Source organism: Halobacillus sp. ABH2_015 (genome assembly GCF_056158945.1).
Genome location: NZ_JBSWUG010000002.1, coordinates 2,434,147 through 2,491,817, shown reverse-complemented (window position 1 = coordinate 2,491,817; position 57,671 = coordinate 2,434,147). Strand labels below are relative to the sequence as shown.

The 57,671-nt window shown below is 46.9% G+C and carries 56 protein-coding genes and 1 other annotated feature (1 of these 57 running past the window's edge); of the genes, 41 read left to right on the top strand and 15 right to left on the bottom strand.

From position 1 onward, the window contains the following. Nucleotides 1–11: the 3' end of a hypothetical protein gene (locus ACXAD6_RS13200; RefSeq protein ID WP_474969248.1), read on the top strand. 115 nt of this gene lie to the left of the window's left edge; only the last 11 of its 126 coding nucleotides appear in the window; the start codon falls outside the window, past its left edge; it ends in the stop codon at nt 9–11. A 19-nt stretch (nt 12–30) separates the two neighbouring features. Here the strand turns inward: ACXAD6_RS13200 and ACXAD6_RS13195 are convergent, their stop codons facing one another. Next, entirely contained in the window at nt 31–1,290 is a 1,260-nt protein-coding gene (locus tag ACXAD6_RS13195) for a BaiN/RdsA family NAD(P)/FAD-dependent oxidoreductase (RefSeq protein WP_474969247.1), read from the bottom strand. A 103-nt stretch (nt 1,291–1,393) separates the two neighbouring features. Between ACXAD6_RS13195 and ACXAD6_RS13190 the strand changes: the two genes are divergently transcribed. Both ACXAD6_RS13190 and ACXAD6_RS13185 read left to right on the top strand, forming a co-directional pair. Then, a complete protein-coding gene (locus tag ACXAD6_RS13190; RefSeq protein WP_474969246.1) occupies nt 1,394–3,001 on the top strand; it encodes a putative polysaccharide biosynthesis protein in 1,608 nt (535 codons plus the stop codon). A gap of 12 nt (nt 3,002–3,013) precedes the next feature. Continuing rightward, a complete protein-coding gene (locus ACXAD6_RS13185; RefSeq protein ID WP_474969245.1) occupies nt 3,014–3,733 on the top strand; it encodes a pseudouridine synthase in 720 nt (239 codons plus the stop codon). A 71-nt stretch (nt 3,734–3,804) separates the two neighbouring features. Here the strand turns inward: ACXAD6_RS13185 and ACXAD6_RS13180 are convergent, their stop codons facing one another. Further along, on the bottom strand, nt 3,805–4,002 hold the full coding sequence (locus ACXAD6_RS13180) for a DeoR family transcriptional regulator (RefSeq protein ID WP_474970429.1): 198 nt from the start codon (nt 4,000–4,002) through the stop codon (nt 3,805–3,807). Nucleotides 4,003–4,178: 176 nt separating this feature from the next. Between ACXAD6_RS13180 and ACXAD6_RS13175 the strand changes: the two genes are divergently transcribed. The 4 genes from ACXAD6_RS13175 to ACXAD6_RS13160 are packed head-to-tail and all read left to right on the top strand — an operon-like array spanning nt 4,179 to nt 8,084. Beyond that, a complete protein-coding gene (locus tag ACXAD6_RS13175; protein ID WP_474969244.1) occupies nt 4,179–5,210 on the top strand; it encodes a potassium channel family protein in 1,032 nt (343 codons plus the stop codon). Next, nucleotides 5,207–6,577: a dipeptidase PepV gene (gene pepV, locus ACXAD6_RS13170; RefSeq protein WP_474969243.1), complete on the top strand. Its 1,371-nt coding sequence runs from the start codon at nt 5,207–5,209 to the stop codon at nt 6,575–6,577. The genes ACXAD6_RS13175 and pepV overlap by 4 nt, the downstream gene beginning before the upstream one ends. A gap of 27 nt (nt 6,578–6,604) precedes the next feature. After that, entirely contained in the window at nt 6,605–7,183 is a 579-nt protein-coding gene (gene thpR, locus ACXAD6_RS13165) for an RNA 2',3'-cyclic phosphodiesterase (RefSeq protein WP_474969242.1), read from the top strand. Beyond that, nucleotides 7,167–8,084 carry a nuclease-related domain-containing protein gene (locus ACXAD6_RS13160; RefSeq protein ID WP_474969241.1) on the top strand — a complete coding sequence of 306 codons (918 nt, stop codon included), beginning with the start codon at nt 7,167–7,169 and terminating at the stop codon, nt 8,082–8,084. Before thpR ends, ACXAD6_RS13160 begins: the two co-directional genes overlap by 17 nt. Here the strand turns inward: ACXAD6_RS13160 and ACXAD6_RS13155 are convergent. Next, nucleotides 8,071–9,087 (bottom strand): EAL domain-containing protein, encoded by a 1,017-nt coding sequence (locus ACXAD6_RS13155; protein ID WP_474969240.1) that lies wholly within the window; start codon nt 9,085–9,087, stop codon nt 8,071–8,073. The two genes, ACXAD6_RS13160 and ACXAD6_RS13155, sit on opposite strands and share 14 nt — an antisense overlap. 83 nt (nt 9,088–9,170) lie before the next feature. Here ACXAD6_RS13155 and ACXAD6_RS13150 point away from each other — a divergent pair, with 83 nt between their 5' ends. The 3 genes from ACXAD6_RS13150 to ACXAD6_RS13140 all read left to right on the top strand — a co-directional run bounded on the left by ACXAD6_RS13150 (nt 9,171) and on the right by ACXAD6_RS13140 (nt 11,886). Then, on the top strand, nt 9,171–10,094 hold the full coding sequence (locus ACXAD6_RS13150; protein ID WP_474969239.1) for a diacylglycerol/lipid kinase family protein: 924 nt from the start codon (nt 9,171–9,173) through the stop codon (nt 10,092–10,094). 158 nt (nt 10,095–10,252) lie between these two features. Further along, nucleotides 10,253–11,050, top strand: coding sequence for a phosphotransferase (locus ACXAD6_RS13145; protein WP_474970428.1), 798 nt, complete (start codon nt 10,253–10,255; stop codon nt 11,048–11,050). Nucleotides 11,051–11,184: 134 nt separating this feature from the next. Continuing rightward, the gene (locus ACXAD6_RS13140; protein ID WP_474969238.1) at nt 11,185–11,886 is read left to right on the top strand and encodes an SDR family NAD(P)-dependent oxidoreductase; all 702 of its coding nucleotides are present in this window, start codon (nt 11,185–11,187) and stop codon (nt 11,884–11,886) included. A 36-nt stretch (nt 11,887–11,922) separates the two neighbouring features. Here ACXAD6_RS13140 and ACXAD6_RS13135 read toward each other — a convergent pair whose 3' ends face one another. Further along, complete coding sequence (locus ACXAD6_RS13135) at nt 11,923–12,096, bottom strand: hypothetical protein (protein WP_474969237.1); 174 nt, start codon at nt 12,094–12,096, stop codon at nt 11,923–11,925. Nucleotides 12,097–12,358: 262 nt separating this feature from the next. On the opposite strand from ACXAD6_RS13135, the gene trmB reads away from it, so the two are divergent. Both trmB and ACXAD6_RS13125 read left to right on the top strand, forming a co-directional pair. Further along, nucleotides 12,359–13,003, top strand: coding sequence for a tRNA (guanosine(46)-N7)-methyltransferase TrmB (trmB, locus tag ACXAD6_RS13130; RefSeq protein WP_474969236.1), 645 nt, complete (start codon nt 12,359–12,361; stop codon nt 13,001–13,003). Nucleotides 13,004–13,069: 66 nt separating this feature from the next. Beyond that, entirely contained in the window at nt 13,070–13,924 is an 855-nt protein-coding gene (locus ACXAD6_RS13125) for a YtnP family quorum-quenching lactonase (RefSeq protein ID WP_474969235.1), read from the top strand. 36 nt (nt 13,925–13,960) lie between these two features. Here ACXAD6_RS13125 and ACXAD6_RS13120 read toward each other — a convergent pair whose 3' ends face one another. Beyond that, a complete protein-coding gene (locus ACXAD6_RS13120) occupies nt 13,961–14,278 on the bottom strand; it encodes a PepSY domain-containing protein (RefSeq protein WP_474969234.1) in 318 nt (105 codons plus the stop codon). Between the two features lie 151 nt (nt 14,279–14,429). Here ACXAD6_RS13120 and ACXAD6_RS13115 point away from each other — a divergent pair, with 151 nt between their 5' ends. Next, nucleotides 14,430–15,497, top strand: coding sequence for a M42 family metallopeptidase (locus ACXAD6_RS13115; protein ID WP_474969233.1), 1,068 nt, complete (start codon nt 14,430–14,432; stop codon nt 15,495–15,497). Nucleotides 15,498–15,618: 121 nt separating this feature from the next. Beyond that, the gene (locus ACXAD6_RS13110; RefSeq protein WP_474970427.1) at nt 15,619–16,122 is read left to right on the top strand and encodes a DUF84 family protein; all 504 of its coding nucleotides are present in this window, start codon (nt 15,619–15,621) and stop codon (nt 16,120–16,122) included. A 72-nt stretch (nt 16,123–16,194) separates the two neighbouring features. On the opposite strand, the gene ACXAD6_RS13105 is transcribed toward ACXAD6_RS13110, so the two are convergent. Then, entirely contained in the window at nt 16,195–16,635 is a 441-nt protein-coding gene (locus tag ACXAD6_RS13105; RefSeq protein ID WP_474969232.1) for a YtoQ family protein, read from the bottom strand. 72 nt (nt 16,636–16,707) lie between these two features. Continuing rightward, nucleotides 16,708–18,792 (bottom strand): methyl-accepting chemotaxis protein, encoded by a 2,085-nt coding sequence (locus ACXAD6_RS13100; protein ID WP_474969231.1) that lies wholly within the window; start codon nt 18,790–18,792, stop codon nt 16,708–16,710. A 192-nt stretch (nt 18,793–18,984) separates the two neighbouring features. Here ACXAD6_RS13100 and ACXAD6_RS13095 point away from each other — a divergent pair, with 192 nt between their 5' ends. The 14 genes from ACXAD6_RS13095 (at nt 18,985) to motS (ending at nt 33,510) form a co-directional block, all read left to right on the top strand. Next, nucleotides 18,985–20,013, top strand: a complete 1,029-nt coding sequence (locus ACXAD6_RS13095; RefSeq protein WP_474969230.1) for a PTS sugar transporter subunit IIC — start codon at nt 18,985–18,987, stop codon at nt 20,011–20,013. 32 nt (nt 20,014–20,045) lie between these two features. Beyond that, nucleotides 20,046–20,363, top strand: a complete 318-nt coding sequence (locus ACXAD6_RS13090) for a thioredoxin family protein (protein WP_474969229.1) — start codon at nt 20,046–20,048, stop codon at nt 20,361–20,363. Between the two features lie 140 nt (nt 20,364–20,503). Continuing rightward, the gene (locus tag ACXAD6_RS13085; protein ID WP_474969228.1) at nt 20,504–21,322 is read left to right on the top strand and encodes a DUF1444 domain-containing protein; all 819 of its coding nucleotides are present in this window, start codon (nt 20,504–20,506) and stop codon (nt 21,320–21,322) included. A gap of 3 nt (nt 21,323–21,325) precedes the next feature. After that, on the top strand, nt 21,326–21,934 hold the full coding sequence (gene ytpR / locus ACXAD6_RS13080; protein ID WP_474969227.1) for a YtpR family tRNA-binding protein: 609 nt from the start codon (nt 21,326–21,328) through the stop codon (nt 21,932–21,934). A 141-nt stretch (nt 21,935–22,075) separates the two neighbouring features. Beyond that, nucleotides 22,076–25,240: a DNA translocase FtsK gene (locus ACXAD6_RS13075; protein ID WP_474969226.1), complete on the top strand. Its 3,165-nt coding sequence runs from the start codon at nt 22,076–22,078 to the stop codon at nt 25,238–25,240. A gap of 108 nt (nt 25,241–25,348) precedes the next feature. After that, nucleotides 25,349–26,464 carry a nicotinate phosphoribosyltransferase gene (locus ACXAD6_RS13070; protein ID WP_474969225.1) on the top strand — a complete coding sequence of 372 codons (1,116 nt, stop codon included), beginning with the start codon at nt 25,349–25,351 and terminating at the stop codon, nt 26,462–26,464. A gap of 190 nt (nt 26,465–26,654) precedes the next feature. Next, entirely contained in the window at nt 26,655–27,950 is a 1,296-nt protein-coding gene (gene murC / locus ACXAD6_RS13065; protein WP_474969224.1) for a UDP-N-acetylmuramate--L-alanine ligase, read from the top strand. A gap of 193 nt (nt 27,951–28,143) precedes the next feature. After that, nucleotides 28,144–28,563 (top strand): DUF948 domain-containing protein, encoded by a 420-nt coding sequence (locus ACXAD6_RS13060; protein WP_027955113.1) that lies wholly within the window; start codon nt 28,144–28,146, stop codon nt 28,561–28,563. Between the two features lie 12 nt (nt 28,564–28,575). Continuing rightward, on the top strand, nt 28,576–28,998 hold the full coding sequence (locus ACXAD6_RS13055; protein ID WP_474969223.1) for a YtxH domain-containing protein: 423 nt from the start codon (nt 28,576–28,578) through the stop codon (nt 28,996–28,998). Nucleotides 28,999–29,050: 52 nt separating this feature from the next. Then, on the top strand, nt 29,051–29,374 hold the full coding sequence (gene ytxJ / locus ACXAD6_RS13050) for a bacillithiol system redox-active protein YtxJ (protein WP_474969222.1): 324 nt from the start codon (nt 29,051–29,053) through the stop codon (nt 29,372–29,374). 184 nt (nt 29,375–29,558) lie between these two features. After that, nucleotides 29,559–30,617 (top strand): bifunctional 3-deoxy-7-phosphoheptulonate synthase/chorismate mutase, encoded by a 1,059-nt coding sequence (locus tag ACXAD6_RS13045; RefSeq protein ID WP_474969221.1) that lies wholly within the window; start codon nt 29,559–29,561, stop codon nt 30,615–30,617. Between the two features lie 235 nt (nt 30,618–30,852). Then, nucleotides 30,853–31,854: a catabolite control protein A gene (gene ccpA, locus ACXAD6_RS13040; protein ID WP_474969220.1), complete on the top strand. Its 1,002-nt coding sequence runs from the start codon at nt 30,853–30,855 to the stop codon at nt 31,852–31,854. A gap of 50 nt (nt 31,855–31,904) precedes the next feature. Next, the gene (gene motP / locus ACXAD6_RS13035) at nt 31,905–32,729 is read left to right on the top strand and encodes a flagellar motor protein MotP (RefSeq protein ID WP_474969219.1); all 825 of its coding nucleotides are present in this window, start codon (nt 31,905–31,907) and stop codon (nt 32,727–32,729) included. Beyond that, nucleotides 32,719–33,510: a flagellar motor protein MotS gene (gene motS, locus ACXAD6_RS13030; RefSeq protein ID WP_474969218.1), complete on the top strand. Its 792-nt coding sequence runs from the start codon at nt 32,719–32,721 to the stop codon at nt 33,508–33,510. The genes motP and motS overlap by 11 nt, the downstream gene beginning before the upstream one ends. A 30-nt stretch (nt 33,511–33,540) precedes the next feature. On the opposite strand, the gene ACXAD6_RS13025 is transcribed toward motS, so the two are convergent. The 4 genes from ACXAD6_RS13025 to ACXAD6_RS13010 form a co-directional block, all read right to left on the bottom strand. Next, nucleotides 33,541–34,713 (bottom strand): acetoin utilization protein AcuC, encoded by a 1,173-nt coding sequence (locus ACXAD6_RS13025; protein ID WP_474969216.1) that lies wholly within the window; start codon nt 34,711–34,713, stop codon nt 33,541–33,543. Beyond that, the gene (locus ACXAD6_RS13020) at nt 34,703–35,356 is read right to left on the bottom strand and encodes an acetoin utilization AcuB family protein (RefSeq protein WP_474969215.1); all 654 of its coding nucleotides are present in this window, start codon (nt 35,354–35,356) and stop codon (nt 34,703–34,705) included. The genes ACXAD6_RS13025 and ACXAD6_RS13020 overlap by 11 nt, the downstream gene beginning before the upstream one ends. Before the next feature lie 5 nt (nt 35,357–35,361). Then, nucleotides 35,362–36,009: a GNAT family N-acetyltransferase gene (locus tag ACXAD6_RS13015; RefSeq protein WP_474969214.1), complete on the bottom strand. Its 648-nt coding sequence runs from the start codon at nt 36,007–36,009 to the stop codon at nt 35,362–35,364. Between the two features lie 119 nt (nt 36,010–36,128). Continuing rightward, on the bottom strand, nt 36,129–39,242 hold the full coding sequence (locus ACXAD6_RS13010) for a transglycosylase domain-containing protein (RefSeq protein WP_474969213.1): 3,114 nt from the start codon (nt 39,240–39,242) through the stop codon (nt 36,129–36,131). 124 nt (nt 39,243–39,366) lie between these two features. After that, nucleotides 39,367–39,569, top strand: a binding site (T-box leader). An 80-nt stretch (nt 39,570–39,649) separates the two neighbouring features. Here ACXAD6_RS13010 and tyrS point away from each other — a divergent pair. Together tyrS and ACXAD6_RS13000 are read left to right on the top strand one after the other, a co-directional pair. After that, complete coding sequence (tyrS, locus tag ACXAD6_RS13005) at nt 39,650–40,915, top strand: tyrosine--tRNA ligase (protein WP_474969212.1); 1,266 nt, start codon at nt 39,650–39,652, stop codon at nt 40,913–40,915. Nucleotides 40,916–40,981: 66 nt separating this feature from the next. Further along, nucleotides 40,982–41,446, top strand: coding sequence for a GNAT family N-acetyltransferase (locus tag ACXAD6_RS13000; RefSeq protein WP_474969211.1), 465 nt, complete (start codon nt 40,982–40,984; stop codon nt 41,444–41,446). Between the two features lie 37 nt (nt 41,447–41,483). Here the strand turns inward: ACXAD6_RS13000 and rpsD are convergent, their stop codons facing one another. Further along, entirely contained in the window at nt 41,484–42,086 is a 603-nt protein-coding gene (gene rpsD, locus ACXAD6_RS12995) for a 30S ribosomal protein S4 (protein ID WP_027955125.1), read from the bottom strand. Between the two features lie 398 nt (nt 42,087–42,484). On the opposite strand from rpsD, the gene ACXAD6_RS12990 reads away from it, so the two are divergent. Next, nucleotides 42,485–44,353 (top strand): sensor domain-containing diguanylate cyclase, encoded by a 1,869-nt coding sequence (locus ACXAD6_RS12990; RefSeq protein WP_474969210.1) that lies wholly within the window; start codon nt 42,485–42,487, stop codon nt 44,351–44,353. Nucleotides 44,354–44,439: 86 nt separating this feature from the next. On the opposite strand, the gene ACXAD6_RS12985 is transcribed toward ACXAD6_RS12990, so the two are convergent. Beyond that, nucleotides 44,440–44,919: a GAF domain-containing protein gene (locus tag ACXAD6_RS12985; RefSeq protein ID WP_474969209.1), complete on the bottom strand. Its 480-nt coding sequence runs from the start codon at nt 44,917–44,919 to the stop codon at nt 44,440–44,442. A 120-nt stretch (nt 44,920–45,039) separates the two neighbouring features. On the opposite strand from ACXAD6_RS12985, the gene refZ reads away from it, so the two are divergent. After that, entirely contained in the window at nt 45,040–45,642 is a 603-nt protein-coding gene (gene refZ / locus ACXAD6_RS12980) for a forespore capture DNA-binding protein RefZ (protein WP_474969208.1), read from the top strand. Here refZ and hisJ read toward each other — a convergent pair. Then, nucleotides 45,623–46,435, bottom strand: coding sequence for a histidinol-phosphatase HisJ (gene hisJ / locus ACXAD6_RS12975; RefSeq protein ID WP_474969207.1), 813 nt, complete (start codon nt 46,433–46,435; stop codon nt 45,623–45,625). The two genes, refZ and hisJ, sit on opposite strands and share 20 nt — an antisense overlap. 158 nt (nt 46,436–46,593) lie before the next feature. On the opposite strand from hisJ, the gene ezrA reads away from it, so the two are divergent. The 5 genes from ezrA (at nt 46,594) to ACXAD6_RS12950 (ending at nt 52,806) form a co-directional block, all read left to right on the top strand. Next, complete coding sequence (gene ezrA, locus ACXAD6_RS12970; RefSeq protein WP_474969206.1) at nt 46,594–48,285, top strand: septation ring formation regulator EzrA; 1,692 nt, start codon at nt 46,594–46,596, stop codon at nt 48,283–48,285. 11 nt (nt 48,286–48,296) lie between these two features. Beyond that, nucleotides 48,297–48,611, top strand: a complete 315-nt coding sequence (locus ACXAD6_RS12965; protein WP_474969205.1) for a hypothetical protein — start codon at nt 48,297–48,299, stop codon at nt 48,609–48,611. Between the two features lie 140 nt (nt 48,612–48,751). Continuing rightward, a complete protein-coding gene (locus tag ACXAD6_RS12960) occupies nt 48,752–49,891 on the top strand; it encodes a cysteine desulfurase family protein (RefSeq protein WP_474969204.1) in 1,140 nt (379 codons plus the stop codon). 7 nt (nt 49,892–49,898) lie between these two features. Beyond that, nucleotides 49,899–51,110, top strand: coding sequence for a tRNA uracil 4-sulfurtransferase ThiI (gene thiI, locus ACXAD6_RS12955; RefSeq protein WP_474969203.1), 1,212 nt, complete (start codon nt 49,899–49,901; stop codon nt 51,108–51,110). A gap of 106 nt (nt 51,111–51,216) precedes the next feature. Then, nucleotides 51,217–52,806, top strand: coding sequence for an amidohydrolase (locus ACXAD6_RS12950; protein ID WP_474969202.1), 1,590 nt, complete (start codon nt 51,217–51,219; stop codon nt 52,804–52,806). Between the two features lie 47 nt (nt 52,807–52,853). Here the strand turns inward: ACXAD6_RS12950 and ACXAD6_RS12945 are convergent, their stop codons facing one another. Continuing rightward, nucleotides 52,854–53,657: an NAD kinase gene (locus ACXAD6_RS12945; protein WP_474969201.1), complete on the bottom strand. Its 804-nt coding sequence runs from the start codon at nt 53,655–53,657 to the stop codon at nt 52,854–52,856. Between the two features lie 230 nt (nt 53,658–53,887). Between ACXAD6_RS12945 and ACXAD6_RS12940 the strand changes: the two genes are divergently transcribed. The 4 genes from ACXAD6_RS12940 to ACXAD6_RS12925 all read left to right on the top strand — a co-directional run bounded on the left by ACXAD6_RS12940 (nt 53,888) and on the right by ACXAD6_RS12925 (nt 57,638). Further along, nucleotides 53,888–54,874 (top strand): class I SAM-dependent methyltransferase, encoded by a 987-nt coding sequence (locus ACXAD6_RS12940; RefSeq protein ID WP_474969200.1) that lies wholly within the window; start codon nt 53,888–53,890, stop codon nt 54,872–54,874. Between the two features lie 128 nt (nt 54,875–55,002). Further along, complete coding sequence (locus ACXAD6_RS12935; protein WP_474969199.1) at nt 55,003–56,193, top strand: acetate kinase; 1,191 nt, start codon at nt 55,003–55,005, stop codon at nt 56,191–56,193. Nucleotides 56,194–56,295: 102 nt separating this feature from the next. Then, nucleotides 56,296–57,123 carry an EcsC family protein gene (locus ACXAD6_RS12930; RefSeq protein ID WP_474969198.1) on the top strand — a complete coding sequence of 276 codons (828 nt, stop codon included), beginning with the start codon at nt 56,296–56,298 and terminating at the stop codon, nt 57,121–57,123. Nucleotides 57,124–57,125: 2 nt separating this feature from the next. Then, entirely contained in the window at nt 57,126–57,638 is a 513-nt protein-coding gene (locus tag ACXAD6_RS12925; RefSeq protein ID WP_474969197.1) for a MogA/MoaB family molybdenum cofactor biosynthesis protein, read from the top strand. The last annotated feature ends 33 nt before the right edge of the window (nt 57,639–57,671 follow it).

The window sequence follows — 57,671 nt, the reverse complement described above, 5'->3', positions numbered from 1 at the left end:
GAAAGGGCTGACCCTTTCTCGACTTTTTTGTCATGCCATCGCTTCCCATGCTGCGTGCATGCCCGCTACACGGCCGGTGACCATTGCTGAGGTAATATTGTATCCGCCGGTATATCCGTGAATGTCCAGAACTTCTCCACAGAAATAAAGTCCCGGCATGAATTTCGACTGCATGGTATTCGGGACGATTTCCTTGATAGAAACACCGCCACCTGTTACGAAAGCTTTTTCGATCGGCTGGGAATCGTGTACGTGAACGGTAAAGTGTTTCAGCAGTTGAACGAATTGGTGGAGCTGCTGATTGGACAAGTTCGCCGCTTTATCCTCACGATCGATTTCGGACTGATCCAGAACATAGTCGAGCAGACGTTCAGGAACCATCCCCTTGACTACATTCCGAAAAGCTTTTTTGGGCTGGTCTTTCATCGTTTTCTGAAGCTCATCGTGCAGGGATTGTTCATGCTGGTCAGGAAGAGCATCAATCTCCACCTGCACAGGTGAGTGGCCTTTCATCAGCTCTTTCACGACATATTGAGAGCAGCGTAAAACAGCAGGCCCGGAAAGACCGAAGTGAGTGAACAGCATATCCATCCGGTGGGTGATGATCTTTCTGCCTTTCGGATTTAATACCGATACGTTCACACCCCGCAGAGAAAGTCCCTGAAGAGTCTTTTGTTTAATTACAGTGTCGTTTGACAGCAGAGGCACTTCTGTCGGAAACAGCTTTGTAATCGTATGTCCTGCTTTCTTCGCCCATGCATAGCCATCTCCGGTAGATCCGGTATGCGGGACAGCTTTCCCGCCGGCCGCAATGACTACAGCATTCGTTTGTATCTTCTCTTTGGACTTCAAAATGATCTCGTGTTCGTTTTCTCCGTAATGAATGGCATCCACAGGCGTTTCTTTTCTTACTTCGATATTCAATTCATCCATCCGGTTCAGAAGGGCCTGGACAACATCCTTCGCCTTATTACTGACCGGAAACATCCGGCCGTGGTCTTCTTCTTTGAGCGCGACTCCAAGCCCCTCAAAGAAGTCAATGATATCGTAATTGTTAAAAACAGAAAATGGACTGTATAGGAACTTTCCGTTTCCTGGTACATGCTTGATGACTTCCTCTTCTGGAAGGCGGTTCGTAACATTGCAGCGCCCGCCTCCGGAGATGGCAAGCTTGGTGCCCAGCTTTTTTCCTTTTTCAATCAAGAGCGTACTTACACCCTGTTCAGCAGCAGCGATGGCTGCCATAAGCCCTGAAGGCCCTCCGCCGATGACGGTTACATGGTAATTCATAAATGTCGTCCCTTTCTTATCTCATCGTTCCTTGTTTATCCTCTATCTATGATAAAATAGATGAGGTCGATTCTACAATAAAATTGAAGGTGAAAAGCGAATTATGTCAAAAATACTTAAAGGTACCTTGTTATTGACTGCAGGAACTTTCCTATCCAAGTTCCTGGGAATGATTTATACGGTTCCGTTTGAAAATATGGTGGGAACAGACGGGACCGACCTATTTTCCATTGCTTATGTTCCCTACAGCATTCTGCTCAGCTTATCGAGCATGGGTGTTCCTGTCGCTGTTTCCAAGTTTGTGTCCAAATACAACTCGCTTGGTGATTACGAGACCGGTCAGCGGATGCTGAAAGCGGGGATGACCCTGATGTCCATCACAGGAGTCATCGCGTTTTTAATGCTGTACTTCTCAGCTGAACAGGTAGCCATATGGACAATCGGCTCGGATTCTGACCGCCTTGGTCATGCGACGATGGTCATTCAGATGGTCAGTTTCGCCTTGCTCGTAATACCGCCGATGAGTATTACACGAGGCTTCTTCCAGGGACATGAGTCTATGGCCCCTACGGCCGTATCACAGGTCGTTGAACAAATTGTCCGGATTGTTTTTCTTCTGGCTTCTGCTTTTGTTATTGTCCAGGTGCTGGGCGGCCCTGTCCATCAGGCGGTCGGTTTTGCAACGTTTGCCGCTTTTATCGGAGGAATTGCTTCCTGTATCGTTCTGTACGTGTATTGGAGAAAGCGTAAACCTTTCCTGGAAAATCAAATTCAGGCTCAGGAATATACGTACGGATTGTCCAATAAGGAAATGTTCAAGGAATTGTTCACCTATGCCGGTCCTTTCATTCTGGTCGGGATTGCTACGCCTTTATACCAGCTGGTCGACCAGTTTACTTTGGAAAAAGCGATTAAGGCCTCAGGCGCTGAATATAACAATGCTTTTTCCATCATAAATTTTCTAAGTCATAAATTGATTATGATTCCGGTTACGCTCGGCCTTGGTTTATCCCTGGCGCTGCTGCCTGCGATTACACAGGCGTTTACGAAAAATGAGATGGACCGTTTGAACAAACAGATCAACCAGGCCCTCCAGATTGTCGCGCTGCTGATCATTCCTGCTGTCGCCGGCTTATCTGTCGTTGCGTGGGAAGCGTATGGAACGTTTTATGGCGTGGATGAGATAGAATACCGCGGAGATCTTCTCAGGTGGTATGCACCAGTAGGGCTGTTCCTGGCCTTATATACGGTCACTTCTTCGATTCTTCAAGGGGTGAATAAACAAAATTTCGCTGTTGTCAGTCTCGGAACAGGAATCCTGCTGAAGCTCAGCTTAAATTGGTGGCTTATCCAGATGCTTGGCGCCAAAGGCGCGATTTTAGCGACAGGTATCGGTGTGGCTGCAGCTGTCAGCCTGAACTTCTGGCGTATTTTTACGACCATCGACTTTTCTTATAAGCAGCTGCTGAAGCGTACGCTGCTTGTCGTCATTCTGACAGCAGTCATGGCCGTAACGGTACTTCTAGTCAAATGGCTGCTCGGTTTTGTATTTGAACCCACTGAAAACCGTCTGGATGCTTTGATCGTATTGATCATCAGTATAGGGGCCGGCGGAATCGTCTACTTGTGGACGGCCTACAAGACGACACTGCTTGAACATGTACTGGGCGGAAGAGTCCGTGTGCTGGATAAGTTTTTGAAGCGCAGCTAAGGAGGAATAGGATTGAGAATTGATAAACTGCTTGCCAATATGGGCTATGGAACTCGTAAAGAGGTGAAAGGCCTTTTGAAGAGCGGCCATATCCGCATCAACGGCGAACCGGAAAAAAGCCCGAAAACCCATGTGGATCCCAAGGAAGACTTAGTGACGGTTATGGGCGACGAAGTGGAGTACCGGGAATTTATCTATCTAATGATGAACAAGCCGGGGGATTTAATATCCGCTACCGAAGATCCGCATGAGACAACAGTGATCGATATTCTCCAGCCGGAGGATATCGTCTTTGAACCGTTTCCTGTCGGGAGACTCGATAAGGATACAGAAGGCCTGCTCCTGATCACGAACGACGGTCAGCTGAACCACCGGCTGACTTCTCCGAAAAAAGACGTGGGAAAAACCTACTTTGCCCGTATAGAAGGGAAAGTCACTGAGAGCGATGTGGAAAAATTCGCTTCAGGGGTCACGCTGGATGACGGCTATCATACGAAACCGGGGGAGCTGGTCATTCTTTCTTCTGATGAATTTTCGGAAATCGAACTGACGATTACCGAAGGCAAATTCCATCAGGTAAAGCGGATGTTCGAAGCTGTAGGAAAGAAGGTTGTATACCTGCAGCGGATTAAAATGGGGGAACTGGTTCTTGATGAAGAGCTGGAGCTTGGAGAATACCGTGAGCTGACGGATGAGGAACTGGAGTATTTGATGAATATAACAAACCTCTAAGTTCGAGAATAAGAAAAAAACACCCGGTCCACGACCGGGTGTCATCTATATAAGAAGAAATAATGATTCAATTATGAGATTTTAACCCTCTTTTCAGTGATTGACCACCTTCCACGGTGTGGACTGGCGACGAGTCCATTGTATTCCAATATGCTTAAGTCCCTCTGCATTGTGCGATCAGTGATACCAAACTCATCTGCTAACTCATTTGTCGAGACTGTCCCTTTTTCTCTAATGTAAAGGTAGACAGCTTTGATCCGGGTGAGCATACGTGATGATGGATGATTCAAAAAACCACTCCTTAATCGTCATTATATGGAACTTGTGGTGCCAGTGAATCTCTGAAGTTGGTTTCATTCTACAATAATGAAAGGTATCGTGCTACTATAATCCTCTCAATTTACAGATTATTCACCTTATTTACAGATTATTAAAGATCGGAGGTATGAAATTGTACTTTTTCAGGAAAATTCTTTTAAAAATGGTAAAGGTCAACAATCTTGTCCTTTTCTTAGCAAGCATAGCCCTGCTGCTTCTATCCAGTATTTTGATCGTTATCGTGGAGAATGATACCTTCCCGACACTATTCGATGGGTTCTGGTGGGTCATGACAACGGTAACCACAGTAGGTTACGGGGATTACTCTCCTGCCAGTGCTGGTGGGCGCCTGATAGCCATGTTTTTATATATCTTCGGAATCGGTCTGATTGGAATCGTGATTGGTAAGGTCGTTGATAGTCTGGCCATTTATAGAAAAAAACGTCTGGAAGGTGATATCGTGTATAAAGATCAAGACCATTTTGTGATTATCGGCTGGTCACAGAAAACAGAATTTGCTGTGAAGGAAATGCTGGATACGCATGAAGACTGTGAAATCGTATTGATCGATCAGCTCCCGGAAGCTCCTATGCTTTCAGAAAACATTCATTACATAAAAGGAGATGCGGGAGATCAAAACACATTGGAAAAAGCCAATATAACCAAAGCGAAAGCTGTACTGATTTTTGCTGATGATCAGATGACCAGCAATCAGATGATTGATGGAAAAACACTTCTGATTGCTTCATCCGTTGAAAATCTGGCTCCGGGTGTCCATACGATCGTTGAAGTGATGGAGGAAAAACACATCAAGAACTTTAAGCATGCCCAGGTGGATGAATTTATCGTCTCCAGTGAAACAATTTCCTCTTTGGCAGTCCGGGCAGCATTCAGAAAAGGGGTTTCTGGAATTTATGGACAGCTTCTGAAGCGTTCTGTAGGAGAGGACCTCTTTTACATTCCGACCCGTCCGGAGTGGCGTACTTACAAGGATGCCTTTCAAAATCTTCTATCTGAAGGAGCCACCCTTATCGCAGACCGGAATGACCTGGCGATTAATCGAAAGCTGGATGAGCCGATTCCTGAGAATGCAGAACTTTATGCTGTTTGTGATAAAGCCACGTATGACGCCATTCTTTCTAAAGGAGGACAATCATGAATTTTAAAACATTAAGTGAAGCGTATTTGGATTCCTTCCTTACTCATGCTGGTGAACTGATCAGCATTCCAAGTGTTTATGAGAAAGACGAGGATACACCATTTGGACCTGCCATACAGCAGGCCTTATCCCATATGCTTGCGCTTGGAGAGAAAGACGGGTTTGAAACAAAGAACATCGACGACTTTGCTGGACACATCGAATTTGGAGAAGGAGACGAAATCATCGGGGTGCTCGGCCATCTTGATGTGGTTCCTGCGGGAGAAGGATGGACATCCCCGCCCTTTGAAGCTGCTGTAAGGGATAATAACCTGTACGGACGCGGAGCCCAGGATGATAAAGGACCTGTGATGGCTGCCTATATGGCCATGAAAATGCTGAAGGACCAAGGATTCCAGCCTAAGAAGAGAATACGGCTTATCCTCGGTACAGATGAAGAGCGGGACTGGCAGGGGATCAGCCATTATTTTAAAAAGGAGCCCATGCCTGTGGCCGGCTTCACGCCAGACGCTTCTTTTCCGGTGATTCATGCTGAAAAAGGGCTGCTTGATGCTTATGCTTCGTATCCTGCTGCAGCGGACGGGGAAGGTGACGTCCGCCTCTTACGGGTGAAAGGGGGAGGACCATTGAATATGGTTCCGGATGAGGCCGTAGTCGAATTGACAGGGTCCGTTCGCTCGGCTTTTGATGCCTACATGAACGAACATCAAGCAGATGCATACCTGGAGGAGAAAGAAGAGACTGTCCAAATTGTGTTCAAAGGGAAAGCGGCTCATGCAAGCCGTCCGGAAACAGGGAAAAACGCGCTGATAGACCTTTTGGGCTTTCTCTTCTCTCTTCCGCTTCCTAAAATCGACCGTCAGCTTGTTTCACAGCTGCTTGCCTGCTTTACAGATACGGACGGCAGAGGTCTCGGTTTGAACAGTTCTGATGACGTATCCGGACCATTAACATCAAATCTGGGCTCTTTGGAAAAGACAAAGGAAAAATGGAGAGTCGGGCTGAACCTCCGCTATCCTGTAACGGCAGACGCAGAGCAAGTGATGGAACAATTGCACACCGCCCTGGAAACAAATGGAGGAATGGTGGAGATTTACGATCATCTGGCGTCTCTCTACGTTGAGAAAGAGGATCCTTTAGTACAGACGCTGTTGTCCGTCTATAACGAAGCCACCGGCGGCCAGTCAGAAGCTTTGTCCATTGGAGGAGCCACTTATGCCCGTTCTTTGACCACCGGAGTCGCTTTCGGGGCGATGTTTGCCGACAGTCCGGATACTGCACATCAGTCTGATGAACATGTCAGGTTGAAGGATATGGTAAAAGCCATGGAAATTTATGCGGAAAGCCTGTACCGGCTGACAAAATAAAAGGACGATGGAAACGGAGGCGGGATCATGAGCGACCCTCATTATTTTATCGGCTTGAAGACAGAACAAGCAGCAGATCATCTTCTTCTATGGCAGCAGGAACTGAGGGAACATATGCGGTACAAAGTTTGGACCCATCCCTCAGACTTTCACATAACCCTAAAGTTTCTGGGGCCGGCATCCGATGAAAAAATAAACAAGTTGATTACAATGCTCCACCAGCAGGAGATGCCGGATGCTTTTTCCATCACTATCGGACCCGCCGGTGGTTTCGGCAACCCGCAGTCCCCGCGGGTCTTCCTCGCTGAAGTGGAAAAAGCCCCGGGGCTGGAGAAGCTGTACCAACAGACAGAGGAAGCAGCAGCTGCATCCGGATGGAGTCGGGAAAGAAGGAAGTTTCACCCTCATATTACACTGGCAAAAAAACAGGCGGAAGGACAGTCACCGCTCTCGTTAAGTAACGTTCCTGCTGTATTTCAACAGAAGTTCCCGATGGTTGTGGACCAAATAACGTTATTCAGGATCCACCCCGGGGAACATCCGAAATATCAAGAAGTGTTCACCATTGAATTAAAAAGTAGGGATGGCAATGGCTCAACTAATTAAACTGAATGATTATATCTCCAGATATGAAGTGAATATGTATCAATATCCCGCTCAGTTTATCCGATTGAAACAGGAAAACTGGACGAAAATGCGGTCCCTCTATGAGCAGGGACGGCTGGACTTTCAAAAAGAACTTCCGGATTCTATGGAAGTTGAACCGGAAAAAACTCCATGGTGGAAAGCATTATTCCGGGACAAAGGGCTTGGAGACGCTGGTGAAGAAGCAGCATCCATGATGGTGGAGAAACAGCCCCGCTCATTAAGGGAGTTGAAGCAGTACTACCTGGATGGGCTGCTTCCCTTTCAATTGAAATGGGCGACGACCACCCTCCAGAAAAAATCCTTTCTGCATCCAGCCTACCGGGACGATCCGTCCCTCTCTTTTTATCTGCAGCGCTTCCCGGATACCTACCTGCTCATGTATGAACCGGTCGCTCAGCTGAGAAACGCAGAATTGGAAATCGATCACATCCTGATTGGCCCGCATGGGCTGGAGTTGGTTGCATCTCTGCCTGCCCGGAAGGGGGAGACGGCGTATGTGCAGTCTGAACACACGTGGATGCTGGAAGAAGGTAACGTTCAGCGGAAAGTCCAAAGTCCGCTGATTTCGTTGAAGCGCACGGAAACCTTTGTAAGGAGTGTTCTTAGAAAATACGATATTGATTTTCCTTACACTAAAGTGGTATTATCCCCTGCCTTGTCATTTGAAAAAACACAGGAACCCTACCAGACGATCTATGTAGGAAACAAGGAGTATGAACGCTGGCTCTATGAGAAGAGACAGATGAGCACACCTTTGAAGCATAAGCAGCTGAAAACGGCAGAAGCTCTCCTGAAGCACTGCCGGACAAGTGCGGTAAAACGAGCCGAATGGGATACAGAGGAACCTAGGGAAGAATAGCAGCATGTGGAGCCGGAGCTGGTCTGCCGATCAAGTAGCCCTGGCCAAAGTGGACACCTAGAGCGGCAAGCCAGTTCCATTCCTCCTGGGTTTCAATTCCTTCAGCCAGGACATCAATAGCAAGTCTGCCTGCGTCAGCCATTACTTGGTGAAGAAAGGACTGTTTTTCCGGATGGATATGACAGTCCCGGATGTAGGAACGGTCAATTTTGACATAATCGGGCTGCAGTAAGCGAAGCATCTCCAGGGAACTGTACCCGGCCCCCACATCATCAAGCGCTGTTTTCATTCCGGAAGCTTTGTATTTCTCCAGGATCGTTTTTAAATGATTGACGTTTGTAATTCTCTCTGTTTCCACGACTTCAAACACAAGATCCTCCGAAGGGACATCGTATTCTTTGACCATTTGGAAGGTATGAGCCAGACAGAAGTCCGGGTCATAAATGGTGGAGGGAAGGAAGTTGATGAAAATCTTTTCTCCGTTTTGTAAATGCTCGGCTTTTGCTTTTACGGCCGCTCTTCTTGCTTTTTGGTCAAGCATCGACTGAAGTCCCGCATCACTGGCAAAGGCGAACAGCTCACCAGGGTGGATAGAAGCGTGAATCGTCCGCAGTAAAGCTTCATATCCAATCACCTTTTTCATGTTTATATCCATGATCGGCTGTAAATGGGCTTGAAAGTCACCCTTATGAATAATAGAAACGAGATCCGGACGGGAAATCCGTTCGTAGAGGTGTATCAAAGGGATTGGATAGGAACGATCCGTGGAAGGATCAAGGACATGAATACGGAACCGGGGAATATTCCCGTCATTCCATTGTTCCAGTGCATCCTTCAGCTCCTTGTGACTTCGGTAGGAAAAAACGGTGTGGGCCGCGTCTTTATCTTCCACCGTTAAAGGCAGTGGTTTAGGGAAGTGATAGAAATTGGATTCTTTAATGACCAGCTTTCCTTGATCAGGGACTGTGAAAATAGGCCCGCATGACAGGCAGTTGTTTCTCATGTGCTTCTCCTCCTTTTATACTAGTAGTATACTGGAGCAGCAAACATAAAGTATAGTTATTCAACTCGCGGGGAGTGGGGCTCATGTATATTCTGATTGTGAATCCTGCGGCAGGAAACGGCCGGGGGTTAAAGCTGTATCAACAGCTGAAGAAAACGTCCGACTATCACAGCCTGGATATCCGGACGTTTTTCACAGAAGCGCCTGCTGGTGCGGAAGCACTTGCGGCCGACTTGTCAAAATCACAGGGTCCTTCCCTGGAAGCGTGTTTAGTTCTTGGTGGAGACGGCACCCTTCATGAAGTGATCAATGGCTGGAATCCGGCACGGCCTGTTCCCGTCTGTTTTTTACCAGCCGGCTCAGGCAATGATTTTGCAAGGGGACTGGGAGTAAAGTCACGCATTCCTGATTTATTCCAGTCCGTCCTCCGTAAGCCACAGAAGCACCATGTTTATCTGGGAAACTACCAGGTGAACAACGGACAGGAAAGAACCTTCTTGAACAGTGTTGGTATCGGATTTGATGGGGCAGTGGCTTCCTATGCGGAGCGCCCTGACTTTCGGTTGTGGATGCGTCGTCTTCATTTAACGAAATGGATCTACCCCGCGGCTCTTGTCCGTGCTTTGCAGTGGTTCAAGGCTGTGGAAGTGGAAGTGACGCTTGATAATCATCCTCCTGTTATTGAAAAAGTCATGATGATGACAATTACAAACCATCCTTATTTCGGGGGCGGGATGAAAATCGCCCCCCGAGCAGGTATCCACCATCCACGCCTCTCGATCATTCTCGTTCGAGCTCTATCCAAACGGAAACTGCTGGCCCTTTTTTTAAGCGTCTTCATTGGAAAACATACAGCTTTGAGAGAAGTGGTCGAGTGGGAAGCGGACAGGGTCCATGTCCGTACAAATCAGAGGACACGTTTCCAGGTGGACGGCCAGCCTTCCTGCTCGAATGAATGGCTGATCAAGAAAGCGTCATCAAAAACGACATTCCTGAGCAATTCATAGATATCTCTTGAAAGTTGACAGATCAATGAGTTAATCTATTCTAAGGTGACTATTGAATCGGCAGGGTATATTTCGAATAATGACAAAAGTACGGTATACTGAATGAATAAAGACGTGATTCGATCACAAGAGGATTTGAGGAATTGAAGGTGAATTGGTTGGAACATATACTCGGTAGTAATTGGACAATAACACCAGCAGGCGGTTCGACAGGGGAAGCTTACTATGCCCAGACAGATGAGAAGCGGCTGTTTTTAAAACGCAACTCTTCACCTTTTTTAGCCGTCCTGTCCGCAGAAGGGATCGTCCCGAAGCTGATCTGGACCAAAAGGCTGGAGAATGGGGATGTCATTACTGCCCAGGAATGGCTGGACGGGCGGGAATTGAATCCGGAAGAGATGAAGCACCCGCGGGTAGCCGCCCTGTTAAGTAAAATCCACCATTCCACTGAGCTGCTGGATATGTTAATGAGACTGGGTAAGCATCCTTTAACCCCTGATGAAATACTTATGGACATTAAGGAAAACCAAAAGGTTCTGGATAAGGTGGATCCCAGGATTGAAATTCATCAGGCCGTCAGATACCTGGATCAGGAAGTACGGAATGTCCAACACGATGTTCACGTCGTCTGTCATTGTGATACCAATCATAATAACTGGATGTTATCCGCAAAAGATCATCTTTATTTAATCGATTGGGATAACGCGATGGTAGCTGATCCCGCTTTGGATCTCGGAATGCTTTTATACAACTATATCCCTGAGGATTACTGGAAAACATGGTTGAAGGAATACGGTATCCGCCCTGACTCCCACATGTTCCAGCGGATGAAATGGTACTCGATTTCCCAGGCGCTTGCATTTATTCAGTGGCATCAAATGCGGGGAGAATACCATGAATCCGCCGTACGGACGGAAAAATTGAAGACCATCATGAAGCAGCACGGAATTATATAAACCTCTAGTAGAGGAAGAGCTTATGCCACCGCGGCATAAGCTTTTTTTGATAGTTTCCAGAACATTAAAAGGATCAATCTTCCAAACAGGCGGGTATCGTTGGATATCACTCACTAGAAGTGGAGGAGTTGGATATGGAGAAAAACGTACTCGTCTCAGGTGGAAACCGCGGCATTGGTTTTGAGGCATGCCGCCGACTGGCCGAAGCAGGGTTTAAGGTATGGCTCGGTTCCAGAAATGAGGAAAAGGGAGAAGAAGCGGCTTCCCGGCTTCGGAAGGAGGGACTGGATGTTCATTCTATTTTCCTCGATGTTGCTCAGCCCGATAAGATGGATTCAGTCAGGGATAAGATTCTTCAAGAGGACGGCCGGATCGACGCATTGATCAATAATGCCGGTATTTTTCCGGATAAAAAAAGTTCGATTCTGGATATCGATCCTGTCACTTTTGAGGAGATTCAACTCGTGAATTACTTTGGTCCGTATTTTCTCATGAGCAGCCTTATGCCTGTCATGCTGGAGAATAATTATGGACGGATCGTTAATGTGGCCGCAGAGATGGGGGTCAGTCAGGCGATGGACGCTCCGATGGCCGGTGCCTATAAAGCGTCCAAGTACAGCTTGAATGCCTTAACGAGGTTGTTCGCAGGAGCGGCACGCCGGAAGAACGTGAAGGTGAACTCCGTAAGCCCCGGATGGGTGAAAACAGACCTGGGAGGGGAAAAGGCAAAGCGTAAGCCTGAGGAGGCCATGGAAGGAATCTTATGGCTTTCCCAGTTAGAGGAAGAAGGACCGACCGGGAAATTCTTCAGAGATAAGGAAGAGCTTGAATTTTAGCGGATGAATCAGTCTGATCGAAAAAAACCACTGCCCTCAGGCAGCGGTTTTTTGTGTGGCTGGTGTATATTTAAGCTTCTTGGCTTTAACTTCGGCACTCATATGTTCAGATATTTTTTCAAACGGATAAACAAACAGGGCATATCCTGCGAATAGAACAGAGAAGACGGCCAGAACAGATACTTCAAAAAGTTTTGTCATCAATTTCATAGCTTTCTCATCACTCCCGTTCAGTATTGATCAACACGATATTCATCATAAATCAGGAAGCGCTTACAACCCAACCCCCTTAAACGGGGGAATTTTCCGGTATAAACGGAGCAGACGTCCTTATGAAGATATAGAGGCTGGAATAGCTTTAATCATCGCGGATGGTCCATAATCCGTACAGATACAGCGAATATAGAAAAAAATTTTCAATTTAGCGGTCTTCATGGTACCATTTTATCGATAAGAAGGAGGAATTCCATACATGCGTTTAAGAAATAAACCTTGGGCGGACGATTTTCTAAGGGAAGAAGATCAGATTGTCGTCCAGGCTCCATTTGCACAAAAGGGAAGCTGGAAGCAGTTGTTTTCCCACCCTGATCAACCCCTTCATTTAGAGATTGGGTCAGGAAAAGGCCAGTTTATCGCCGGCATGGGTGTCCAGCACCCGGAAGTCAATTTCATCGGCATTGAATTCGTAAAGAGTGTGATTGTCGGTGCGGTGAAAAAAGTGAAAGACGCGGAGACTGGAAATGTAAGGATGGTCAATGAAAATGCAAAAGATTTGACCGATCTTTTTGAAAATAATGAAGTGGACCATATTTATTTGAACTTTTCCGATCCGTGGCCGAAAACGAAGCATGAAAAAAGGAGGCTGACATTCCATACGTTCCTCTCCCAATATGAGGCGGTTCTTAAAGAAGAGGGGAGAGTCACGTTAAAAACGGATAATAAAGGATTATTCGAATATTCGCTGGTCAGTTTTTCTGAATACGGCATGATTCTTGAGGATGTATCCGTCGATCTCCATGCAGATGAGGATCCACTGAATGTCCCGACGGAATATGAAGAGAAATTCTCCGCAAAAGGACAACCCATCTACCGTTGTACAGCAAGATTCACAACCTGATAGCGTTTTCAAAGGCTCTAGTTATTATGATAAACTAGAGCTATCTTTATAGAAGGGGTGATAGTGATGGAAAAGCTGACGATCGGTCAAGCAGAGTTGACCTGGCTGGATGGCGGGGTAACCCATTTGGATGGCGGGGCTATGTTCGGAGTTGTTCCCAGAGCGCTATGGAGCAAGAAATATCCTGTGAACGACAAGAATCAAATTGAACTTCGGACGGATCCTATCTATGTGCATGTGGGAGGGAAACATATTCTCATTGATTCCGGGATTGGGAATGGAAAAATGAATGAAAAACAGATGCGTAATTTCGGAGTGCTTGAAGAATCCAAAATAGATCAAGGACTTCAGACATTAAATCTGACCCGTGAGGATATTGATTATGTCCTGATGACCCATCTTCATTTCGATCACGCCTGCGGTTTAACCCGCTGGGAGGGAGAAGAGCTGGTATCCGCCTTTCCTGAAGCTGTCATTTATACGAGCCGGACGGAATGGGACGAAATGCGGGAGCCGAATATGCGCTCAATTAATACATACTGGGAGGATAACTGGAAACCCGTGGCACATCAGGTGCGGACCTTTGAAGACAGCCTGGAGGTTGTGCCCGGCCTGCGGATGATTCACACAAGCGGCCATAGTGACGGCCATTCTGTTCTTGTTTATGAGGAAGGGGAGCATGTATGGATCCACATGGCTGATTTGATGCCGACCCATGCTCACCAAAATGTGCTGTGGGCTCTCGCTTATGATGATTATCCGGTGACTTCTGTACACGAAAAGAAAAAATGGATGGAATTTGGGTATGATAAAGAAGCCTGGTATACGTTTTACCATGATGCTGTATATCGTGCGTTGAAATTTGACCAGGACGGAAAAATCATCGATCAGGTGGATCAGAAAAAGCATCATTACACATAAAAAAATACCCTCTCTGGAAGAGGGTATTTTTATAAATCAGGCCGTTGTTTCCGCTACATCCACGATGGTGCCTGTGTCTGTATCGATATAAAATTCGAATTGAGAGGTTTCCCCGTCCTGGTTCTTGGAGATGCCGCCTCGATAAACATCATAATTGATGCCGTTTTTATTCAGTTCTTCCGGCTTCATGTAAATCCATGAGCCGCTGATCGGCCCCTGTTTCTTGAAGGCTTCCTTTGCAATTTTCAGTGCCTTTTCAGGAGTGACATTCTGACTGCTGTTGATTTGTTCTTTTACAATATAACCGGCGAGTGCTCCTACACCTGCGGCTATCGCGACTTTTTTCCAGTTCATTAACCAATCACCTCACAACTAGTTTCTAGTGTCCAGTATACTAAATATTCCCGTTAAAAGAAAATCAAAACTCATTTGAACGGCGGATTTGTAGAAACGTTTTCACAATTCCGTTAAAATAGAAACAGATGGAAATAAAGGAGATGTACATATGAATCAAGAAACCCAGGAACTTTTCAAGACGTTGACGGAACTGCCTGGTGCACCTGGAAACGAACATCTGGTACGCCAATTCATGAAAGAAGAGTTAGGGAGATATTCGGATGAAATCGTTCAGGATCGCCTTGGCGGTGTGTTTGGAGTGAAGAAAGGGAAGGGGCCGACGGTTATGGCCGCGGGTCATATGGATGAAGTAGGCTTCATGGTTACTCAAGTCACTGAAAACGGTATGATCCGCTTTCAGCCGCTGGGAGGCTGGTGGAATCAGGTTCTTTTAGCCCAGCGGGTGCAGGTAGTGACCGATCGCGGCCCTGTCGTAGGTGTCATTGGATCCATTCCCCCTCACAATCTGACACCGGAACAACGGAAAAAACCGATGGAAATCAAAAATATGCTGATTGATATTGGAGCGGATCATAAAGAAGATGCCAGGGAAATCGGGATCAAGCCCGGGCAGCCGATTGTGCCGATCTGCCCGTTCACACCGATGGCCAATGAAAAGAAAATTCTAGCGAAAGCCTGGGACAACCGTTATGGCTGCGGTCTTTCCATTGAACTACTGAAAGAACTGCAGGGAGAAAAGCTTCCGAATGTGCTCTATTCCGGAGCGACTGTCCAGGAAGAAGTCGGACTGCGCGGGGCTCAGGTAGCTGCCAACATGATCCAGCCGGATATTTTTTATGCGATGGATGCCTCACCAGCCAACGATATGAGCGGGGATAAAAAAGAATTCGGTCAGCTGGGTAAGGGGGCACTTCTCCGTATACTCGATCGTTCCATGGTCACACACCGAGGCATGCGTGAATTTATTCTGGATACAGCTGAAACCCATGATATTCCTTACCAGTATTTTGTATCGCAAGGTGGAACAGATGCAGGACGGGTGCATATGGCGAACGATGGCGTTCCATCTGCCGTTGTTGGAATCAGCTCCCGATACATTCACACATCCTCTTCCATTATTCATGTAGATGATTACGCGGCAGCTAAAGAGCTTCTCGTGAAGCTTGTCAAAGCGACGGATCAATCCACTGTCGATGAAATCCGCCGGAACGTATAGATCACCAAAAAGTCACACGTGCTGATGTCAGCGGGTGTGACTTTATGCTAGAATGATAGGAACTAAAGAATTCAAGGACCTTGAAAGAATATAAGGGAGAAGGAGAAAGGTGCCTGTTATGTTGAAGATTTATGTAGGATCAAAGAACCCTACGAAAGTTGATTCGGTGAAGCGGGTATTTCCGGAAGCCGAAGTCGTGGGGATGGAAGTTGAATCAAAAGTGGCAGCACAGCCCTTTTCTGATGAAGAGACGTTGGAAGGTGCCATTAACAGAGCACGCGAATGTGCGTCGCACCATAAATCGAAAATGGGCATTGGTCTGGAAGGCGGGGTCATGGAAATTGAAGATGATCTTTACCTTTGCAACTGGGGCGCCCTTGTAGATGAGAAGGAAAACGTCTATAGTGCAAGTGGAGCCAGGATTCGACTGCCGGATGAGGTGAAGGCAGGCCTTGAAAAAGGAAAAGAATTAGGCGATGTCATGGACGAATACGCAGATAAGCACGATGTCCGGAGTAACGAAGGGGCTATCGGCATATTTACGAATGGTCTGATTCATCGAGAAGATATGTTCACCCACGTTGTCCAGCTACTAAAGGGGCAGTGGGAATTTGATCAACAATAAATGGACGGGGGATGCCCCCGTCCATTTTCTGCATTTGGATTCGGTTTTTATCGGAAACGGCTGCAGCTGCCTTTACTCATAAAGATAAGCAAGGACTTCAACGGCTTGTTCGATGGTTTCTACTGTTACATCAGCCTGATTGGAGAGCTCCTTCAATGGATGAACGAGGGACTCCGGGCGGATCAGGATAAGTGGTTTGCCTGCCTGAATCGCAGCTCCGGCATCCATCGCTGTGTTCCACTGTTTATAGGATTCCCCGAAATAGGCGATGGCCGCATCCGACTTGTTCAATAATATCTTCGTACGGAAATTGTTAATGGAAGAGGCGGCATCATCTCTTTCCACCTGCCCGGGCTGCTCCCCGAGTATTTTTTCCCCAATATCATCGGAGAGTGCATGATTTTCCTGAGGGCTGACAAAAGTTACCGGCAGCTGTTTTTCATCTGCTTTGGATTTGATTTCCCTGCGCCAATCATCGTGAATCTGTCCTGCTAAGTATACAGTAAGCTGCATAATTCTCCCTCCCAATATTCTATTCTTTTTCAGTATGAGAGAGATGGTGATTCAAGTCCAGTTGAAGCTCTTTCAGGAGCTTCGTTTTTTCGGTATATTCCATTTTTGATCTTCTATTGTAAGAACACCCTCATTCAATGGAGTTTCTTTTTCAACCGGACCTTCGTCATCATCCATGGGCTGTTGAAGAATGAATTGGCCTCCTTCTTCTTCAAGTTCGCTGGACAGTTTTTTAACATCTGAAGCCGAACGTGTCACCTGCTCGATGGCAGACAATTGATTTTCACTGGATGCCGCTACTTCTTCGGATGCTGCCGCTGCTTCCTCTGAAATGACACTGATATTGTGCAGGCGGGTCTTGACCTCTTCATTGGCTGTTTCGACTTCGTTGACCGCATCCGTTACTTTACCCGTCTGCTCATTTATATACGTGACGTGGGAAGCGATCGTTTTAAAGGCTTCTTCTGTCTGTTTGACGGAGGATTCCTGTGCAGCCCGGTACTGTTGGAATTGGTCGGCTTCATTGGTCAGCTTATCCATCTGGACGGTCATATGCTCAATCATGCTTTGGATGCTCCGCGCTTCTGTTTTGGACCGTTCAGCAAGTTTCTTCACTTCATCAGCCACAACAGCAAAGCCACGTCCGGATTCTCCGGCACGGGCAGATTCAATAGCCGCATTCAAGGCTAAAAGGTTCGTGCTGTCGGCAAGATCTTCGATCGTTGTTACGACATGATGGACTTCTTTGGACTGTTCGGCCGCAGCTTTCACTTCCTGCGTCATTAAATTAGACAAACGGATAAAATCGTCGGACGTTTCTTTTAAGCCTGTCATCCTCCGAAGGCCTTCATCTCCAGCTTCTTTCGCTTGATCAAGCTTCCCTGCGATGTCTGCTGCTGCTGTCTTTGTCTGTTGAATGGCCGCTGATACATCGTGAATGAAGTGATTGGTTTCATCAATCTGCTGAGCCTGCTCCTGGGAACCAACGGCCACCTCTCCGATGGCTGCATGAACTTCTGAGGCCTGTATGGAAGTTTGCGAAGATACTAGAGCCATCTGCTCCGATGTGTCGTTCATCACCCCGGAGGCTTGAAGCACTTTTCTGACGGACTTTTCCATCTTCCCGGCCATCTCATTGAATTGATCCGCCAGTTCGCCCATTTCATCTTTCGTTTCAAGCTGGATTCGGTGACTTAAATGTCCATCTCCGATAATGGAGGCTCCTGTTTTCAGCTGCTGGATGGATTTACTGATGGAGCGGATCAGCAGAAAACCTGTGAAGAAGAGAATGATAAGCATCAACGCCCCTAAGGCTGTAAGGCCTGCTGTAAACCAGACCTGCTGTTGTTCCTGATCAGCAGCCATGCGTTCGTTCATTTCACCGGCTGCATGCATCACCTGATCCACCTGGGTGGAAACCTGTGAAGCAATTTCCTCGAACGAGGTGCGTATGTTTCCTGCCTGTCCGTAAGTATTATCGATGGTGTTTAAGCCCTGCTCATACTTCAGCAGGCTTCTGCTTAGTGCAGCGTTTTCTTCTTCCGGAAGGTTTAAACTTTCAGCGGACTCTTTTAAGGACGAGGAGCTCTCCTTAAAATCATCAAGCTGTTCTTCCTCCGGATTGTTTAAATAAGCCTGCTCCTCCATTTTCATTACCAACAGATCATTTTCCAGCGCTGGACTTCCGGATTGGCTGATCAGCTCACTGAACTGTGCAGAGGCTTCCTGGATCTGCTTACGCAGTCCTTCTGAATCGGAAAAGCCGATCAGCTTAAACATATTTACCAACGGTCCGAGTTCTTCTATGTACTGTTCGGAGCTTTCGTAAATCGACTGAAATCCTTCCTCAATGGATGGGTAGCTGCTGTAGGTTTCTCTGTAGCTAAGAGCTGCTTCCTTCACTTCAGTGACGGCTGTCTCCACAGCTGCGCCCTGGTCTTTGGATGGCTCATTGAAAAACTGCTGCTGTTCCAGTTTCACCTCGTTCATGAGAGCTTGGATGGATTCACTGTCTGTTACGGCCTGCTGAACCATTTGTCTCTCTTCGGCCTGCTTCGACTGTTCCATAAATAAATACGTCGATACGCCTACAAGAAGCAGCAGGGAGCAGAGTGAGGAGATAAGGATGAATCTTACACGTGCGCGAATCGTTTTCATAAGGACCCTCCCTGTGAATTTTCTGAAATTTATGTAGTTATGGATTTATTATAAGACTAATCGATTAGGAACACAATAAAATCCAGGCTTTTAGGAATGGGTCAAAAGACCTTGTCGGAATGCAAGTGAAATGTCTTTACACGTGTTGTGTATAGGTGTATAATTTCTTTCGGTAAGACAGGAGGTCATGGAATGAAAAAGTTCTTAAATAAAAAAGGTGTGTACATTTCGGTTCATGCCTATTTCATAACGGCTCTGAGTTATATGGCTCTTGGACTTTTTTCTTCATTAATTATCGGGCTGATTATGAAAACGATTGGTGAACAGCTGGATTTGGGGATGTTTTCAGCTTCTCTTATTGATATGGGAACCTTCGCTATGGATGCAAAGATATGGGGAGGAGCCATCGGGGCGGCTGTAGCCTACGGGTTGAAAGCACCGCCGCTGGTCATCTTTGCTGCCTTATTCAGCGGGGCTTACGGAGCGGATCTCGGCGGCCCGGCCGGCAGTTATATTGCTGCCTTGTTTGCAACGGAATTTGGAAAGGTTGTCAGTAAGGAAACGAAACTTGATATTATCCTTACTCCTTTTTCTACGATTTTGGCAGGGTACTTCGTTGGTGTGATCATTGGAGCGCCGATTGGAGCATTTATGACCGGAATGGGTGAAATCATCAATTGGTCCACTCAACAGCAGCCACTGTTGATGGGTGTCCTTGTTGCCGTTCTCATGGGGCTGGCCTTAACCGCTCCGATCTCGAGTCTGGCAATCGCTCTTATGCTGTCTTTGGAAGGGGCAGCTGCCGGAGCGGCTACTGTCGGCTGTGCAGCCCAGATGATTGGGTTTGCGGTGACAAGTTATAAAGATAATGGATTTGGAGGCGCCGTCGCCCAGGGGATCGGCACATCCATGCTCCAGGTAGCCAATGTCGTGAAAAAACCGTTGATCATCCTTCCGCCGACGCTGGCCGGGGCGCTGCTGGCTCCATTGGCGACGATGTGGCTGTCGATGGAAAACAATGCAGCCGGAGCCGGCATGGGTACAAGTGGATTTGTTGGTCAGATTATGACATTTGAGACGATGGGACTTTCGCTTGAAGTGGGTCTGATCATCCTTTTCCTCCATTTTATAGGGCCTGCGGTCATCAGCTATGGCTTCTATTATTGGTTTTCCAGAAAAGGGTGGATTGAGCCTGGAGACATGAGAATTGAATATGAGTGATCCTGTGCTAGAATAGCGGTGGAGGTGTCCTTATGATTACATTAGAATCGGATCAGCAATTAAAAGAATTGATAGAAAATGAATCGGTCATCCTGCTCTTTTCGGCGGACTGGTGCCCGGACTGCCGGGTGATCGAGCCCTTCCTTCCTGAGCTGGAAGAAAAATATTCCCAATGGACATTTGTTTATGTAGACCGTGATCAATTTATCCACGTCTGCGCCGAGAATGACATTTTTGGAATTCCGAGCTTTCTTGCTTTCCGCGAAGGCGGAGAAGCCGGACGGTTTGTCAGTAAAGATCGTAAGACAAAAGAAGAAATCGAAGCTTTCCTAACGAACGTTTCCGGTTAACCTACAGACAGGCTGTGCAGATGGCGCAGCCTGTCTGCTTTTTTTACTACAAAGATGTGTGTATAATGGAAGAGTATGCAAATCGAAAAGAAATCAACGACATGATCTTCTTTCTTCCCATGTAAAAGGAGGAAAAACCAATGAAAATGACGAGTATTAAAATGAAGAAGAAATTAGAGGAGCGGCTGGCCCGGGACGAGTGGAAAGCTACCTTTAACCGAGATAAGGACACATTCAGAATTGAATGGGCAGAGTCTGGAAAAGGGATCACAATCACCCTCCCCAATGTCATATCTAAATACCAAGCGCGTGGGGAAGAGGCTCTTGATGAGCTGGAAGACCATGTAACAGAAGCCCTGCGTGTGATGGAGGAAGATCACCAACTGACAGGAAAGGAACAGTATATCTTTCCTGTTATTCGTGCGGCTTCTTTCCCAACAGAGACAGAGCAGGGGAAAAAGCTCGTTTATACAGATCATACGGCTGAAACCCGTATTTATTATGCCATTGATCTTGGGAAGTCCTATCAGCTGATTGATGAGGATATGCTGAAAAAAGAAAAGTGGGATCTTGACAGGATCCGGGAAATTTCAGGTTTCAACGTCCGGTCTCTGAAAACCAATCTGAAAAAAGATACGGTCTATGGCAATGATTTTTATTTTCATTCCGCCGGTGACGGGTATGATGCAAGCAGGATTCTGAATGAAGCCCTGCTTGAACAGCTCAAGGCAGAAGCCAAAGGAGAGCTTGCCATCAGCATTCCGCACCAGGATGTTATCATTTTTGCGGATGTTCAAAATCCAGAAGGCTATGATATATTAGCTCAGATGGCTATGAAGTTCTTTGCTGAAGGAACGGTCCCCGTAACTTCTTTGAGCTTTCTTTATGAAGATAAACAATTGGAGCCGATATTCATTCTGGCTCAGAAAAAACCGAAAAAGGACCGAAAGGAAGAGTAGATCATGCACGTATTTTACAACAAGCAAGGAATTGGAGACGTTTTACTTATTCCCGTGAAGGAAGGCAGCCGGGACGAAATCAAACAGGAATCCTATGGTGATGTCGTAAAAATCACTGATAAAAGAGATGGATCCCTGCTTGGGTACAACATCTTCCATGCCTCCAAGTATTTCAATATTGAAGGACAGGGCAAAATCCGTTTAACGGAAGACGTGCTGGCTCCTATCAAGGATCTTTTTACGCAGAATGAATTGAATGATGTCCTTGATTTCGACCTCAGCCCTAAGTTTGTCGTAGGGTACGTAAAAGAAAAAGCCCCTCATGAAAATGCGGATAAATTAAGCGTGTGTCAGGTGGACGTTGGAGATGAAATTCTTCAAATCGTCTGTGGTGCACCGAATGTGGATGCAGGACAGAAGGTGGTTGTAGCGAAAGTAGGAGCTGTCATGCCAGGTGGAATGAAGATTAAGGACGCGAAGCTTAGAGGTGTTCCATCTTCAGGAATGATCTGCTCTGCCAAGGAACTCAATCTGCCGGATGCACCTGAGGAGAAGGGTATTCTTGTATTGGATGACCAATATGAAACAGGGCAGACGTTTGAAATGGAATAACTCTGTCTAAAAGCAAAGCAGCTGGTCTGCTTTGCTTTTTTTGATTCAAAAGTCATTTTTAAAGCGATTGTAAACCAAACCCTGCTGTAAACCTGTTAAAATATAAGGGAATCAGCATTATGATTTAAATTGGAAAAGAGTGTGAACTTAATGTGGAAAGACTTAAAAGATAAAATGAAACGCTTGTTTGAACAGGAAGAAAACCATGCTGAAGAAGCTGCCGTACATAAAGAAGAAAAGAAAGATGTCAACGCAAAAACAAAAATGACCTATCGATACCCGAAGCAGGGAGAATTCCGTTTCCCTGTCATTCCAGATCAGGATCAGGAACGCAGAGAACATGTGTCACGCGCAAGATCTGAGCGCAGACGTCATGTTCAGGAAGAAGAGCCGGAAGTAGAAAAACGACCACAGCGCAGGCAGAGAAAACAGCCGGAACCGGAAGAGGAATTGAAAGAGACACTTGAAACGACGTCCATTCCTTTTACTCCAAGTGATGTTCCCTCCCCTATCTTTGGCTATCAGACCAGGCAGATGACGAAAGGGCTGCAGAACCTGGAGTATACAGTCGAGGAAAATTCCAAGCCGGAATTTTATACAGGTTCCTATGAAGAGAAAAAGTGGCAGGATTTACGGGAAAAATTGAGAGAGCGCGTCCAGGTTGGCAGGAAACAGCCGGATGCTGTGACTCCATCCGAGAGTGAGCCGGAACGGGAAAGCCGTCAGGAAGGTGCGGCGTCGCTGGAAATGGAAGTGCCTGTCCAGGAGGAGCTTCCAAATAGAAATGAAGAGCTGTCGAAGCTCAAAAATGATTCCATGCGCGACGAACATACCGAAGAGACGCCGGCAGACACAGAGTCCCACGAACACGAAGACACATCCACAGTAGATTTGGAAATGCATGCATTGAATCCGGGGACGGGAGACAGCTCTGTGGAAACCGGTTCAGATCAGGAAGTCCATTCAGAAGCGCCTGAAGAAGAAACATACAGGTACCGTCTGCAGGATATCTTCGACCAGGATGCTCCAACCATAGACAAAACCAATGCATATGGTAATGGAGAGGTTTATACAGAAGAAGAGAAGCCGGAGAATGAAGAAACTCAAGATGCCCCGTTTGAAGATGATACTTCTGAGGCGGCAGAGCGGCCGTTGATCAATGAAGAGGAAGAAGAAGCCGCTCCAGACAGTGTTGGAGAGCTTCCTGACCCGGAAGAATATAGGGCAGAGGAAGAAACAGCAGAGCTCGAAGTTGAGATGGAAACCGAGCGGACTGAGGTAAATCAAGCTGAATTCGAGGAGTCGGAAGCTCACACGGCTGAGGACGTTTCTGAGGCGGCAGAACGACCGTTGATCAATGAAGAGGAAGAAGAAGCCGCTCCAGACAGTGTTGGAGAGCTTCCTGACCCGGAAGAATATAGGGCAGAGGAAGAAACAGCAGAGCTCGAGGTCGAGACGGAAACCGAGCGGACTGAGGTAAATCAACCAGAATTCCAAGATATGGAAACTCACACGGCTGAGAACGAAGCCGGAGATAGGGCAGAGGGAACCGAAGAACTTCCAGATGCCGGCACAGGACATGAGGCTGTGTCTGAATTGGATGAACAGGAGAGGGGAACGGAAGAAGACATGGAGCCCCAACCGCTTGGGGAAAAACCGTCAGGATCCCGGGAAGACCAAGAGGAAACACGAAAATCCTCTTCCAGAAGAAGCGTGCCATTTAATGTGCTTATGACGCCTCGGGATAAGCGGTCAAGAGATCATCAGAAGACGGAAGCTCCTAAACAGGAAGAACCCAAGCCTGAAACTGTCCAAACGAAGGAAACTCAGGTGGAGAAACCAGCACCTGAACAGGAAGAAGAAGCAGGAAAAAGACCTCCTGAATATGTACGGAGTGAATATCAGACACCGCTGCATCTACTCGAGGATCCTGTCCGTCCATCCACAGATGATGACAGCTGGATTACCGGACAGATGGAACTGCTCGAAACAACCCTGCGTCATTTCCATGTCCGGGCGAATGTTATCAATGCAATGAAGGGGCCTTCTGTCACACGTTTCGAAGTTCAGCCGGAGCCGGGAGTGAAAGTAAGCAAAATCACCAACCTCGCGGATGATATAAAACTGAGCATGGCTGCAAAAGATATACGTATAGAAGCTCCGATTCCAGGAAAGCAGGCCGTCGGAATTGAAGTTCCCAACAAACAGCCACAGATGGTGGGACTGCAGGAGATTTTTGAGGATGAAGCCTTTTCTCAAGAACAGTCCCCGCTTTCTGTCGGACTCGGCCTTGATATCGGTGGGGAGTCGATTGTGACCAACCTGAAAAAGATGCCGCACGGGTTGATTGCAGGGGCTACAGGTTCAGGGAAAAGTGTGTGTATCAACACCATTCTTGTCAGCTTGTTATACAAAGCACACTATGATGATGTGAAGTTCCTGCTGATTGATCCTAAGATGGTGGAACTGGCGCCTTACAATGACCTCCCTCATTTAGTCGCACCAGTCATTACTGATGTAAAAGCGGCCACGACAGCTCTGAAGTGGGCCGTAAAAGAAATGGAAGAGCGGTATGAAAAGTTCGTAGCCGAAGGCGTCAGGGATGTGGAGCGTTTCAACGATAAGATGATCAAACAGGGACGTGCTTCTGAGAAGCTTCCTTATCTCGTAATCGTTATTGATGAGCTTGCCGACCTAATGATGGTTTCTCCGCAGGATGTCGAAGATGCCATCTGCCGGATTGCTCAAAAGGCTCGTGCCTGTGGCATTCACCTGCTGCTTGCTACTCAGCGTCCGTCTGTAGATGTCATTACAGGCCTTATCAAAGCGAATATTCCAACGAGGATCGCCTTCAGTGTATCTTCCCAGGTGGATTCCCGTACCATCATCGACTCGTCAGGTGCCGAGAAGCTGTTAGGAAAAGGGGACATGCTTTTCGTTGAAAATGGTTCAGGTCAGCCTGTCCGGATTCAGGGAGCATTCGTATCAGATGACGAAATTGAACGGGTCACGAGCTTTGTGAAGAAAATGGCTCCTCCGCAGTATCTGTTCCATCAGGATGAATTAATCAAGCAGGTATCGACCGAAGAAGAGACGGATGAGCTGTTTGATGAAGCGGTTGATTTCGTCCTTGCTCAGAACGGAGCCAGTGCCTCTTTGATCCAGCGCCGCTTCAAAGTCGGGTACAATAGAGCCGCCCGCCTCATTGACCAGATGGAGGACTATGGGATTATTTCTGAACAGAAGGGAAGCAAACCGAGGGATGTCCTTCTGACCAGACAGCAGATCGAAGAAATAATGGACTAAAATCTTGGAGATTGGTCGAAAGGCTTGTGAAACAGGTCTCAATTTTATATGATGGACTATGAATAAAAATTCGACCAATTACGACCTATATGTTTAAGGAGTTAAGCCATGAAGGAAATTGCACTTAAATTAAATGGGGAGATCAGCCGACTGACCAACAAGACATTCAAGTTTGATGAACGCGTTGCTGAAGGCTGGTTCTCTGCCGTCTATTTTTTGAAGACCCGGGATATCGTTAAAAGCCACCTTCCTGATAATAAGGTGACGATGCAGTTTTTCCAGAAGGATCATGCCGTTTTATGCGGGACGGATGAAGTGATTGCCCTTATCCATACCTTTGCGGACCATCCGGAGGAATTGGAGATTCATTCCCTGAAAGATGGCGATAAGATCAGTCCGTATGAAACTGTTCTTACAGTCACGGGCCCTTATCAATATTTCGGATTTCTGGAGGGGATCATTGACGGTATTCTGGCCCGGCGTACATCTGTGGCCACCAATGTCTACAATGTCGTAAAAGCGGCCAGATCCTCCGGCAAACAAAAACCGATTATTTTTATGGGAGACCGGGATGACCACTTTACGCAGCAGTCCGGGGACGGATATTCTGCATTCATCGGGGGATCGACTGCCCAGGCCACCCACGCCATGAATGAATGGTGGGGGAAAGAAGGAATGGGCACGATGCCCCACGCGCTGATCCAAATGTTTAAAGGTGATGTAGTCGCGGCTACAAAAGCCTATCATGAACAATTCCCGGACGATCAGCTCATGGCTCTCGTTGATTATAATAATGATGTCATTACAGATTCCCTTAGCGTTGCCCGGGAATTCGGAGACGAGTTGAAAGGCGTCCGCCTGGATACGTCAAGGAATCTCGTGGACAAATATTTCCTGAGAAATCAGCATCTGATGGGGACATTTGATCCGAGAGGGGTCAATCCTGAATTAATCTTTGCCTTACGCCGGGCATTGGATCAGGAAGGATTCCGTCATGTGAAGATTGTCGTGAGCGGCGGGTTCACGAAGGAACGTATCCGCGCGTTTGAAGAGAAAAAAGTTCCTGTTGATATGTATGGAGTAGGTGGAAGCCTCTTGAAGATAGGAATCGGATTTACGGGGGATAACGTCATCATTGATGGCGAAGCGGAAGCCAAGGAAGGCCGTCGTTTCAAACCGAATCCAAGACTGGAATATGTAGAATATACAGGACCAGCCGAATAGCAGTTTGGAAGGTGCGGACGATCCTCGTTGGTGCCTTCCCGGCAGGTCCTGCTTTTTCTAAAGCGATTTCCGTGATAAGATAAGGAAATGCAGACAAGGACTCATCTGTGCAGAAAGGTGAAGCGCAGATCGATCCTCGTTACATATACTATACCTAAAGTGACCCACTTTATTTTGGAGGTTCTTGTTTATGACAACTTACCATTTCATTGGTATCAAAGGAACTGGAATGAGTTCGCTTGCCCAGATTCTCCACGACTCGGGCGAGAAAGTTCAAGGATCAGACGTAGATAAACGCTTTTTTACACAAGACGTACTAGAAGCTAAAAATATAGAGATCATGTCTTTTTCAGAAGAAAACATTACTGACGGCCAGACGATTATTGCCGGAAATGCCTTTGGGGACGATCATGAAGAAATCGTGGCAGCCAGGGAGAAAGGTCTGCCGTTTTACCGGTACCACGATTTTTTAGGTGAGTGGCTGCAGAAGTATACAAGTATAGCTGTCACAGGCGCACACGGGAAAACGTCGACAACCGGCCTTCTTGCACATGTGCTGACAGAGAACTACCCGACGTCCTTCCTGATAGGGGACGGAACCGGGCAGGGTCATGAAGACAGTCAATACTTTGCTTTTGAAGCATGCGAGTACCGCCGTCATTTTCTTGCTTATGAGCCGGATTATGCCATCATGACAAACATTGACTTTGACCACCCGGATTACTTCTCAAGTGTGGAGGATGTTTTCCAGGCCTTTCAACAGATGGCAAAACAGGTGAAGAAAGGGATTATTGCGTGCGGGGATGATGAGCATCTGCAGCATATTCAGGCCAACGTCCCTGTCCTTTACTATGGACTGGCTGACACGAACGATTTCCAGGCTCAGAATATCCGTGAAGGTGAAGATGGAACGACGTTTGACGTGTTTGTGCGCAACAACTTTTATGATACATTCACGATCCCGCAGTACGGAAACCACACCGTTTTGAATGCCCTCAGCGTGATTGCTCTCTGCCATTATGAGCAGATGCAGCCGGAGCAGATCAAAAAGCTTGCCACATTTAAAGGTGTAAAGCGCCGCTTTACCGAAAAGGTCTGGCATAATCAGATTCTTGTCGATGACTATGCCCATCACCCGATCGAAATTACAGCGACCATCGACTCAGCCCGTAAGAAATATGCCGATCGACCGGTCATCGCTATTTTCCAGCCCCATACTTTTACAAGGACGAAAACGTTCTTGAACGAGTTTGCGGAAAGCTTGAAGGAAGCGGATCATGTATACTTGTGCGATATCTTTGGTTCGGCCCGTGAAAATGGCGGAAAACTGACCATTGACCATCTGCAGGAGCTGATTCCTGAATCCAAGGTCCTTCAACTGGATGAAACGCAGCAGCTGGCCGAGTATGATGATGCTGTTCTTCTTTTCATGGGAGCCGGGGATATTCAAAAGTTCCAGGACGCTTACGAAAAGCAGTACAATTAAGCAGGCATGCGGCTTTCAACTTTGAAAAGCCGCATGTTTTTTCAATAAAAGTAGAAAATTGGCTGATAAAAAAGGATATTATGTTTAAGATAGCGAATATGTCCATTTATAAGCAGCCTTCACGTTTAGGAAAAGCCTGATTAGGGCAATAACTAAACTGTGTTGATTACATAAGAAGGAGTGTGCAGGGGGAATGATCAATATCCTTTACATTGCTGCTTTAATTGCAGCAGTGGCTTTTGCTGTTCTTGTAATTTTCTTAGCAAGAACGTTAACGGCTGTACGCCGTACAATGAACAACGTAGCTGATACCCTTGAGGGTGTAGAGAAACAAATGGAAGGCATCACTCTTGAGACCACTGAGCTGTTGAATAAAACGAATAAGCTGGCTGAGGATGTAGGCGAGAAATCGCAGAAACTTAATACATTAGTTGATGGTGTAAAGGGTATAGGGGATACCGTACAGGAATTTAACCAATCCATACGTTCTGTATCCAAGGGTTTTACTCAGTCAGCCAATGAGCACACAGACTCAGCTGCCCAGGCAGTCAAGTGGGGGCAGGTGGCGATCAGCCTTTGGAAGAAAGCGAAGAAAGAAGATAAGAATTCATAAGGAGGAATTAACATGGGACAACAAAACAAAGAACAAAATAATGGTAGAGATTTTGTACTGGGTTCGCTGATCGGCGGTTTAGTCGGTGCAGCTGTTGCCTTGCTCTTTGCTCCGAAATCCGGACGTGAACTGCGCGAGAACATCAATCAAGGCTCCGGGGAGTTGAGAGAGCGTGCCGGCGAGTGGAAGGATGTCGCTTATGAAAAGGGCGGAGAATGGAAAGACCGTGCTGTTGAATCCTCTTCCCATCTGACAAAATCCGTTTCTGAAAAATCTCAGGAGTGGAGCGGACTGATGAAGGACAAAGTGAAAAATATCCGTACAAATGAAGAAGATGAAGCGGAAAGAGCCGCTCAGGAAGTAGCTGAAGCCATCGAGGAAGCTGCTCAGGAGCTGGAAAGACAGCAGGACTCTACGACATCGACAAATATTTGACACAGTATGGAGACTGTCCGCAGTCTCCATCTTTCTTTTAGGAGGAATAGAAATGACAATCGAAGTGATTCAAGACAAACAGGCATTTGAACAGGTGGTTAGCGAAAAAGAGGCATTTATCCTGCTCAAGCACAGTTTAACATGCCCGGTCAGCACGTTTGCTCATCACCAATATAAGCAGTTCACCGACGGAGCGGATGTACCGTGCTACATTCTTCATATCCAGGAGGCAAGAGATTTGTCCAATCATATTGCTGCGGAATATGATGTCCAGCATGAATCCCCACAGGCCCTTTATTTTAAAAACGGGCAGGTGGTATGGCACGACAGCCATGGCGCAATTACAGCAGATCAACTGAAAGAAGTCACAGCATAAGAACACGGTTTTATGGAGGAAGGTTCAAGATAAGCTTGATCCTTCCTCCAACTTTTTAGCCAGTTTTTCATGAAAACACTTTCAAAGGGATGACAATATTCAAAAAGTTAGCTATAATTGTCCCTAATTATTTCATAATACTTATGATTCTAATTATCAAATATCATTGTAGGGGGACGTAAGCATGAGTAATCAAAAGCTTGACCAGTTGCGCAGCGAGTTGGATAAGGTTAATTTAGACCTTTTGAGTTTAATCAATAAACGCGGTGATCTGGTAAAGGAAATTGGTCAGATCAAAGAACAGCAGGGGATGAACCGCTTCGATCCAGTAAGGGAGAGAGCGATGCTGGACCAGTTGTCCCAGCACAATGATGGACCTTTCGAGGATTCAACAATCGTACATTTATTCAAGGAAATCTTCAAAGCAGCGCTGGAACTGCAGGAAGATGACCACCGTAAAGCACTGCTTGTATCCAGGAAGAAAAAGCCTGAAGATACAGTCGTTGAAATAAAAGGAGAACAAGTCGGAAACGGCACACCTTCCTTTGTTATGGGGCCATGTGCGGTGGAAAGCTACGAGCAGGTATCTGAAGTGGCCAAAGCTGTGAAAGCAGAAGGTCTGACACTGCTTCGTGGTGGAGCCTTCAAACCGAGAACTTCTCCATATGACTTCCAGGGACTTGGTCTGGAAGGATTGAAGATTTTGAAACAGGCGGCAGATGAGCAGGGACTTGCAGTCGTCAGTGAAATCGTGAACCCAGGAGACCTGGAAGAAGCTCTGGAATACCTGGATGTCATTCAAATTGGTGCCCGAAACATGCAGAACTTCGAGCTTCTGAAAGCCGCAGGTTCTGTGAACAAGCCGGTACTACTTAAACGTGGATTGTCAGCAACGATTGCCGAGTTCATCAATGCAGCTGAATACATCATCTCACGTGGGAATGAAAACATCATTCTCTGTGAGCGCGGTATCCGCACCTACGAAAAAGCAACAAGGAATACATTGGACATTTCCGCTGTCCCGATCCTTAAGCAGGAAACCCACCTGCCGGTCATGGTGGATGTAACGCACTCAACCGGCCGTCGCGACCTACTGCTTCCTACAGCGAAAGCAGCAATCGCTGTCGGTGCCGATGGTGTCATGGCTGAAGTTCACCCGGATCCGGCTGTTGCTCTTTCGGATTCAGCTCAGCAGATGGATATTCCGACCTTCCACGCCTTCATGGAAGAACTGAAAAAATAACGGAGAAAAAAGATAAAGACAGGCTGATCAAACAGCCTGTCTTATTTTTTATTCATAGTTTCTAAAAAAATCAGGAAGACTATAAGTAACCTTTTGCACGAATTTAGGAATCCGTTATAATGGATAGGGTACAAACTCTAGAGAACCGTATGATTATTGCGCAGGCAGGCGATCTGTCGTATGATTGTTCTTATAAGTACTACGGTACGACAGGATTCGATGAGGAGGAAATTAGATGAATGTAACAATATATGATGTAGCACGCGAAGCTAACGTTTCAATGGCAACCGTTTCGCGGGTCGTCAACGGGAACCCGAATGTGAAACCCGCCACAAGAAAGAAAGTACATGATGCGATTGAACGGCTCGGCTACCGTCCAAACGCAGTAGCGAGAGGTCTTGCGAGTAAGAAGACAACGACAGTGGGTGTCATTATTCCGGATATCTCCAGCATTTTCTTCGCAGAATTGGCACGGGGAATTGAAGATATCGCAACCATGTACAACTATAACATTATCTTAAGTAACTCAGACCAGAACAAAGACAAAGAGCTTCATTTGATCAATGCCATGCTCGGCAAGCAGGTGGATGGACTGATCTTCATGGGTGGCGACATTACCGATGACCACATCCGTGAGTTCAAGACGTCTTCTGTACCGATTGCGCTGGCGGCGACTGTTGATGAGACTCAGGAAACGCCATCTGTAAACATTGATTATGAAGAAGCGGCCTATGATGCAACGAAGATGCTTCTGGACTCCAATAACGAGCGGATTGCCTTCATTTCCGGACCGGAGAATACATTAATCAATACAAGAAAAGTGACAGGCTTCAAACGTGCCATGAGTGAAAAGGGTGTCGAGGATGCTGACAAATACATCGTAACTGGAGATTATTCCTACGATTCCGGTCATGAAGCGCTTGAGCAGATCCTTGAGATGGACGAACAGCCGTCAGCCGTTTTCGTTTCTTCTGATGAAATGGCCCTCGGGGTTATTCACGGAGCGCAGGACCGCGGCATTCGTGTACCTGAGGATATGGAAGTATTCGGTTTTGATAATACACGTCTGGCTACCATGGTGCGTCCAACGCTTTCCACTGTTGTACAGCCGATGTATGACATCGGAGCAGTGGCCATGCGTCTGCTTACAAAATTCATGAACAAAGAAGAAGTAGAGGAACAGAACGTGGTTCTTCCACACCGAATTATTGAAAGAAACTCAACTCAGCAGAAATAGTACCGATATATGTACTAAAAGGTACTTGTTCGAACTGAGGAGAGAGTGAAATGACAAAAAAAGATTTAATGACTCCCATAGGAATTACTCTTGGATTTGCTATGGTTATGGTTGGAATCATGTCCAACGCAGGCATCGGAGGGGCCGCCTCCTTTATACAAATATCCTCTATCGTGATTGTGCTGGGAGGGCTGGCCGCCGCTATTCTCGTGAACTTCAATCTTACTGAAGTGAAGCTGACCTTCCGTGTGACGAAGGAAGCCTTCAAAGAAAGCAGCATGAACCTGAGAGAGCTGATCAGCCTCTTTGTGAGGCTTTCTGAGCGGGCCCGGAGGGAAGGGCTGCTTGCCTTGGAAGCTGAGCTTGAGGAAGTGGGGGATCCTTTTATAAGGAAAGGGATTCTTCTGGCTGTTGACGGTGTAGAGCCTGATGTCATTAATGAAATTATGAATGCGGAGATTTCCGCTGTGGAAGAGCGGCACCAAAAAGGAAGAGCTCTTATTGAAAAGGCGGGGGAATATGCTCCTGCCTGGGGAATGATTGGAACGCTGATCGGTCTTGTCCTGATGCTTTCCAGCTTATCCACCCCGGAAGAGCTTGGTCCTAAAATGGCCGTCGCTCTTCTTACTACTTTCTATGGAACACTGCTCGCCAACCTTGTTTTCATTCCGATGGCGGGGAAACTTGAGAACAAAACGGACCAGGAAGTGTTCATGAAGCAGATTATCATCGAAGGGGTCATCGGCGTCCAGTCCGGCCAGAACCCGAAACTTCTGGAAGAAAAACTGGGAGCATTCCTGTCTGAAAATGATAAGAAGATTCTGGAAGACGAAGAACAAAACGATCCACTTGGGGAAGCAGCCAATGAGGCGTAGACCTAAAAAGAAGAAGCAGGACGGCGCACCCAAATGGATGACTACATATGCAGACATGATCACCCTTGTCCTTGTATTCTTTATTCTTTTATTTTCCATGTCCCAGATTAACCTCGATAAATTTGAGGCGATAGCAGAAAGCTTCCGAAACCGGATGATCCTGGACTTTTATCCTTCTGCTGTGGAAAACGAGAATCCCACTGATCAGACTGAGATAGAGGAAAACGGTGAAAAGAATAATGAATTTGACATGCCGCCGGAAGAAGTGGAAGCTTCACAATCAAGTGAGGCTGAAGCGGAAAAGGAGCAGGACCTGGATGAATTGAAGCAGGAGATCGATGAATACCTGAAGGAAAACGATTTGAGCGACATTATTGCTGCGACAAATTCCGACCGCGGCGTCGTCCTCGTTCTTGAAGAACAGCTGCTCTTTGAAACAAGTGAGGCAGAAATTCTGGACCAGGCTAAGCCGTTCTTATCCAAGGTAGGCACCCTGCTTGAAAACATTCCGAACTTTGTCAAAGTGGAAGGGCATACGGATAACCGTCAGATTTCCAGCTACCGCTATCCTTCAAACTGGGAATTGTCCGGAGCACGGGCGAGCAGTGTTATCCGGTATATCCTGGATAACACGGAGGACATGGACCCGAAGAGGTTTACCGCTGTTGCTTACGGAGAGACGAGACCGGTCGCTCCTAATGATTCTGAGGAGAACTGGAGCAGGAACCGAAGGGTTGAAATTGTCATTTTAGATCCGGCTTACGAAAATTCCGGATCTTAAAAGCCACTACATAAGTAGTGGCTTTTTTTACTACAAGGAATTGAATTTCTTTTGGTTATGAATCAGCTGCAGTGCTTTTTCCAACAGCTTATTGTTCTTTTCTGTAATTTCTTCCCTTCTCGGTATAGGTTTGAAAGCGTTTGGTGGATCGTTCCATGCATCGGGTAGAGAAACTGGGGATTCTTTTTCCCATTTCTTCAGCCATTCGACAGGGAGGGGACCTGTAAAAGGTTCTTCTTCCAACATAACTTTCCAAATTTGAGCCCAAGCTCTCGGGACAACACGCCAGATGTCATATCCGCCCCCGCCAAGTGCCACCCAGCGCCCTTCACAGTATTGATGAGCCAGTTCATGGGCAATTGCAGGTATGCGCTCGTAAATGGCCATCGTTGAGCTTAGATGGGTCAGAGGATCAAGGAAATGAGCATCCGCCCCGTTCTGCGTAATAATGATGTCGGGCTTGAAATAATCGGTAATTTCCTTGAAAGCGGATTCATAAACGTGCAGAAATGACTCATCCTCAGTGAAGGCATCGATTGGCAGGTTAAAAGAATATCCGTATCCTTCTTTCAATCCTCGTTCATTCACATGTCCTGTACCGGGAAACAGGTACCGCCCTGTTTCGTGGATGGACAGTGTACAGACGTTGGGATCATCGTAAAAGGCCCACTGTACGCCATCCCCGTGATGAGCGTCTGTATCAACATAAAGGACCTTGTAATCGTATTTCCGGCGGATGTATTTAATACCTACGGCTCCGTCATTGTAAATACAGAAGCCTGAGGCTTTGCGTTCAAATCCATGATGAAGGCCGCCTCCCAGATTAAGGGCGTGTGTGACATCACCGTCAAGAACCGCATCAATAGCAGACAATGTACTGCCTACAAGCAGCTGTGAAGCTTCATGCATGCCTTCAAACATTGGTGTATCTTCTGTTCCTATTCCGTATTCAAGCCCTTCCTCTTCCGACAATTTACCTTTTGATGCTTTTTTCACCGCCTGGATATATGCTGGACTGTGGGCAAGACGGAGTTCTTCCTCTGTTGCCATTCTGGGAGTGATCAAGTGATTTTCCTCAAGGATGCCTGCTGCATCCAGAAGTTCCTTTGCCAGGACGACTCTCATCTGATTGAAAGGATGGTCATCCCGGAACCGATAGGAAGTGAAATCGTTGGAGTATACAAATCCTGCTTTACAAGTCATAGGGACTCTCCGGCTTCTTAGGCCACAAAACTTCATAGCCTGCTTCCTCCAGATCTTCAACGGTGGGAAGTGGGTTCATCGTCTGAATCCGGACCACGACGACTTTGTACTTGGCATCCGGCTTGTAAGGATAAATGAGGATGGAGCTGATATTCACTTTGCGTTTTCCGAATACTTGCGTCACTTGAGGAAGAATCCCTGGTTTGTTCATGACTTTCACTTCAATCTGGGAACTCTGGACGTGGGTGCCCGTTAATTGAATCAACGTATAGAGCATGTCTTTTTCCGTTACAATTCCGACCAGTTTTCCGTCTCTGGTGACAGGAACACAGGCAATTTCCTGTTCATAAAAGATGGAAGCTGTTTCTTCGACAAAATCAAGAGGGTGTACGGTCGTCACCGGATAAGTCATGATGGAGCGGATCGGATACTGCAGTTCCTCCTGTCCGGTGTCTTCTTCCAAAATCGATGGACTGGCATCTCTGACATCACGGTCAGAAACAATACCTATGACAGCCCGGTCCTCGTCTATAATAGGGATATGCCGGATATGGTGTTCATGGAGAAGTTTCAACGCTGTTTCAATCGTTTCATCCGGAGTAAGTGTAATCACCTGGTCCTTCATGATTTCTTCTACTAACAATTCCGCTACCTCCTCAGCTGGCGATTTCGGTGCCTCGTTAAAAAGCGCAGTTGATCAAATGTCTCTACTGATGATTCAGGAACCCGGCTGCCTACTCTGACCATAAGGCAGTTGGCTGGGTGGGATATGATTTCAGGATCATCGGTGGGGGAAGGGGTCAATCCGCCTGCAGCCATCATCTTTTCCATGACCTTTCGATAATCCCATATGTTCAGCCCTGTTCCTTTCAAGTCCCAATGCCAGTAATATTCAGTGGAAATGATAATGTAATTTTCCATATAGTCATCCATCATGGAAAGTTTCAAGAGACGTGAGCCAATCCGGTACCCGCGAAACTTCGGGCTGACTTCAATGGCGCCCAGTTCAATCAAATCTTCCATGTTTCCTTCCGACCACCGTTCCAGGGGGTCTGGATGCAGGTAGGTCACATAGCCGATGATCTCTTCGCTGTTTCTTGCAATGATGATCCGGCCTTCTTCGAAATCCGCGATGCTCTTTACAGCTTCAAATTGTTTTTCCGGCGGTCGGAAAGCGACAAGGCCTTCGTTAAACGTAAAATGTGATAATTCTTCTGATGTCAGCGGTCCTTCAACAATAATCGGCCCATGCTCAGAGCTGAAGGATTCGCTGTAATAAGTTTTTTCATGATTCATTCAGTCACCACCTGAAAAAGAGATTCATAGAGCGATTGCTTCTATTATACAACAAAATATGGGATTGTTAATTGTTCTCCAAAAAGAAAACCAGCCCATGATGGGCTGGTTTGATTCATTTATTCTTGATTTTCCGTTGTTTCATCTCCGCTGGACTCGTCGCTGTTTTCGTTATCTGCGTCTTCTTCCGGTGGTGTATCGCTTGAACCATCATCGGAATTACCTTCTGAGTCATCGGATTCGCCGCTTTGATTATTGTCATTAGCGGAATCATTATTCTCTTCTGTACTTTCATTTGACTCGTCTGCATTGGAGTCGTTCGTGTTTTCATCGTTGTTGCCATTGTTACCTTCGCTGCTGTTTTCACTACTGGAATCATTCGTATCCTCTTCTGGTTCCGGCTCTGGTTCCGGTTCCGGCTCAGGGTCCTGCTCCGGCTCCGGTTCAGGCTCCGGCGCCCCTGGATTTCCGACCGTCACGGAAGAGGAAAGACTGGATGATTGACCGAAATAATCCACCGATCGAACCGCGTAGACACCTTCGCCTGAAAGGCTGTACGACGTGTTCACTGTGCTGCCAAGCAGGGAATAGCTGCCACCCGGCTCAGAAGCGCGGTAGACCCGGTACCCGACGACATCGCTGCTTCCGGATGCATTCCAGCTGATAGTTGACCCGCTGGCAGAAACCGATCCCGGAGCGGAGGGCGCATTGCCATCATTATCAATAGACGACACGGTTGATCCGATGGAAGAAGAGGAAGGCAGAGCTACATTGCTCCATCGAGATGAATTAGGAATTAATTCACTTAATTCTTCAGAGGAAGTCAACCCTTCCTCTTCCAGCCATTCAGGACTCAATGTGACACCGCCGCCGTCTTTGACGAATTCACGCGGAGTATCCGGTCCAGCGATAACCAATTTATCTTTCACGCGTACGAAGTCGCCGCCGATCAAGCTGTCATCGACTTTTGATGGAGCATAGTCGGCATCAAAAATGTCACTGTCTACAAGGCCTGCGGATGAGCATAAGTCAGAAGGCAGCATTCCTGATGTCGCACAGTAGGAACTCGTTACAAGCCCGCCCGGGTTCTCGAAATCATTGCTTGGAGCCATCAGTTCCGGACGTAATTCCGTGACTGCATTGACTACATCGGCCCACAGCCCCTGTGTCCGCTGGTTGTAGTTCATGTTCTGCATGTTGCCTTCATCAAACCCTGTCCACATTCCGACAGAGACATTCGGGTTCGTAGCAACAAACCAGGAGTCTTTCGTTGCCTGTGATGTCCCGGTTTTACCCGCCCACTCGACACCGCGGTTAGCGAGCAGCCCGCGTACACGGGAGCCTGTCCCGTAATCGAGTACATCTTTCATGACATCCAGGGTAAGGTAGGAGGCCTGCGGACTGAACACCTCTGTTTCTTCCGCTTCGTGCTGATAGACGGTCTCCCCGTCCTTCGTTTCAATTTTTTCAATCATATACGCATCGACGAATTTACCCATGTTGGCAAAAGTAGCAAATGCATTCACATTCTGTTCGACGGATATGCCGTAGGTTAATGCGCCGAGGGCCATGGATTCATTCGTATAGTCATCCTTGTGTAATCGATCTTTCATCCCCATTTTCTCTAAATAACTTTTTACTGGGTTATCGCTCTTAATCTCATTGTACTGTTTAACAGCTGGCACATTATAGGACTGGGCCAGCGCATATCGGGCACTGACAAAGCCTTTATGGCTTCTGGAGAAGTTCCTTACCTCTGTACCGCTGTCGTAATAATAAGGGACATCGGCAATAACGGATCCCGGCTGGGCAGCCCCCATGTCAAAGCTCGGACCATAGACGAGCAACGGCTTCATCGTACTACCGTTGGAACGGTAGGCCTGTGTGGCATGGTTGAGGTTTGTCTCATCAAAGTCATGTCCGCCAATAAACCCGTGAATTTTCCCTGTGGAGTTTTCTATTATTACGCTGCCAAGCTGGAGGGAAATATCTTTGGTATCCCCTGTAGGATCTCCGTTTTCATCACGGATGGGAACGGTTTTCACTGGCCAGTTAGATGAATAGGAGTCTTTTACATCCTGCATCGCATCATAAACTTCTTTATCCAGTGTTGTATGGATTTGATAACCGCCGGAGGACATTTCCCGCTCCGCCAGTTCATCGTACTCCCGGGCCAGTTCTTCATCATCGTCCAGGTCTTCCTGGGTATGACCGTTTTCTTTCATTAAGTAATCTTTAATGAGACCTCTAGCACGACTCTGTACTTCCTGGTTGATGGCGGGGTATTGGCTGATTGCTGTTGGTTTAGCATCAGCCAGCGTTTCATCGTTCAACGAGAAAGTCATCGCCTCGTCGTATTCCGCTTTTGTAATGTATTCCGCTTCCAGCATACGTTCGAGCACTTCGTGCATCCGGTCTATGCCGGGTTCCAGTCCTTCTTCGTCCTTAATCGTCCCATCATTGTTGAAAGGGGTATAACCGAAGGGGGATTGTGGCAGGCCGGCAATAAAAGCCGATTGGGCCAAGGAGAGTTCACCGGCATTTACGCCGAAGATGCCCTGGGCAGCTGTCTGTACACCCGCTACGTTCTGCCCGTTCGCATTCCGCCCGAACGGGACGATGTTCAAGTAAGCTTCGAGTATTTCTTCTTTTTCAAAGAAACGCTCGATCCGGAGGGCAATGAGCATTTCCTTGGCCTTCCGCTCAAATGATACTTCGTTCGTTAAAATCTGGTTTTTAACGAGCTGCTGAGTCAGTGTACTTCCACCGGTTTTCACGGAGGAGTTCGTCACTTCCTGAACGACCGCACGCATGACGGCTTTCGGGACAACACCCTGGTGCTCTTTGAAATACTCGTCTTCCGTAGCGATGACGGCATTTCTTAAATAATCACTGACTTGATCGAGCTCAACGACCTCCCGGTACAGGTCGGAACTGACATCTCCAATTTCTGTTTCGTCCGTGAATAACATCGTCGACGTCTGCGAATAATTGTAAATATCATCTTCCATATCCGCCTGGCTCCGTACCGGCTCATCCTTTACGAGGGAGGCAAAGTATCCAGCTCCGACACCGCCGGCGAAAAACAAACCGATCACACCGATAATGATAAAAAATAAGATGACGTTCCAAACGACATCGTATGTGATCCGAGTGTTTTTCTGTATACGCCCCTGCTCCCATAAAGAGCGGAAATCTATCTTATTTCGACCGTTCTTCTGGTTATTAGACATGAATAAAACCTCCTAAAAAATCCAACAATATTATAACATACCCCTCTGTATTAAGACACGACGGGACTTGGGGATTTTGTTGCATTTTTTTCTGGGATGTGTTAAATATAGTACATAGTTTCATAAGTGTGCGTGGATGGATTGAAGTAGAATGAAGATCCCTGTTGCAGAGAGCTGACGGTTGGTGCGAGTCAGTACATATTGGATTTCGAATTACGACCCGGAGCATCTTCTGGTAGGAATCAGAAGACGGTGGAAACCGTTATCGATAGAAGTGGCACGTTTTATGTGCAACAAGGGTGGTACCGCGAAGACCTCGTCCCTTTTTCAGGGATGGGGTCTTTTTTGTGTTCCGAATCTGAAACCACAGCTTAATGGAAGTTATGACAAGTAGAGGAGTGTTTGTAATGAAATTATTAGAGGATCTGCATCAGCGGGGACTGGTCAATCAAATGACGGATGAAGAAGGCCTGCAAAAGCATTTGGAGAACAATCAGGTGACATTGTACTGTGGGTTTGACCCAACGGCTGACAGCCTGCATATCGGCCACCTGCTTCCTGTACTGATGTTGAAAAGGTTCCAGGTAGCGGGTCACCGTCCGATTGCTCTTGTCGGTGGTGGAACAGGGATGATCGGAGACCCAAGCGGACGGTCATCAGAACGTCAATTGAACAGTGCTGATGTTGTGAAAGGATACAGCGACCGTATCAAGGATCAGCTTGCTAAGATCCTTAACTTTGATGATGGGGAAAATGCTGCTGTCGCACGCAATAACCACGACTGGCTTTCTCAAATGTCAATCATCGACTTTCTACGTGATACAGGGAAGCACTTTGGCGTCAATTACATGCTGGCAAAGGATTCCGTGGAATCCCGGATTGAACAGGGGATCAGCTTCACAGAATTCAGCTACATGATTCTACAGTCCCTGGACTTCCAACAGCTGTATCAGAAAGAAAACTGTACGCTGCAGATCGGCGGCAGTGATCAGTGGGGAAACATTACAGCGGGTCTTGAACTTCTGCGCCGTTCTACAGCGGGGGAGGAAGAAGTAGAAGCTTACGGACTGACTGTTCCTCTTATTACGAAAGCAGATGGATCCAAATTCGGAAAAACTGCGGGTGGAGCGGTTTGGCTTGATCCTGAAAAAACTTCTCCATACGAGTTTTACCAGTTCTGGATCAATGCAGATGACCGTGATGTGATCCGTTACTTGAAGGTCTTTACATTCATGGGCATGGATGAAATTTCAGCACTTGAAAAAGAGCTTCAGGAGCGTCCGGAAAAACGTGTGGCGCAGCGCCGACTTGCAGAGGAAATGACGAAGCTTGTCCATGATGAAAAAGCACTTCAGCAGGCGGAGCGTATTTCAGAAGCTTTATTCAGCGGCGATATCAAAGCTCTCACAGGGGAAGAAATTGAACAAGGCTTTAAAGATGTCCCGTCCTTTACGTCTGAATCCAAAGACCCTCAGCTGCTTGATTTGTTGGTAGATGCCGGGATCTCATCGTCCAAGCGCCAGGCGCGGGAAGATATCAGCAACGGTGCAATTTACATCAATGGGGAGCGGAACCAGGATCTGAAACATACCATTCAGCAGGAAGAACGGATGGAAGACCGCTTTACGATCATTCGTAGAGGGAAGAAGAAGTATTTCCTTATCCGTTACTAATATCACGAAAAAAGCAGGGATTCCCCTGCTTTTTTCTATAATGAAACCGGGAGGCACGATGAATCGATGGGTGAAAACCAAGGGTTGATAAGAGAAGCTGCAGCAGGAGATGCGCCGCAGTTGAAAACTTGTATGCAAAAAGCATACAGGGTTTATGAAGAACGGATGAAAGGAAAAAGACTTCCACCATTGGATGTAGATTATGAAGAAGAGATCGCCTCCTATCCCGTATGGGTAATAGAAAGGGAAGGGGAAATCATAGGTGCTGTTATTCTTACGTTTGACTTCTCCTGCACACAGGTCGCCAACATTGCTGTGGATCCGGATTATCAAGGACGGGGGTTAGGTCGGAAGCTTTTGGATTTTGCAGAGCAGCAGGCCCTTGATCGTGGGTGTGTGGAAATGCGCCTGGCCACGCATGTACTCCTGAAAGAAAATGGAGCGTTCTATACAACCATGGGATGGGAGGAAGTAGGAAGGGATGACGCCCGTGTTTTCTTCAAGAAATCTTTAAGCATCAAGGATAAATAAAAAAACCGCCGGGAAAGGCGGTTTTTTTGAAAAGCTATTAACGAGAGTAGAATTCAACGATAAGAGCTTCGTTGATTTCAGATGGAAGCTCAGAACGCTCAGGGAAACGAGTGTACGTACCCTCACGCTTGTCTTCGTCGAAAGTAAGGTATTCTGGAACGAAGTTGTTCACTTCGATCGCCTCTTCTACGACGTTAAGCTTTTGAGATTTTTCGCGAAGGCTGATCACTTGACCAGGAGCTACGCGATAGGATGGAATGTCAACGCGGCCGCCATTAACAGTAACGTGACCGTGTGTAACAAGCTGACGCGCCTGGCTGCGTGTACGTGCAAGACCGAGACGGTACACAAGGTTATCCAGACGAGATTCAAGAAGAATCATGAAGTTCTCACCGTGGATACCTTTCATATTTCCGGCTTCTTCGAACATGCGGCGGAATTGACGCTCAGTCAAGCCGTACATGAAACGAAGCTTCTGCTTCTCTTGAAGCTGAAGACCGAATTCAGAAAGTTTTTTACGTTGGTTAGGACCGTGTTGTCCTGGTGCGTAAGGGCGCTTTTCAAGCTCCTTACCTGTTCCGCTTAAAGAAATACCATAGCGACGTGATTTTTTCCAAGTTGGACCTGTATATCGTGCCATAGGAATTTCCTCCTTTTTATTTTATTTCGCATAAAATAAAAACAGTGTGTCCTGCTTCCATTGCTCATTATGTTTTCATGCACCATCGCCCCAGCAGCAGAGGGTTACACGATGCACCTCCTTAGAGGAACAAAATGATAACAACGGCGGCTCACATAGGCTGCCATTTATTTTACACAACGAATATTATATAAAGAATAATAGAGGAAGTCAAGGTGTTCTCTGCTTTTTTCATTAAAGATTTTCAACGTATACCGCGTGTCTGCTGTCACAGCACATTGGATTGTCATTTTTTACATATACATATCTGTTTTTGGGTATAAAGAGATGGTACAATATACTTAAAAGTGTGTGCGGGAAGACAGGTGAATCGGATGAGTGTCCCATGCTCTATCGAAATGAAGTTTAACCACTTGAACAGTCGTCTCTTTGAATGGATGATGACTGAGACGCCCCCTGCGTTTGAACCATTCCTCATCAGGCTGATGAAGGAAATGAAGGATTTTATGCACGCAGAGGGCACAGCCTGCTACATGTTTCATCAATGGAGAGGCGTGTATCAGCTTTACAGACAAGAAGATACACCCGTCTATTTTCATCAATCCTTTGCCATGGCTGCTGCACCCGGTCCGGAAGAGGAGATGGCTGCTCCTTCTATAAAGCGGCATATGCTGACACAACCTGGTCATGATGATCAGGTGATTGTCCTTCCTTTGAAAAAAATGGGAGAAGTCGTCGGGTATCTGGCTTTCACTTACAGAACTAAAGCTTCTTCTCTGATGCCTTCCTCCGATCTGAAAGCTGCAGCTGAAAGCTTGGAGAAGATTATAGAAAAAGCGGATGCCTTTTATACGATGAAGGAAGAGAAGAGAATGTTTGACCTTCTTTTGAATGTGACCGCTCACTTTCATTCCTCTATCGATATACAAACCGTGTTAAAGGAGATCATTGCGACGCTTTCTGAAGTGTACCCATCCTTTCAATACCATCTTCACCTTTCTCAGGAGTTTGAGGAAATGGCTGACGTGCCTGTGTACGTCCTCTCCTATAATGAAAGCTTCAGCAGCAATCCGGGTCTTCAGGCTTTTATCACAGGGGAATTTCGAATCATTGAAAATCCGAATGGGCAGGAGTTCTTATTATATGCACCGCTTAAAGGGAGGCAGGGGGTGTATGGCGTGCTTCAGATTACTATTCCCTATACCCTTCCCATCAGGGGGAAAGAGGTGGAGTTCTTCATACAAATTGCCGGTACGGCGGGAAAGGCATTTGAGAATGCACGTTTATATGAGCAGGCCCGGAAAAAGAATAATGACCTCCAAATTATTACCGCAGCCTCCCGGCGTTTGAATTCCTATACCAAACTGTCGGAAAAGGCGGCATTTATGGTAGAACAGATCCAGGAAGTTTTTCAATCAGACGAGGCAGGCTTTCTTACCTATGCAGGGGAAGGGGGAGCGAGCGTCCTGGAAGGCAGTTCCAACTACTTCGCGTCGGTTTTCAATCTTGAAGAAGTTTCAGCTATCCAATCGCTGTTCGAAAGGGAGGGCGGCGGTCCGGTTTTTATCAGTGATCTTCATGGGGAGAGTGCGGATGTCCTTCATCCTTACCGATCACTGATGGCGGTTCCCATGAAGGATCATCAACAACAAACCGGGTTTGCGGTCGTCCTGCATAAGAAACCGTCTTTTTTCTCCTTTGATTCCTTTAAGCTTCTGCAGTCCCTTGTTCAACATTCGGCTCTAGCCTTTGCCAATTCCATCCTTCAAGAGGAACTGGAACGAACAGTGATCACCGATTACTTAACAAAACTTCATTCCAGGATTTATCTGGATGATCGTTTGGATAAGCACATCAAGGAAGATGAGCAGGGGCATTTAATATTGGTAGATATCGATCATTTCAAAGCGGTGAATGACACGTATGGACATCAGACAGGAGACGAAGTCATCTGCCAGGCTGCGGCGGTGATCCAGGAGGAAATGGCTGGTTCTTCCGGCCTGGCCGCGCGCTGGGGTGGGGAGGAGCTGGCCGTGTATTTCCCTTCGACCAGTGCAGGAGAGGCCTTTCAAATCACGGAAAGTATCCGTGAGCGAATCGCTTCAGAGACCCATCCAGGGGTCACCGTATCCTGCGGGTTTGCCTCCTGGAAAGCGATACATGGCAGACCGGAAAGGAAAGCGCTTATCCTTCAAGCCGACCGCGCCCTCTATCAAGCAAAAAAAGCAGGACGGAACTGCACTAAAAAAAATGATCCAGATATTTAACCTATATGTTCTTGGTATCAGCGAGTTCAAAGGAGAGATAGATATAAAAAGTCCCGTTCTTTTATAGAACGGGACTTTTTTGTCTATTAAATATAGTGTTGTAGAGTTTCCACGAACTCGACCAGCTTCTGCTCGTCCACTTCATCGAAGCGGCCTTTAGAAGGACTGTCGATATCCAGAACGCCGTAAATGTCTCCGTTTTTAACAATGGGAACGACAATTTCGGACTGACTGGCTGCATCGCAGGCAATATGGCCCGGGAAAGCGTGGACATCTTCTACGCGCTGAACTTTTCTTTCAGCGACGGCTGTCCCGCATACGCCTCTTCCAGAGGGGATGCGTACACAGGCGGGCATACCCTGGAATGGTCCGAGCACAAGCTCGTCTTCTTTCCATACATAAAAGCCGACCCAGTTTACATCATCGAGGAACTGGTTGAGCAGAGACGATGCGTTGGAAAGGTTGGCCACAGCATCTTTTTCATCCTCGATCAAGGCTTTCAACTGCTTATTAAGCAGATCATACTGCTGCTCTTTTGTACCTGAATAAGTCATGGATTGGAACATCATAGACCTCCTAATCATTTTTATTCGACAAAACATGGGAGATTTGTCGGGATTTGCAGGGCGATTCTAAGCAGGATTTCCCAAGATTATAGAGAATCCTATCCCGAGGGGGAAAAAATAATGAATCGACCGAATGGAACACGCAACAAAGTGTTGGACGTAGCCTGCCGCCTATTCTACAGCCAGGGGTTTAATGGAACATCGGTCAGAGATATTGCTAAGGCAGCCAATGTGAATGTTTCATTGATCCATTACTACTTCAAAAGCAAGCAGGGCCTTTTTGAATCGCTCGCTGTCAGTTACTTTGAACCCTATCTTGAAATGCTTGAAAGTGAGCAGCCCTCTGAGGATGGCAGCCGTCTTCATTCGTTAGTGAAGCAAATTCTACATTATAAACAGACTCATTATCAACTATCCTGTCTCTTAAACCGGGAGCTTTCCCTGAATACCGTTTTCGCCAGGGAAATGCTCGTCACCTATCTGGCTAAGGAAAATCATTTGTTCACGCAGATTTTATTTGATAAACATTCCCACATTGAAGTGACCTTCAAAGAGAAGCTCTGCCTTTTACAGCTGAAGGGGCTCTTGAATGCCCCCTTCACGATGCCTCATGAATTTAAAGATCCGTTTATTACAGAAGCCTCCATTGACCATTTTGTTGAGGTATACAGCGACTTAATGAATGAACATCAATCAGTACAGCTTATCGCGGCCAGGGTTTGATCAAGGAATGATCAACAGCGTCCCAGCCCTGCTTCAAAGCAGAAGCGGTATGGGCATCCGATCCATAAATCAATGGAATTCCCATGGAAGAAGCCTCCCGGGCGATGGCAAGCGGCGGGTAGGTTTCTTTACAGTGGTTTTTTTTCATTCCTGCCCCGTTATAATCGAGTTCAAAGCCATGTTCCCTGACCAGGGCCAAAAAGCGGGAAGCACTGGCCGGCCATTCTTCCGGACCGGGATAAAGCTTCTGAAACTTCCTTACTAAAGTCATGTGGCCGATCCGTTTTGGTTTATGAGAGCCTAAGGGGGTTCGAACGGATTGGGCAAGGGCTTTGTAATAGGCGTGGTAGAGAGCCTCTATGCTTCCGAAGTCTGCCGCTGCCTCTTCGAACATATCCGGACTGTAATCGATACAGTACCACGCCCTGTTCCCTTTGAGAAAATGGACGGAGAGGATGCTGTCGTCCAGTTCCGGACCATAGGTGTCAAGAAACGATGAGATTTCCTTCTCGTACCCTTCGATATAATCCACTTCGAGTCCTTTCAAAATCGTGAGGTCCTTTTTGTATTGTTTCTGCAGCCCGGCCAGATCCGCCAGGTAGTTTTCCAGGTCTTCGATTGTCATGCTGCTGTCTTTAGCTGGTGCGGGATCTGTAAAGGAATCAGGAAGAGGAGCGTGTTCGGTGAACGTCAACGCCGAATATCCTGCTTTTATGGCATTTTCTATATAACTTTCAAGCGAATCCTTCGACCCGTGAGGGCAGTAGGGAGTATGGATGTGACCATCTTTCATCCGGCCGTCCTCCTTTAATAGAATTTTTTGTCAGTACACTAATAATTTTGAAATAATTTAGCCAAAAGGCTGTTTTACATGGTATCATTATAAACAACTAAATCACATATCGGAACGTAATTCATCCGTAGGACATGTTTATTGTAAGGAGGCTATTTATGAAGTACGTCATAGGGGCTATATTACTACTTATTGCAATGTTCATCATCGGGCTGATTTGGCGTAAAAAGGTCTATGATGAAGTGGATCGTCTGGAAGGTTGGAAAATGGATATTATGAACCGGCGCGTAACGGAGGAATTATCCAAAGTAAAAAACCTGAACCTTTCCGGCGAGACACAAGAAAAGTTCGAAACATGGCGTGAACGTTGGGATCAAATCCTTACAAAAGAACTGCCCGAACTGGAAGAATACCTTTTTGACGCAGAGGAAGCGGCCGACAAATACCGGCTGAAGAAAGTCAGGTCCGTGATTGAAAATACTGAAAAGAAACTGGAATCGATTGAAGAAGATATAAAAACGATGCTGACAGAATTGGAATATCTTCTGAACTCTGAAAAAGAGAGCCGTGTGGAAATTGAATCCATCGCTCCTGAATTGAAAGAATTGACGAAACGTCTGATCCAGAACCGTCACCAGTACGGGAAAGCCGTCAGTTTTTTTGAAAAAAGGGTGGATGCACAGAAAGAAAAGCTGTCCCAGTTTGAACAGCTGACAGAGCAGGGGGATTACCTGGAGGCCAATAAACTGGTGCAGACCGTTAAGGAAGAGACCGTCCTGCTTCAGGAGGATGTAGAAGCTTTCCCCGAACGGTACCGTAAAGTGAAAGTTGAACTTCCGGAACAGCTGAGGGAGTTGAAAAGCGGAATCGAGGAAATGAAAGCAGAAGGCTATCGGATTACCCATTTCGAATTTCTGCCGGAAATACATAAACATGAGCGCACACTGACTGAAGCTTTTGAAAAGCTGGAGCAAGGGGATCAATCCGATGTTCAGGAAGCTGTAGAAGCCATTGAGTCCAGGATCCAGGAGATGTATCAGGTGCTGGAAGGCGAAGCCGTTGCTCATCAATATGTAGAAAAACAGTTTGAACCTCTTAAAGCGAAGCTGGATGAGCTGGAAAGCATGTTGAGTGTGACAGAACAAGAACTGAATGAGCTGCTTGTAACCTATCAGCTCGAAGAAGATGATGTGGAATCCCACCAAGGATTGAAAAACTGGTTCAATCAGCTGAGAAAGAAAATGATCAGTCTCGAATTCAAGCGCCAGGATGGGGAAACCGCCTATTCCGAACTGCGTGATGATCTGGAACAACTGCAGAAACAGACCGCTGACCTCCAGGAGAAACATGCATTCTTCCAGGAGCGGGTGGAAAACCTGAGGAAAGACGAACGCGAGGCGAAGCAGCAGTTGAGAAAAATGGAAGAGCTGTTGATGGAAACCCACCGTCGTCTCAAGAGGAGTAATATCCCGGGAATTCCTGTTTTTATCTTTGAAGATATGAAAGCAGCGAGTGAAAAAGTGGATGAAGTTTTTCAAAACCTGGAGAAACAGCCCCTGGATATGAATGATGTTCACGCATCTTTAGACGAAGCGGTTGAACTGGTGGAAAAACTGAGAAACGATGCTGAAAAGGTAATGGATAAAGCTCATTTATCAGAGCGCCTCATCCAACATGGGAATCGATATCGGAGCAAGCATCCATTGCTGGCGGCTAAGCTGCTTGAAGCTGAAGAGAAATTCCGCTCCTATCAGTATGACGAAGCTTTAACTCTGGCGGCTGAAGCGGTAAAAGAAGTAGACCCCGGAGCGCTTGAGAAAATGGAAGCAGAAGAAGAAATGCTTGTCTAGGACGTGGATGCATGAGAAAAAAACTGCTAATAGGCTTATCCGCAGGTGTCGTCCTCCTATGGACAACAGTACTTGTTTTTCTCCTCCTGCCTGGTGACAGCGGACGTCTTCCCGCATCGGAACACAGCTACAGCCGGCTGGACGACGGAGTGGAGGAAAAGCTGATGAAGCAGACGGATAGTGAGAACCCGTCCGTCATCCTATCAGGTCAGCCTGAAGATATTTTGGGAAGCATGGAATACACGCAGTCCTGGGTGGATGATGTGACGGAAGATGGAAAGCTGAGTATAGATACGATCCTGGAACATTTGGATTCAATGGAATAAGCCGTCTTCCGGTGAAAAAGGCATCTGCAGTCCTGCAGATGCCTTTTTTTGCGGGGCTGCGGCGGGGGCCGGCTGTTTCATTTCTGCCGTTGGTGTGGTAGAATTATGGACTGCAATTTGAAAAAAAGGAGTCAAAGCCAATGATATACTTGGATAACAGCGCGACGACCCAGCCTTATCCGGAAGTGCTGGCAAGTTTCCAGAAAGCCGCAGAGCAGTATTTCGCCAATCCTTCCTCCATTCACAGTCTGGGAAGTGAAGTGGAGCGGCTGCTTGATCGTTCCCGAAAGCAGGCAGCCAGTCTGCTGCATGTGGACCCGAATGAGGTGATCTTTACCTCTGGTGGTACAGAGGGGAACAATATGGCGGTGAAAGGGGTGGCTCTGCAGCATCAAAATAGAGGAAAACATCTGATTACAACTTCTATTGAGCACCCATCTGTCATGGAAGCTTTTCGAGCCTTGGAGTCATTGGGCTTTGAAGTTACCTATATAGATGTAAATCGAAACGGCCTTGTAAATGCTGGAGCTGTTATGAATGCCGTCAGGCCGGATACCATTTTAGTCAGTGTGATGTCTGTAAATAACGAGCTGGGTTCCATTCAGCCCATTAAGGACATCGGACAGAAACTGAAAGCACATCCGAAAATTCACTTTCATGTAGACCATGTCCAGGGACTTGGTAAAATCGATCTTCCCATGAATGAATGGGGCATTGATTTGTGTACCATTTCGGGTCATAAAATTCATGGTGTGAAAGGGACCGGAGCCCTTCTTGTCCGGAAGCGTGTTTCCTTATTCCCAATGCTTCATGGGGGAAGCCAGGAAGCTGAATTGAGAGCGGGTACCGAGAACCTCCCTGGAACGGTAGCCTTTGTTAAAGCCCTCCGCATCCTGAAGGAAAAAGAGCACCACCACCGGGACCATTTATGGAAGTTGAGATCCCGGCTGAGGGAAGCCTTAAGGAAACGGTCCTATTGTGTGTTGAACTCTCCAGAGGATGGCGTTTCCCACATTACGAATTTTTCTATACCCGGCTTGAAACCTGAAGTGGTCATCCACGCATTAGGGGAGAAAGAAATTTATATTTCGACCAAGTCCGCCTGCTCCTCCAAGCAGCCGGATGTGAGTGCTGTCCTGAAGGCTTGTAATTTTGATTATGACCGTACCACATCAGCGTTAAGAGTCAGTTTTTCTTCACAGAATACGGAAGAGGATATTAAACAATTTGTAGATGCACTGGATGAAGCTGTCCATCACTTACAAGCTGCAATGAGGTGAGCAATCAATGAAATTCGATCGTATTATGATCCGTTATGGTGAAATGGCGTTAAAAGGAAAAAATAAAAAGTTATTTGAACAGAAGCTGAAGTACAATTTGTCGGGTAAACTCAAGGAGTTCCCTGAAACGACGATTGAAAAGACCCAGGGGCGTATGTATGTACACTTAAATGGAGAGCATCCTCAGAAGGTTATGGAAGCGTGCCAGAAGGTATTTGGGATTCACAGCCTGAGCTTTGCTGTGAAGGTTGAGCAGACAGAGGAAGCGATGAAAGATGCTGTTCTGCTGGCTTTTCGTGATGCTGAGGGAGCCCGGACCTTTAAAATCTCTTCCAAGCGAACGGACAAATCATTCCCGCTTCCATCCCAGGAAATCAACCCGATGCTTGGCGGGCATATCCTTAGGAACACAGACGGTGTCACGGTCGATGTCCACCATCCTGACGTAGAGATCAAAGTGGAGGTCCGCCACGAAGGTGTCCTCATCACGGCACGTGATTATCCGGGAGCCGGCGGTCTTCCGGCGGGTACGACAGGAAAGAGTCTGCTGATGCTTTCCGGAGGAATCGACAGTCCTGTGGCCGGTTATTTGACGATGAAGCGCGGGGTGGAACTTGAAGCGGTCCACTTCCATTCTCCGCCTTATACGAGTGAACGTGCGAAACAGAAAGTGATTGATCTTGCCCAGGAACTGGCTAAGTTCGGAAGCAAGGTGAAAATCCATGTCATCCCGTTCACAGCTGTTCAGCAGAAGATTCACCGTGAAATGCCGTCCGGGTACAGCATGACGATTACGAGACGGATGATGATGAGAATAAGTGAGAAAATCGCGGAGCAGCAGGGAATTCTGTCCATAACGACAGGCGAAAGTCTTGGTCAGGTGGCCAGCCAGACGATGGAGAGTATGAACACCATCAATGAAGTAACCAATTACCCTGTGATCCGTCCACTTGCAGCGATGGATAAGCTTGAAATCATTGATATTTCCCGGAAAATAGGAACGTATGATATTTCGATCCGTCCATTTGAAGACTGCTGTACGGTCTTCGTACCAAAAGCGCCGAAAACAAAACCGACAAGAGCGAATGCAAATTACTACGAATCCAATACCGACTTTTCGGAAGATCTTGAGAAGGCGGTCCGTGAATCCTACACCATCGAAGTCGATGCGAAGGGAAGTACGGACCAGCAGGAAGACGCTTTTGATGATCTCTTATAAGCTCTTGAAACCCTGACCTATCCTAGGTCAGGGTTTTGTTTACAGTTCTCTTTTTTTCCTGAATATGTTATAGATAGTAGTAAATGAAAAGAGAGGAAGTGTTGGCATGAAGCTTTGGTATGGTGGAAAAATTTATACCCTGACAGCTGAAGACGCCTGGGTGGAATCTGTTGTGACCGAAGGCGGGCGCATAAAAGCTGTAGGGGATACTCAGGATTTGTTTGAATCCTATAAAGATGATATTAAGGAAGAAATCGATCTGAAGGGCGCGGTGATGTACCCTGGTTTTACAGACAGTCACCTGCACATCCTCGGTCACGGCGAACGGCTGATGCGTCTGGATTTATCTTTTATGAAATCGGCCGAGGAAGTCAAGCAGGCCCTTCAGCTGCACGCGGAACAGCTTCCTGAAGGTGAATGGATTATCGGGGATGGCTGGAATGAGAACCAGTGGGAGGAAAAGCGGATCATACATAAGGACGAACTGGACGAAATCTCCAGAGATCATCCCATGATGCTTACGCGGGTCTGTCGTCATGCTCTGCTTGCCAATACAAAAGCCATGGAGCTTGCGAAGGTTACAGATCGTACTCCCGATCCTCAGGGAGGGGTGGTCGTTAAAGATGAGTCCGGACGTGTGACCGGATATTTCCACGATAAAGCTCAGGATTTGATCAAATCAGCCATGCCTGAGGTTACACCGGAATATTTAAGGAAAGCAGCAGATCTTGCGGTCAAGGATATGCATGCCTTCGGACTTGTCGGTGGTCACAGTGAGGATTTGAACTATTACGGAGGATTCAAAAGAACCTATGACGCCTTTTTGGATGTGATTGACGGGAAAACAACAAAGTTCAGGGCCCACCTGCTCATTCATCACGGTGTAATCGAGCAGGTGGATGCGTATGGGCTTGGATTCAAACAGGGAACGGACTTTGTAGAACTGGGAGCGTTGAAAATTTTTTCTGATGGAGCTCTTGGAGGACGGACAGCCTGGTTGAAACAACCTTATGCGGATGATCCGGACAATTATGGGGTAGCCATCCATACGCAGGAGGAACTGGACACCCTCGTCGGCGAAGCACGGAAGCGGAACATGCCTGTGGCCGTTCATGCTATCGGAGACGGAGCGGTGGAAGCTGTAGCAGATGCAGTAGCCAGAAATCCTCTCAAGACAGGCGAGCGTGACCGTATCATTCACGCCCAGATTTTAAGCAGTGAATTGATTCATAAGCTTCAGCATTTAAACGTCGTTCTGGATATTCAGCCGACCTTCGTAGCTTCTGACTTTCCGTGGGTGATGGAAAGGCTGGGGAACATGCGTCTGAAAAACTCGTATTCGTGGAAAACGCTTCTGGATGCCGGCCTTACGTGTGCCGGTGGATCGGATGCTCCAATTGAAGAAATTAATCCGCTTCTTGGAATCCGGGCTGCGGTGGACCGCCGAGCCTCCTATGATCATGAAGTGTACCAGGCAGAAGAAAAGCTGAGCGTTTATGAAGCCGTCAGTCTGTATACGAAAGGAAGTGCAGAAGCGATTCATAAAGAGGGAGAGCAGGGGATGATCCAGCCTGGATTCACCGCTGACTTTACAGTGCTGGACAGAGACCTCTTTGCACTGAAATCGCATGAACTTGCAGATGCAAAAGTGACGATGACAGTGGTCGACGAAGATATTGTCTATCAGCGCTCCTGATATCAAAGGCCTCCACGGATATTTTCCGCGGAGGCCTTTTGTGATGGTTATAGGAATGTGCGTTTCACACGATCCCAGTACGTATTATTTTTAAGCTTGACCGTTTTGATCACTTTTTCACTGAGGTTTACTGTAACGTCATGGATGTTTCGGATGGAGAACGCTTCATTGTCCATGCCGATAATCGGGTAGTCGTTTCCATCTTGTCTGACTTTAAGGTTCAAGGTTCTTTCTCCACTGAGGATGAAGGATGAACCGAGGGTCCGGTAACGGTTGTTATTCAAGGAGGCAAGCTCACTGATTTGGAAGCACGGGAGTTTTGGATCGACAACGGCTCCATTGATGGATTTGTTGTAGGCTGTACTTCCAGTTGGAGTGGCGATGATCAATCCGTCTCCCCGGAACGTTTCAAAATGAAGATCATCAATATACACATCAATGACAATGGATTTAATCAATGTCGACCGTACACTGCATTCATTCAGGCAGGAGAAGGTGGATTCATCGTTGATGGTGGTATCGATAACAGGGAAGCGCCGTACCTCTACTTCTGCATTTTTCATGGCTTCGATCATTTCATCGTGATCATCAATATTAAAGTCACAGTACAGGCCGGCTTCATTCTCACTGCGGATCCCTACATACAGGCAGTCCTGCCGGAATCCCGTTTTTCTGACAGCTTGAAGAAAGGCCCCGTCTCCTCCGACAGCAATAATGATATTGGCGTCATTAGATTCTTCGACAATCTGGAAGTCATTGTCTCTTGCCAGTTGGAAGAGCGCCTCTAATTTATCCTGAAGTTCGCTTTTTTGATGATAATAAAAGTATAGGTTTCTACGTTGATCTGTCATCATGACTCCTCCTTTAAGTTGTACAGCTTCAGCCATATCATATCATTTCAAAAGTGTAAGCGCACACAGTTTTCAAATAAATCGGGAAAGTTTCACATTGTTGAATTACGGCATGGTTTTCGTTATGGTTAGTTTAGACCATAATGGAACAAGTACGTAAACGGGCGCATTTTGTTATTGACAACGTGCGTCATTTCTTTGGAATTTTACGGAGAAGGAGTCTAATAGTTATGAAGCAGGAACATGTAGAACAACTATTTCAATGGATTGATGATACAGCAACAACGATTTCAGAGGATATGAATATTACCTACCTCGAATCCATTGCGGAAACAATGGATGTATTATTCAACGGTCAGCCGTTTGATGACATGAGTGAAAACCTTCAAACGTATTTGACAAATGAATTGACGAAAGTGAATAAGGACAATCATGAGAAGGAAGAAATCCGGAAAGCTGTTCAGCTGGCGATTCTGAAAGGGATGAAAGGAGCCACACAGCAGCAGCACTTGATCACTCCGGATTCTGTCGCGATGTTTATGGGGTATCTCGCCTCCCGCTTGTTTGAAGGCGAGGAGGAATTGAAAATCTTCGATCCGGCTGCGGGAAGTGCCAACTTGATTACGTCGGTGATGAACCAGCTTGACATGCCGGTGAACGCTTATGCCAGTGAAGTGGATCCTACATTGATCCAGCTGGCAGTCACCAACGCCAACCTGCAGAAAAACAAGATTGAGTTCTTCCACCAGGACAGCCTGGCCCCGTTTTTAATGGAGCCTGTTGATTTTGTTATGGGAGATCTTCCGGTGGGTTACTATCCGGATGACGCGCAGGCAGCGAAGTATGAGTTGAAAGCAGAAGAAGGCCTTTCCTACGCTCATCACTTATTCATTGAACAGGGACTGAACTACACGAAAGAAGGCGGGTACCTGATGTTCATCGTGCCGAACTTCCTGTTTGAAAGCGATCAGTCCAAAGCTTTGAATGCCTACCTGCGTGAACACGCCCATATTGTAGGAATGCTTCAGCTTTCTGATTCTCTCTTTAAGGATGAGAAGCACGGCAAGAGCATACTAATCCTGCAGAAGAAAGGGAAGGATACAAAAGCGCCGAAACAGGCCCTTCTTGTGAAACTGCCGTCCTTTAAAAATCCAAATGGTATGGCGGATATCCTCAGTCAAATGAACGCCTGGTTTGATGAATATAAAAGCCGGTAATTGTGAGAAAATAATGAATATAACAAGTAAACGTTAACATCACCGAACTGCCTTGAAATCAAAGGGTGCGGGTGATTAAATAGTAATGGTAGAAAGTTACGAACCTATAGTTAAGGGGATGAGCATCGTTGAGTAATAACATTCTTGCTATCAATGCCGGCAGTTCATCGTTGAAATTCCAACTGATTGAAATGCCTGAGGAAACAGTCGTTACAAAAGGCCTCGTCGAGCGGATCGGTCTGGATGACGCTGTGTTCACCATTGAATTTAATGATGAAGAAGATAAAGCGGTAACAGAAATTCCTGATCATGCCGAAGCGGTAAAAATGCTTTTGGATAAGCTGACAGCCAACGGCATCATCAACTCTCTGGATGAAATTAACGGTGTCGGCCACCGTGTCGTCCACGGAGGCGAGCGCTTCAGTGAATCTGTATTGATTACAGACGAAGTGATTGAAGAAATCGAAGAGGTATCAGACCTTGCACCGCTGCATAACCCTGCCAACCTGACAGGAATCAATGCTTTCCGTGAAGTGCTGCCGAACGTTCCGCACGTGGCCGTTTTCGATACAGCCTTCCACCAGTCCATGCCTGAGCAGTCTTACTTGTACAGCCTGCCATATGAGTACTATGAAGAGTACGGCATTCGTAAATATGGTTTCCACGGTACGTCTCATAAGTATGTTTCCGAGCGTGCAGCGGAAATGCTCGGCCGTCCGGTTGAGGAGCTTCGTCTGCTTTCCTGCCACCTTGGTAATGGAGCAAGTATTGCAGCGATTGAAGGTGGAAAATCCATTGATACATCCATGGGCTTCACACCGCTTGCCGGGGTAACAATGGGAACCCGTTCCGGGAACATTGACCCTGCCCTTATTCCATTCATTATGGAAAAGACGGGTAAGACAGCGTCAGAAGTTATGAATGTATTGAATAAAGAAAGTGGAATGCTGGCTCTTTCCGGTTTCTCCAGCGATCTGAGAGACATCGAAGTGCAGGCGAATGAAGGGGACGAACGTGCAGAGCTTGCTCTCGAAGTGTTCGCAGCCCGTATCCACAAATATATTGGTTCCTACGCCGCCCGCATGCACGGAATCGATGGCATCATCTTCACAGCAGGTGTTGGTGAAAACAGTATCACAATGCGTGAACGTGTCCTTAAAGGATTGGAGTTCATGGGTGTTTACTGGGATCCATCCTTGAACAAAGTCCGTGGAAAAGAAGCGTTTGTGAACTACCCGCACTCTCCGGTCAAAGTTATGGTCATTCCTACCAACGAGGAAGTCATGATTGCCCGCGATACTGTGGAAAAAGGTTTATAAGAAAGGTCAAAGCAGTGAATCCGGTTCTCCGGGTTCATTGCTTTTTTTTCGTTGTTAAGGCTACAATAGAGGAAAAGGCTGCCTTATAAGGGGGAGAATGGATTGGCTGATGATCGAATCCGTAGAGAACTTGAGGTATGGCTTCAGCAGTTCCGGCAGTACCAGCCGAATGATTTTGAAAACATGTATGATCAATGGATGCATCAAAATTTTCAGAACCTGGACCCTGGAGTCAGGGATAAATTCTTTTCCAAGCTGGATGCGTGGTTCTTCCACACCCATGCGTTTCTCCAAGGGACGTCCTATCAATATGAGGCGCGTGAGCGGATTTTGACCGCCGGCAGGATCTTTTCTTCCAACATCCATCACATTCAGGATATGGAAAAAGAGTTAACCACTGATCAATTGACTTACATTGCTGAGCAGCAGATGGCTCGTGGGCGTCTGTATTCTTTTGCTCAGGGTGGATTGACGGGGGCTGGAGGATGGTTGTTTCTCGGTGTCGACTATCCGATGATGATGCTTATGAACATCCGGGCCATTCAATTGATCGGACTTACCTTTGGCCATGAAATGAATCATCCTTACGAAATGATGATTTCCTTGAAGGTGTTTCATGCGGCGACACTACCCAAGCGTTTGAAAGCGCAGGCCTGGGAAGATTTGATTCAGGAAGTCGAGAAAAAAGAACATAACTTCATTGTTGCCGGTGATGACCGCCTGACGGATGAAGGATGGCTCGAGCAGCCGCTGAAGCACTGCTTCAAGTCCCTGTTCATTTTGATGTTCAGAAAAAAACTGGTGCAGGGTCTTCCCTTTATAAGCATAGCCATCGGCGCATATTCGAACTACCATTTAACGAAGCGGGTGACGGAATTCGCTATGAAATTTTACCAGTATCGTCACATCACGAGTGAGGAAGGAGGCTGAACGTGTCTGTTGATGAACATAAGCAAGCAGTAAAAGGGCCTGTCCGCTGCGGGATCATTACCGTTAGTGATACAAGGACAGTGGATACGGATAAGAGCGGCAGACTGATGAAGGAAAAACTGCTGGAGCACAATCATGAAATCCTCCGCTCTTCGATTGTGCCTGATGAGAAAGCGTCCATTCTCCAAGAACTTCGCGAGTACATGGCTCATCCCTCTATGGACGTCATATTACTGAATGGCGGCACAGGAATCGCTGCCAGGGATGTCACGATTGAAGCAGTGAAACGTGTTTTTGAAAAGGAAATGCCGGGCTTTGGAGAGATTTTCCGTATGCTCAGCTACACCGAAGACATTGGATCTGCCGCTATCCTATCCAGGGCAGCGGCGGGGGTGGCAGGTGGAAAAGCGGTCTTTGCCACGCCTGGTTCAACAGGAGCGGTGAAACTGGCTATGGAAAAGCTGATTATACCGGAACTTCGCCATGTTGTCCGTGAATTAAGAAAAGATCAATGAAAAAGGAGCCCTTGGAGAGGATCCTTCAGCTTG

Coding starts and splice junctions, on each gene's coding strand:
- ACXAD6_RS12940 (WP_474969200.1), top strand. CDS start 53,888: ATGAAGCAGGAACATGTAGAACAACTATTTCAATGGATTGATGATACA.
- thiI (WP_474969203.1), top strand. CDS start 49,899: ATGAAATTCGATCGTATTATGATCCGTTATGGTGAAATGGCGTTAAAA.
- ACXAD6_RS13045 (WP_474969221.1), top strand. CDS start 29,559: ATGAGTAATCAAAAGCTTGACCAGTTGCGCAGCGAGTTGGATAAGGTT.
- ACXAD6_RS13115 (WP_474969233.1), top strand. CDS start 14,430: ATGAATCAAGAAACCCAGGAACTTTTCAAGACGTTGACGGAACTGCCT.
- ACXAD6_RS13125 (WP_474969235.1), top strand. CDS start 13,070: ATGGAAAAGCTGACGATCGGTCAAGCAGAGTTGACCTGGCTGGATGGC.
- pepV (WP_474969243.1), top strand. CDS start 5,207: ATGAATTTTAAAACATTAAGTGAAGCGTATTTGGATTCCTTCCTTACT.
- ACXAD6_RS13180 (WP_474970429.1), bottom strand. CDS start 4,002: ATGCTCACCCGGATCAAAGCTGTCTACCTTTACATTAGAGAAAAAGGG.
- ACXAD6_RS13070 (WP_474969225.1), top strand. CDS start 25,349: ATGAAGGAAATTGCACTTAAATTAAATGGGGAGATCAGCCGACTGACC.
- ACXAD6_RS13120 (WP_474969234.1), bottom strand. CDS start 14,278: ATGAACTGGAAAAAAGTCGCGATAGCCGCAGGTGTAGGAGCACTCGCC.
- ACXAD6_RS13195 (WP_474969247.1), bottom strand. CDS start 1,290: ATGAATTACCATGTAACCGTCATCGGCGGAGGGCCTTCAGGGCTTATG.
- ACXAD6_RS13090 (WP_474969229.1), top strand. CDS start 20,046: ATGATTACATTAGAATCGGATCAGCAATTAAAAGAATTGATAGAAAAT.
- ACXAD6_RS13155 (WP_474969240.1), bottom strand. CDS start 9,087: ATGAGAAACAACTGCCTGTCATGCGGGCCTATTTTCACAGTCCCTGAT.
- ACXAD6_RS13060 (WP_027955113.1), top strand. CDS start 28,144: ATGATCAATATCCTTTACATTGCTGCTTTAATTGCAGCAGTGGCTTTT.
- ACXAD6_RS12985 (WP_474969209.1), bottom strand. CDS start 44,919: ATGTTCCAATCCATGACTTATTCAGGTACAAAAGAGCAGCAGTATGAT.
- ACXAD6_RS13135 (WP_474969237.1), bottom strand. CDS start 12,096: ATGAAATTGATGACAAAACTTTTTGAAGTATCTGTTCTGGCCGTCTTC.
- ACXAD6_RS13055 (WP_474969223.1), top strand. CDS start 28,576: ATGGGACAACAAAACAAAGAACAAAATAATGGTAGAGATTTTGTACTG.
- ACXAD6_RS12945 (WP_474969201.1), bottom strand. CDS start 53,657: ATGACAGATCAACGTAGAAACCTATACTTTTATTATCATCAAAAAAGC.
- ACXAD6_RS13160 (WP_474969241.1), top strand. CDS start 7,167: ATGGCTCAACTAATTAAACTGAATGATTATATCTCCAGATATGAAGTG.
- ACXAD6_RS12990 (WP_474969210.1), top strand. CDS start 42,485: ATGAAGTTTAACCACTTGAACAGTCGTCTCTTTGAATGGATGATGACT.
- thpR (WP_474969242.1), top strand. CDS start 6,605: ATGAGCGACCCTCATTATTTTATCGGCTTGAAGACAGAACAAGCAGCA.
- ACXAD6_RS13015 (WP_474969214.1), bottom strand. CDS start 36,009: ATGAATCATGAAAAAACTTATTACAGCGAATCCTTCAGCTCTGAGCAT.
- ytxJ (WP_474969222.1), top strand. CDS start 29,051: ATGACAATCGAAGTGATTCAAGACAAACAGGCATTTGAACAGGTGGTT.
- ACXAD6_RS12965 (WP_474969205.1), top strand. CDS start 48,297: ATGAGAAAAAAACTGCTAATAGGCTTATCCGCAGGTGTCGTCCTCCTA.
- ACXAD6_RS13190 (WP_474969246.1), top strand. CDS start 1,394: ATGTCAAAAATACTTAAAGGTACCTTGTTATTGACTGCAGGAACTTTC.
- hisJ (WP_474969207.1), bottom strand. CDS start 46,435: ATGAAAGATGGTCACATCCATACTCCCTACTGCCCTCACGGGTCGAAG.
- ACXAD6_RS13095 (WP_474969230.1), top strand. CDS start 18,985: ATGAAAAAGTTCTTAAATAAAAAAGGTGTGTACATTTCGGTTCATGCC.
- tyrS (WP_474969212.1), top strand. CDS start 39,650: ATGAAATTATTAGAGGATCTGCATCAGCGGGGACTGGTCAATCAAATG.
- rpsD (WP_027955125.1), bottom strand. CDS start 42,086: ATGGCACGATATACAGGTCCAACTTGGAAAAAATCACGTCGCTATGGT.
- ACXAD6_RS13140 (WP_474969238.1), top strand. CDS start 11,185: ATGGAGAAAAACGTACTCGTCTCAGGTGGAAACCGCGGCATTGGTTTT.
- ACXAD6_RS13100 (WP_474969231.1), bottom strand. CDS start 18,792: ATGAAAACGATTCGCGCACGTGTAAGATTCATCCTTATCTCCTCACTC.
- ezrA (WP_474969206.1), top strand. CDS start 46,594: ATGAAGTACGTCATAGGGGCTATATTACTACTTATTGCAATGTTCATC.
- ACXAD6_RS13150 (WP_474969239.1), top strand. CDS start 9,171: ATGTATATTCTGATTGTGAATCCTGCGGCAGGAAACGGCCGGGGGTTA.
- ACXAD6_RS13085 (WP_474969228.1), top strand. CDS start 20,504: ATGAAAATGACGAGTATTAAAATGAAGAAGAAATTAGAGGAGCGGCTG.
- ACXAD6_RS13175 (WP_474969244.1), top strand. CDS start 4,179: ATGAAATTGTACTTTTTCAGGAAAATTCTTTTAAAAATGGTAAAGGTC.
- motS (WP_474969218.1), top strand. CDS start 32,719: ATGAGGCGTAGACCTAAAAAGAAGAAGCAGGACGGCGCACCCAAATGG.
- ACXAD6_RS13105 (WP_474969232.1), bottom strand. CDS start 16,635: ATGCAGCTTACTGTATACTTAGCAGGACAGATTCACGATGATTGGCGC.
- ACXAD6_RS12950 (WP_474969202.1), top strand. CDS start 51,217: ATGAAGCTTTGGTATGGTGGAAAAATTTATACCCTGACAGCTGAAGAC.
- murC (WP_474969224.1), top strand. CDS start 26,655: ATGACAACTTACCATTTCATTGGTATCAAAGGAACTGGAATGAGTTCG.
- ccpA (WP_474969220.1), top strand. CDS start 30,853: ATGAATGTAACAATATATGATGTAGCACGCGAAGCTAACGTTTCAATG.
- refZ (WP_474969208.1), top strand. CDS start 45,040: ATGAATCGACCGAATGGAACACGCAACAAAGTGTTGGACGTAGCCTGC.
- ACXAD6_RS12960 (WP_474969204.1), top strand. CDS start 48,752: ATGATATACTTGGATAACAGCGCGACGACCCAGCCTTATCCGGAAGTG.
- ACXAD6_RS13000 (WP_474969211.1), top strand. CDS start 40,982: ATGGGTGAAAACCAAGGGTTGATAAGAGAAGCTGCAGCAGGAGATGCG.
- trmB (WP_474969236.1), top strand. CDS start 12,359: ATGCGTTTAAGAAATAAACCTTGGGCGGACGATTTTCTAAGGGAAGAA.
- ACXAD6_RS13025 (WP_474969216.1), bottom strand. CDS start 34,713: ATGACTTGTAAAGCAGGATTTGTATACTCCAACGATTTCACTTCCTAT.
- ACXAD6_RS13010 (WP_474969213.1), bottom strand. CDS start 39,242: ATGTCTAATAACCAGAAGAACGGTCGAAATAAGATAGATTTCCGCTCT.
- ytpR (WP_474969227.1), top strand. CDS start 21,326: ATGCACGTATTTTACAACAAGCAAGGAATTGGAGACGTTTTACTTATT.
- motP (WP_474969219.1), top strand. CDS start 31,905: ATGACAAAAAAAGATTTAATGACTCCCATAGGAATTACTCTTGGATTT.